The following is a 57,671-nucleotide window of genomic DNA, read 5'->3' on the forward strand; positions in this document are numbered from 1 at the left end:
AATTGAAGGCGGTTGAAACCGCTACCGAGTTCCTCCTCATGTCTAAAGCCAGGGGCTTCCCTCTCGTTTTTTGGTGAGGAAAAGACGCCTGGCCGGAGTTGCCCACCATGCCCAAAACTGTGCCTTTTTGTACCTGCATTCCCGGCTTGACAACAATGCTGTTTTGGCGGAGGTGGCAATATTGGGCTTCCCAACCGCCACCGTGATCGATTACCATGCCGTTGCCACATTCTGTACCTGCGACGTTGGCTTTGTCTGTCTGGTTTTGCAAACGTCGATCGACTACACCATCTCGCACTCGCAAAACTTTGCCCGCTGCGGATGCGATAACTGGAACGCCTTTTGCCATTGCTTTGGCGTCGGGAATGGCGAAATCTATGCCGTCGTGCCCGTCGTAGGTTTGCCGCCCGCAGCCGAAATCGACGGCGGCTGGGCTTGGATCGCGATCGAAATAGTGCATGATAAAACAGTCTTTGCCTAGGGTACAGGCGATCGGCTTACCGAATTGCCCGCTGGGTTTTTGGGCTACTGCGGTTGAAACGAGGCGCTGGGCGATCGTGTTGGCTTGGGCGATCGGCGCATTGACTGAGCTGTTGGTAGCACAGGCAGCCGTACTTGTCAACCCCACGGTTAACAAAATTGCAGAAAAGTGTTTTTTTGATATGATAGTCATTCGTCGGTGGGAGATAAAATTTGAGGAATGAAGTCAGTTAACAGTTGACAGTTGACAGTTGACAGTTGACAGTTGACAGTTGACAGTTAACAGTTAACTGTTGACAGCTTGCCTAGATATGGAAGTCCGAGGATTGAAGCAATGAATAGTCTTCTTTTAATTTCTCCTTCAAAGGGTTCCGGCTTTAAACCAATTCCTTCAGGTCAAAAATCAATCAATCATTCAAAATATAGTTGGCTCAATCATCTAGACGATCGATAAGGCGTTTTAGTTTCCCATATTTATTGTAAACTGTCGCGTCTTTTATTTATAATAAACTGTTTATTGAGACTTTTGTAGAGCGGAATTTCTGCCCGCTAGAGAGGTTAAATTGCAAAAGCAAAACAGCTTGATCTTCTCAGTTTTTACTGCTTAATTGGTTAAAAAATGCTCTCTAAAATTCGATCGCTCATTTCGATAATTCGGCTTGGCGGCCTTGCGGTTGCTGCTTTGGCGATGTGGGCATTTGCCACCATTGCCGAAGAGGTTTTGGAAAAGGAAACCTACGCTTTCGATAAATCTATCTTACTATATCTGAGGAGCCTGCACACTCCGGTGCGCGATCGCCTCATGCTCGGCTTGACATTTTTGGGAGAACCCAATCTGCTGCTAATGCTGAGCGTGAGTTTGGGTATTATATTGTGGGTACGCAAACATCGCTCCGAAGCCACAACTATTGCAGTTACAGGCGTGGGAGGCCTGGGTTTAAATTTACTATTGAAACAACTGTTTGCGCGCGATCGACCTCAACTTTGGGAGCGCACGGTTGACGTAAAATTTTACAGTTTTCCTAGCGGACACGCGATGATTTCAATGATTATTTACGGTTTGCTAGGATATTTATTGGGTTCGCGCTTTCCCAAGCAGCGCTGGTTGATTTACAGCTTGACTGTGGTATTAATTGCTGCTATTGGTTTGAGCCGGCTTTATCTCGGAGTTCACTGGCCTACTGATGTGATTGCCGGTTATATTGCTGGTTTTATATGGCTGCTTGCCTGTATTTTTAGTTTACAAGTATGGAAGGAATTTCATGATTCTCGTGCTGTTCCTGAAGAGAACTTTTTGTCGCCCGATCGCTCAAATGACTGTTGAATGATATTATGTCCGCTGGCATCAATATCTAGCCGGGGCGGGTTTATTTATCCCTGAATTTAGTTTCAAATATTTAGAAAAAAATCTTGAAACAAAGTTACCGGATATGACAACTTACAACTGACAACTGACTACTGACTAACAACTGTTTGCTTTTGGGTAAAACACATCGCAATCCCTTTTTCGTAGTAAGCAGCCTCGTTAATAAAAATTGGATAAACAATCGATTTGTCTTCATACAAGACTGACTCACCATCAAAGGTCAAAAACATCGGATCGCCAGGATTTAGGGCTTCATAATCTCTGGATTGTAGCTGAGGATGAATCATTGCCTGAATTTCTCCAGACTTGTTTCTGGGATAGTCGATCGCCCCGATGGTGTGATAAACAGTCAGGGGATTTGTTGCAACTGGCATAGTGCCTTGATTGTAGCTTTCTACGCAGTCTAAAATTGTGCCGACAACTTGCTCGGTTTGCTGAAACAAAGAGGCATCTATTACGCCTTGTGGCACCGCACCAACTTCTAGCGTACCGCCTAACTCGGAGAGCGATCGCAGCAAAGGACTATCTTGATTCTGGGTTGTCGCAGCGAGTAGCTTGATGTGGGGGTATACGGATGTTAAATAAGCTGCTAGTTGCAGGTTAAATGGATGCTGGCTGGCGAGAATAAATGTTATCCCCATGTTGGATGTGGTGCTGTGCAAGTCGATGATTAAGCTTTGTTGCTGGGTGTTTTTTGAGCTAAAAATGTGGTAGATTTCTTTCGCCCGCTGGGCTTCGTAGCTGGAGAGGTGGGGATTTTCTAAATCTTGCTGTCGAAAGCAGCGGTTGAGGTCGATATCGATGTAGCGTCTCCCGATTTCGCAGGCTTGGGGATTGGCTAGCAGGGCGATTGTTTCAAAAGTCGATCGCCCAATTGACTCTGGCGCGCGATCGAACTTCTTCACAAGGTAAATGCCTGTGAGTTCGTTTCCGTGGGTTCCTCCCACTATGGCAACACGTTTAATTGGATTCATAAACAAAAAACTCCCTATGCCAAGGGTAGCATCATTTGTCATGATTTGGTAACAAAGACCTCAGAAACCCGGTTTCTCTTTATATTTTTTGTCACGCAACCAAAGACTCGTAGAAATCCGGTTTCTTGGCCTCGATGCGTAAACCTCAGAAACCGGGTTGATCTTTATATTTATCGTCACCCAACCAAAGACTCGTAGAAACCCGGTTTCTTGGCTTATTTCTAGTTACTTGAGTCAAAAGTTCGATCGCGAATCTCTCCCCAAACTTCATCGGGATTTAAACCCTGTTCATGTACTTGATATTTTTCACGAAATGCACTGAGAGATTCTCCAAAGCTAAGTTCGAGATTCTGTGGCTGTTTGCGGCGTTGAATGTATTCGCGCAAGGCGATTTCTACTAGGGTTTCGATCGCAATTTCTTCCTTAAGTGCGATCGCCTCTTGCAGCAGTGCCGTATCTACATTTAGGCTTGTCACCATTGGCTTTCCTCTTGTAACTGCTGTCTTAATTATATCTGTCTTGCCTTGCGCCATGCGAAAATCTCAGAAACCGGGTTTCTCTCAGTATTTCTCGCCACCCAACCAAAGACTCGTAGAAACCCGGTTTCTTGGCCCCATGCGAAAATCTCAGAAACCGGGTTTCTCTCAGTATTTATCGTTACCCAACCAAAAACTCGTAGAAACCCGGTTTCTTGGCCCCATGCGAAAATCTCAGAAACCGGGTTTCTCTCAGTATTTATCGTTACCCAACCAAAAACTCGTAGAAACCCGGTTTCTTGGCCCCATGCGGTTTCTCGCCTCCACAATCGCGCGTCATCTTTCCCGGAACGCCAAAATCTCTGTCAGAATAGAAACAAGATGGCGGGGAAACACACGGGGAAACAAAGATATGACGCAAGAGGAAGCACTGCGGCGAATTAACCGGGCGGCTGAGGAAAATTTGACGGAATTGGATTTGTCGGGGCTGGAGTTGGAGGATTTGCCGCCGGAGATTGGCAAGTGCACGCAGCTTGAGACGTTGGTGTTGGGGGAGGCAAATCGATGGATCGGTTTTGATGGTAAATGGACTCCGCAGCCGATTACGAATCAATTAAGCGCACTGCCGGAGGAAGTGCGCTCGCTGGGCAATTTGCGATCGATTAACCTCAGCGGCAATCCATTCGGAACGATACCAGAATTGCTGCTGGAAATGAAGCAATTAGAGAGTGTAAATTTAACCAGCATTGGTTTAACAGAAATCCCAGAAGCGATCGGCCAACTGTCCAATCTGACACAGCTTAACCTCAGTCACAATCCGATCGCCCAAATCCCAGAAGCGATCGCCCAACTGTCGAATCTGACAGAGCTGGTTCTCTGGGATAATCAGATAACTCAAATCCCAGATGCGTTAGCAAAGCTTTGTGAAGCACTCGCCCAACAGTCCAATCTGACAAAGCTTGACCTCAGTCGCAATCAGATTACCCAAATCCCAGAGGCGATTAGCCAATTGTCAAATCTGACACAGCTTGACTTCGAGTGGAATCAGATTACCCAAATCCCAGAGGCGATCGGCCAACTGTTAAATTTGACATGGCTTCATCTCAATAACAATCAGATCACCCAAATCCCAGAGGCGATCGGCCAACTGTTAAATTTGACATGGCTTCACCTCAATAACAATCAAATCACCCAAATCCCAGATGCAATCGGTCAACTGTCGAATCTGACAGGGCTTGACCTCAGTGACAATCAGATTACAGTCATCCCAGATGCGATCGGTCAACTATCGAATCTGACACTGCTTGACCTCAGTTACAATCAGATTACCGAAATTCCAGAGGCGATCTGGCAATTGTCGAATCTGACACTGCTTGCCCTCAGTAACAATCAGATTACAGTCATCCCAGAGGCGATCGGGCAACTGTCGAATCTGACACTGCTTGACCTCCGGAACAATCAGATTACAGTCATCCCAGAGGCGATCGGGCAATTGTCGAATCTGACACAGCTTGTCCTCTGGAACAATCAGATTACAGTCATCCCAGAAGCGATCGGGCAACTGTCGAATCTGACACGGCTTGACCTCAGTCACAATCAGATTACAGTCATCCCAGAGGCGCTCGGCAAACTCTCGAATCTCACACAGCTTGACCTCAGTTTCAATCAGATTGAAAAGATACCAGAATGCTTGGAAACACTGCCAAAACTTGAAAAACTCGACCTCCGCCGCAATCCCTTGCCCATTTCTCCAGAAGTCCTAGGGCCAGCCAACTGGAGGGAAGATCCCGGTACTCCCGAAGCCATTTTCAACTATCTCCAAAAACTCCGCAGTGGCGAAGTCCGCCCCCTCAACGAAGCCAAAGTCCTTCTCGTCGGGCAAGGTAGCGTCGGCAAAACCTCCCTGATTAACCGCCTCAGCCACAACAAATACAACCCCAACGAACCTCAAACCGACGGACTCAACATCACAGACTGGCAAATTACAGTCAATACCAAATCCGTCAAACTCAACGTTTGGGACTTCGGCGGACAAGAAATCTACCACGCCACCCACCAATTTTTCCTTACCAAACGCAGCCTCTACGTGCTGGTATGCAACTGCCGCATCAGCGAAGACGAAAACCGCCTCGAATACTGGTTGAAACTGATCGAAAGCTTCGGCGACGCATCCCCCGTGATCATAGTCGGCAACAAGTGCGACGAACAACCCCTGGATCTCAACCGCAAAGCATTGCGCGACAAATATCCCAACATCAAAGCCATTCTGGAAACTTCCTGCCAAAGTGGAAAGGGAATCGACGAACTCCGCAGCGCCATCAACAAGGAAATCTCCGAACTCAAAGAAGTTTACGATCTTTTGCCGCTAAGCTGGTTTCAAGTCAAGCAGAGTCTGGAAACCCTGAACAAAGACTTCATCAATATGAGTGAATACGCCAGTATCTGCTGCAAACAAAACATCTGGGAAGAAACCGACAAAACCCAATTGCTGGAACTGCTGCACAACCTGGGCATTGTCCTCAACTTCCGCGAACACCCCATCCTGCAATCTACCAATATCCTCAACCCTCACTGGGTGACGGAAGGAATCTATGCCCTCCTGTGCGACGAACATCTCAAAGTCGAAACTAAAGGCATTCTCACCTACGACGACCTCAGCCGCATCCTAGACTCACATAAATATCCCCGCCACCGTTACAACTGCCTGACTGAGTTGATGCAGGAATTTCAACTCTGCTTTCCCGTCAGCAATTGCCCCGCGCCGACTTTCCTCATCCCCGGCATCTTGCCGAAAGAACAACCGGAAAACACCAAACTCGAAGGCGAAACTCTGGAATTTCAATACCACTACGACATCCTCCCCGACAGCATTGTTTCGCGCTTCATTGTCCTGATGCACCACAAAATTCACGACAAAATCCACTGGCGGACTGGCGTAATGCTGGCCTACTGCGAAGGCGTTGATGTGTGCAACATCGCCCGGATCAAATCTGACCCGAAAGATCGAAAAATCTTTATAGCTGTTAGCGGGCGGGAATCGACGCGGCGTTCTTTTCTCACCATGATTCGCGATACGTTTAGCAAAATCCACAATTCTTTTGCGAATCTGGAAGTGAGTCAATGGGTTCCTGTTCCCGGACATCCCGATGCCGATCCGCTGGATTACGAGGAATTGCTGGGATTGGAGGATATGGGCGAGAATACTGTGCGCGTCGGTAAACTTAAGCTGAAACTGGATTTGCGGCAGTTGCTGGATGGCTATGATGCGATCGAAGTTCGGCGCAGAAAGCAAATGGGCGGCGAAGAAATGGAAAAATACGGAAGAGAATATAACGATCGTGTAGATGCTTCTAATTCTCAGCAAATTGTGTACAACGTTCACTTAGGTAATAACAAAATGACTCAAGATTCTCCCCAAAACAACAATAATTTTCAAGGCGCACAAATAGCCAACGCCGCTATCGCTAACGAAGTAAAAGATAACGCCCAACAAACACCCTCTGGCGGCATTCAAATCAATAACGCGAATACCGCTGAAATTCTACAACTGATTTCATCGATGCGCGAAACCGCCGCCCAGTTCCCCGAAGACATCCGCGAGGGCGTAATTATCGATATTGAAGATGTCGAAACGGAAGTCAAGAAACCGGAGAACAAATGGAATAAAACCAGGTTAAAAAAAAGCTTAACAGGTATTTTAGCGGCGGGTGCTGCGATCGGTGTTGGTGTCGCTGGCGTGACTGAATTTGCTAATAGTGCGATCGATGTCGCTCAAAAAGTTGGTGTCAAAATCGAGCTACCGTCAGGACGTTAAATTAGATCGATATCCCTGATTTCCTCGGTTTCTTGGCCCGATGCGTAAACCTCAGAAACCGGGTTTCTCTCAGTATTTCTCGTCACCCAACCAAAGACTCGTAGAAACCCGGTTTCTTGGCCCCGATGCGTAAACCTCGGTTTCTTGGCCCGATGCGTAAACCTCAGAAACCGGGTTTCTCTCTATATTTCTCGTCACCCAACCAAAGAATCGTAGAAACCCGGTTTCTGGGCCCCGATGGGTAGTTCTCTCCGGTCAATTACTGCGATCGCACTTATTGCCCGCGTTGTCTTCGGACATGATACGATCTAAAATTAAGGTAGATCGGGCGATCGCCCCCACAGCCAAAATCCCGGTATTGCCATGCGTAAAATTGTACTCTTCATTGCATCTAGTTTAGACGGTTACATCGCGCGATCGAATGGCGAGATTGACTGGCTGTATACAGACCAAAATTACGGTTATACTAAATTCTTAGATAGCATCGATACAGTCCTCATGGGTCGCAAAACCTACGAACAAGTTCTAACTTTTGGCGAGTATCCCTACCAAGAAAAAAAAAGTTATGTTTTTACCAAAAATCTAGATTTCGCAGCAACTTCTGATGTGGAAGTGGTAACACAATTAGAGATTTTTGTCAATGATTTGCGCTTGATTGAGGGCAAAAATATTTGGTTGGTGGGAGGCTCTCTGCTAATTCGCGATTTCCTGAACAACCATCTTGTAAACGAGCTAATTCTCTCGGTGCACCCGCTAATTTTGGGCGAGGGAATTCCTTTATTTACTAATCCCAATACTACAGCTTTGCAGCTAACTGGATGTCAGACTTACAGTTCGGGTATGGTTCAGCTATCCTATGATGTGGCGGCTTGAGGGCGCGCTCTGTTGTTAAGCGGATGATAAAATATTTTTGCTGCTGGTTGTTATTAATATCTGTTTTCTCAGTCGCGCTGCCGGCTGAGGCTTCTGTTTGCCGAAATTATCAAGGGCGCGAGATTTGTATTGTCGATATCAAACGCAGTGCGAAAAATTATTGGGAATACAGGGTGATTCTGAGTGTTGATGGAGTCAAACAGCCTCTGGAAGTTTACAATTGCCGCGATCGCACTACAGTTAAGCAAGATGGCACTGTTTTGGCGTTTGGACAAAACAACCCTGGTGAAATCGTCTGCCATTTTTTTAAGAAATAGCATATTCGGGACGGGCTAGAAGCCCATCCCACAAGAGTTGGAGACGGCGGTTGAAACCGCGTCTACACAAACGAAACCCGAGCTCAGAGGGGTTGAAGACGATGGTTAGAATTTGCCGTCAACTGCTGACACGCAGCGTTCGCAAATTAGCGGATGCTCGATCGACTCTCCGACATGAGTAGAATAGTTCCAGCATCGATCGCACTTATGGCCACCCACCTTAACAACACCAATCGCTAACTCTGGAGATTCGTAACTGTAGGGCAATCCTTCAATCACCACGTTCGATTCAACCAGTTCGACTTCTGATGTGATAAATAAGTACCGCAGTTCGTCTACGGCGTTGCTAGCCTTGGCAGAATCAGGTATCAAAGTGATGTTAGCCAGAATTTCCGACTGTTTATCGATCGCACTTAATGTCGCTTTCGGGATTTCAGGCGCTTTCACAATAGCCATTTCGGCGGTTGCTGTGGCCATAAGTGCGATCGGCTGTAACTCTACAAGCACCTTTTCGGGCACTTCCATCACAATCGGCTGTTTTTCCGGGAACACAATCGCCGCATCATTTCCAGCCACATCTAACCTCAGCAACTCAACTTGTGCTGCAATTTCTTGACGGTTTTCAGCAAACAACAAGTTACGGAAAACAAACCACAATGTGAATAGGAAACCGATCACTTCAAACAGTTCACCCAACATCGGAACCTGATTAATCGTATCCAAAACCGCCATTGTTATTCTACCAGTCAGCAACACAGAACCTAACAGCCCAAGTGTGACGATCGCCTTTTGGTATTCTGTGAAAAAATTGCCCATATACTCAGGCAAATCAGTCAAAAACTGGGCGCTTTCATCTAACAATTGCTGCCATTCCGCAGCCGACGGTTCAGCAACCGCCGTATACTCGACTACCTCAGAAGATTGAGCGCCCTTTTCGACAGTTTCCACAGCATCAATTGTCTTTACTGTCAATACTTTTGCAACACTTGCCGCCTGTGCTTCCTGTTGATCTTGTATTGCTTTTACCTTCTCCTCTGCGGCTAACTGAATTGCTGAATTTTGCGATCGCACATAATCCATCAATCCTTCGCTGCTAGGATTCAAACCTTGCAATTGCGCTCTTTTATCGACATCAGGAACATACAATAAAACCTTAGCTTCCAAAGAAGAACCGATCGCCTTTTCAGTCCTCGCCTGTTCCAAAACCTTATTAACTTCCCCGCGTACTTGTCGCAAATACTGCCAGCGAGTAGCCAATTCAGGATTATGCCATTTCGCATCAAGTTGCACCCAACCAGCCTCAAACACTGACTTGTAAGGAGTTGGATAGGGGAGATACTGCCAAATATCCTCAGCCATGTGACATAACACAGGTGCGATCGCCCGTGCCAAATTCTCAACTGCGATCGCAATTACCGTTTGACAACTGCGACGGCGCAGTGAATCTGTCGAACTGATGTAAAGTCGATCCTTGGCAATATCCAAGTAAAAATTAGATAAATCCACCGTGCAGAAATTCTGGACAGTTTGGAAGAATCGCGAAAATTGGAAGCTTTCAAAAGCATCTTGAACTTCCGCAAAAACTTCGCCCATTCTGTGCAGCATATAGCGATCGAGTTCCGGCAAATCCTCGTAAGCAACAGCATCTTTTGCCGGATCGAAATCGTGCAAATTCCCCAGCAAAAACTTAGCTGTATTGCGAATTTTGCGGTAAAGATCCGATTGCTGTTTGAGAATATTTTTGCCCAAAGGCACGTCGGCGGAATAGTCTACCGAAGATACCCACAGCCGCAAAACATCAGCGCCATATTCCTTAATTACTAAGGCCGGATCGACGACATTACCTTCAGATTTACTCATCTTCCGGCCTTTTTCATCGAGCACAAAACCGTGAGTCAAAACTGTTTTGTAAGGAGCAACGCCGTTAGTTGCTACACTGGTTAGCAAGCTCGATTGAAACCAGCCGCGATGTTGGTCTGAACCTTCCAAATAGATATCAGCAGGATAGTTTAATTCCGATCGCCCTTTTGCAACTGCGGCCCAGGAAGAACCGGAATCAAACCACACATCCATCGTGTCTGTACCCTTACGGTAAGTGCGGCCGTCATTGCGGTAAGATTCCGGCAGCAATTCGGCGATCGACATTTCCCACCAAGCATCCGAACCTTTGTCTGCAAAAATAGCTTGGACGTGGGCGATTGTCTCCGCATTCAACAGCGGTTCGTTCGTTTCTTCGTCGTAAAACACCGGAATCGGCACGCCCCAAGTCCGCTGACGAGAAATACACCAATCCGATCGATCGCTAACCATTGCAGTGATCCGATTTTCCCCTTGCGCGGGAATCCAATTCACACTAGAAATGGCCTTTAACGCTTCATCTCGGAACCCTGCAACCGACGCAAACCACTGTTCCGTCGCCCGAAAAATTGTCGGCTTTTTAGTGCGCCAATCGTAAGGATAGGAGTGAGGATAAGCTTCCTCTTTGATCAAACAATTTGCTTCGGCAAGGGCATCAATGACTGCGCCATTGCCATTTCCGAGGACATTTAGACCTGCGAAGACTCCAGCTTCGGCTGTGAAATTTCCGCTTTCATCAACGGGCGTTAAAACTGGTAAACCGCAGCGTTTCCCAACGATAAAATCTTCTTGTCCGTGGCCCGGCGCGGTGTGCACCAATCCGGTTCCTGAGTCAGCGGTAATGTAGTCGCCGCCGGCAACAATTGGGCTTTCGCGATCGAACAACGGATGTTTGTAGATGGAACCTTCTAAATCTTTACCTTTGAAGGTGGCCAGGATTTTTAATTCCGTGTTCAAAGTTGCCGACAGTCGATCGACCGCATCGACAGCAACTAAGATAAATTGTTGGGCGATGTGGGAATTTGCCGGCGGTTCCACCACCGCATAAGTCAGTTCGGGATTAACTGCGATCGCCAAGTTAGCCGGAATTGTCCAAGGGGTAGTCGTCCAAATCGCCGCCCAGAGGCTCGGCATATAGCGCTTGAGCTTCGTTTGCAAAGCTTTTGACAACTTTCTGACATGAAAGCCGACGTAGATGCTGCGCGAGACGTGGCCTTCGGGATATTCCAATTCAGCTTCGGCGAGGGCTGTTTTCGAGCTCGGACTCCAGTGCACGGGTTTGAAGCCGCGGTAGATGTAGCCTTTGAGCACCATTTCACCGAAAACGCCAATTTGAGCCGCTTCGTATTCGGGTTTCATGGTTAAATACGGGTGTTCCCAGTCGCCCCAAACGCCGTAGCGCTGGAAGGATGTGCGCTGCTGGGCCATTGTTTCCTGGGCGAAGGCGGCGGCTTTGCGGCGGAGATCGATCGGGGTAAGATTTAGCCGATCGTCCGATTTCATGTTCTGCAATACTTTAAGTTCGATCGGCAATCCGTGACAATCCCAACCGGGTACGTAGCGAACTTTTTTGCCGCGCAGCATTTGGTAGCGGTTGATGAAATCTTTGAGGATTTTGTTGAGGGCGTGGCCGATGTGGAGTTGTCCGTTGGCGTAGGGGGGCCCGTCGTGGAGGATGAACAAATCGCCTGGGTTATCGTGGGAAAGGCGATCGTAGATTTCTTGATCTGCCCAAAATTGTTGCAATTCTGGTTCCCGTTTGACGGCGTTGGCGCGCATATCAAACTTGGTTTTGGGCAAATTTACGGTGTCTTTGTAGGATTTTGCTTCCATTTTTGAGTAAACCTTTATGTAGTTAGCTGTTAGTAGAAGGAAGGAAGAAGGAAGAAGGAAGAAGGAAGAAGGAAGAAGGAAGAAAAATGCTTATACAGCAAGTTTTTTAGCCCTCAATATCTTAAGTTTAGTTAAGTGGACTTACTTATCAAGTCGGGTTAAATAATCATAATTAAGTTTGTAGTGAGGAATTTAGTCCTCTCTCGTCCTTGAAGGGCTGACAACCAGATATTCCAGTATAAGCGATCGACTGCACATTATAGCAGTGGACAGTTGACATTGGACAGTTGACAGTTAAGTGTGGGACTCAAACCCTTGATCTGTAACGGGTCTAGTTTTTATTTGTGGGTTATTTACGTCCGTGCCCGATGTGGAGGTTGCTATACATTTTAGTCGATCGGGCGATCGGCTATTCGCTCAACCAACTGAACATTTGACCGACGGTGAGACTGAAGGATTCAGCAAAGGTGGGGACGGGGACGATCGCGCCCGGTTGTTCAAACAGTGTTATGGTGCGATCGGCACGGGTAGCCACAAACCTTGACTACTCGTTACTTTCGCTCTGCGAAAGTAACGCAGATCCGGAGGCGAGGCCTCCATTTTCGCAGGCGAGGCTCTTCAAGAGTGACATGGGTTTCCTTTCGCCAAGAGCCTGGGAACCAGTTATTGAAAATGATTTAGGATTGCTATATTCTGATTTCTATATGGAGCTACGTTAACTAATTTTTGTAAGTCCGATCTAAAAATATAGTGATTAGAATTATTACTGCCACCTCCATCACATTTAATCAAAATCGAATGTGCTTGAGTGTAGAGAGAGATTCCATAATTTTCCCGCCATGATTTAATCGATTAACAAGCATAAATTACGGCGATTGGAAATCGCGTCTACACAGACAAAACCCGGATGGTGCGCGGGTTGAAGAGATAAAACATTTTTAGTCCGCGGAGGCGGACATCGTTTGTATAGCCGCGAATTCTATTCGCCGGGATTCTTGCCAAAAGAGAGATGCTACTCTAAAATAGTTATGATGACAGTTTAAAAAACTTAGAGATTAATATGAAAGATAAATTTAATTTTCACAACTGCGGTAATGATGATGCTTTATCTTTCGGTAACGCAATGCTTAAAGTAGAAAAACTTAAGGAAGCAGTAAATGGAGTTTTGCCTGAATATGGCTTAGGAGAGGCACTAGATAGTTGCTTAAAGCGACAGAAGCTATATATCGATGTAGGTTTAGCTACTGGCCAAGGACATTTTTTATATGAGAACTGGTTTGGTCAAGGTATAGATTGTGAAATTCTCAGAGTGGGTACTCAGGGTTGGAACAAAGGAAAAATTAAGATCAAACTCAATGTCACCATAGAATTTTGTCCCGACGAACCAGAAGTCGAAGAAACACCAGAAAACAACGAGTCAGAAACTAGCCAACCAGAATCTCCCCTCGATGATTTGCGCCGCCAACTTCTCAATCACGAAAATTCACCCAGCTAATCCATCAAACATCCGCGGTTAAAATACATCATGACTAAAACCCCCAGAATTCGCATTCCCCCAGAAGTCCGAAAATACGTATTCGATCGCAATAAATACCAGTGCCAAAGCTGCGGCCAAACCAAACTAGAAGCAGAACTGACGATCGATCATATCATCCCCCTAGGGCGCGGTGGCAGCAACGACATCAGCAACCTGCAAACCCTCTGCCGCACCTGCAACCAAAGGAAAACCGACAAACTAGACCCGCGCTTTAAGCGACACTTTGACCTGTGATATTGAGTATAATAAGTTTGACCGTTTGAGAGAGAAATTGCACTCTGCCATGCGATCGCACTTTTAACTCCTAGCTAGGATAACTGCAATGCTCACAAAAACAGTTGACATACAAGAAGCACAAACAAACTTAAAAGAGTTATTATCTCTAGCACTTAAAGGCATAGAAGTTGTGCTCACAGAAGGCGGCATTCCCCTTGTAGGCTTAGCGCCCATTGCATCCCCAGCTAAGCCGCGCACAGCAGGATTGCACGCTGGAACAATCTGGACAAGTGAGGATTTTGATGAGCCGTTATCTGATGAATTATGGACTGATAATCTATGAAATTACTCCTGGATACTCATACCAAATCCTGTTTAAATACTCCCTCTATTCTTCAGTCCGCGGAGGCGGACATCGTTTGTATAGCCGCGAATTCTATTCGCCGGGGATATTTGCCAAATATCCGGTCAAAATTGACTGGTAAAACTTACCATCGATAATACCGATAAGGATCGTCCCCATTCTCAAAATCCGTCTTGTAATCCGAGTGATAAAACTCCTGACTAGAACCGTTAAACACAGCACCATCAGCCTTAAAACTCGCCCCCAAATTAGCCAAAATCTGAGCATTAGCCCTGGTTTGTCGCCAGCGAGTAAAACGCAAATAAGTCTTAGCATCAGCATTCAAACTATCCGAGTCAATCTGAGAGAAAATCGCCACGCCCTTACCTACAGCAACCCGACTTAACAAACCGTCAGCACCGATTTCTCCCCCAGACTTAATCAACCAAGTATCATAAAAAGAGCGCGATCGCAAATCCGAACCGCTAAGCCCCTTCACCTCATCCCAACCCGGAACCGCCAGCGAACCCCCAAAATCCTTCGCCTGCTGCAAACCCACGCCCAAACCAGCGACAGGCACTTGACGCGGCAAGAAAAACGCCTTCCCGCCAGCATTCAAATAACCGCGTAATTCTGCATCTTTCAGATTCGCTTCTGCACCCACAATCGCCAAACCAACATCCTGAGAAAGCCCATTAGCCCGCTGATACATTACCCCCAAACTGTCCAACTTCTTGGCATCCTTTTCTCCCCCAATTAAAACCACTTTATCCGGCTTTCCAAGTACCGGAGAATTCATCCCGTAACTCACAACTTGTTGCACTAACTGCGCCGCCCCACCATCTACAGAATAATGGTCTTCCACATCCAACTCGTTTAAAATCAGTCGCCCTTTTCCATAATCCAATTCCATCAGTGGCGAATAAGCCAAATCAAACTCAGATTCCAAAATTGGCCGCCAACCGCTACGATGTGGCTTCTCCATTGAAGCGCTGCTGACAGCGCCGCGATTTCCCCAATGCCAGCCGTACCAAGGCATATTTGCCGGACTCAATCTTGACCCAGTTTGAGTTGTATCTGGATAAGCTTCAAGCAGCGTGCTTTCTCCCATCCAATCGCGCAAATCTTCACCGTCTAAACTGCTAATTGCTGCATGGTTATTCTCAACTGGATACGCGCGGCGGCTGACGTGTTCGGCAACCCGCAAACCCATGTTTTTTAGCCATTCCCGGCGCTGAGCAAACACCATTGCTTTGCCACCGTTTCGCACGAAAGTTTCTAAATTTCCTGGCAAATTTTGCCCGCTAGAAAAGGCTTCCCGACCGATAATTAGTAGCGATGAAACTTGCGAACCGTTCCACGGCACAAGCTGATAACCTAACTGCTTTAACATTGCCGATGTTTTGCCCACAGGATCGAAGATTGTCAGCGCATCCTTGACTTTGGTTTGATTGGCAAAAACCCGGAAAGGAAATGTATCAGAATGCGGGCGATCGCCAATTCGTGCAGTCAAGCGAATTTCGCCGTCAGCCTTGCTAGAAATTGTATTTGGTAATTTCACGTCAATTGGCAGAAATAGCGTGCCTGCTGTCTCAATTTTTCCCTTCTTTTCGCCAGTTGCTACCTCTTCTCCCCCGACCATAACTCGCCAATTGAGTGCAAAATCCTGCTGCGCTCTAGTATCGTTAATTAATACTATTTGCTTGGCCAATTTTCCGCCTGCAAAAAAGCTATGATCTTTGGCAGCAAAAGCCTGATTAGCACCAGCAATCCAAGCCAAAGTCGGGCCGTTATTATTCATAATTGCCTCCCCTGCCGGATAAATATTGTAAGCTTCGGGCTGCAAATGATGCATCAGATTATTCGACACTTGCTTCAAATAAACGCCCCGGCGACCCGATTGAAATGCTCCAAGATCCACCTTAGTTCTGCCAGCATCCGAAACCTCCCAACCGTGTCCTTGCTGCCAAGGAATCATCCCCCCAGACATTCCAAAAGTCCGCCAAGTCCGCCAAGTATTTGTACTGAATAACTGCTGCAACTTTTGAAAAGCAGGTGCAAAATCTAAATCCTTGCTGTTATGCCAGCTTTTATACTGCATATCCTTGACAAATTGCTCGCGAATTTTACCTTTATAAGTGGGATTTTCTAACTGATAAGCTTCTTTCCCCAAGTAAATTGCTGCAAATTCAGTCATCAAAGGCTCGCTAACAATCACTTTATCAAAACCTTGGCGGTTTCGCATCATTGTCGCGTGCAGAGGCGTGCCAAATTCTACCACCATGTAGGGCATTTCTCCGGTTTTGCTCCATTCGGAAATCCACTCTTCCCTCTCTTGCAATGGCATCACATTTAAATAAGAATTCAGCGAATAAACATCGCCGAAAGTGCCGCCTTGATGTACCATTACAGGTCTGGTTGGGTCTACCAATTTCATAGCAGCAAAAGCCTCGTTCCCCAAGGGGGTTTTGGCGCGCATCCGCTGGTCTTCTGTGGGGCCGAGAGTTCCTTCTATTTTTTTCTTGCCGATGCGGCGGGGATTTTGATCGTCACCGCTGCCGAAATAATTGGGACTTGTCGCCCACATTAATACTGAGGGATGATTGCGGTAGCGGCGCATTTCTGCTGCCATTCGCCCTTTCCAGCGATCGATTATTTGGCGGTTATTCCACTGTTCGCTCCAAGCTATGGGAGTAATATCTAACGCGGGAGCCATAATTGGAAAACCTTTGAGGTCTGCGCGTTCGGAAAATAGTTCTCGAAAGTGCCATCTACCCCGTTCGTCGTGATTCCAAGGCCAGATTTCTGCTATATTGAAACCGGCTTTTACATAGGCGTCTATTAAACTATCTGAAACTTCTAATGTGCCGCCTTCCCAAGTATCGGAATGTAAGGTGGGACGCAGGCGAAACTCGGTGCCATTTAAGAAAAACTTGCGCCCTTCTACCCAAAATTCGCGGAATCCGAAGGGTTGGTGATATTGCGTTTTGACGCCGCTGCCTGTTACTTCTAATTGCAGGGTGTAGAGGTTGGGTTGGCCGGCATCCCAAAGGCGGGGATTTTGCCAATCCCACTGGACTTGTACGGTTTGAATTGGTTTGGCTTGAACGCTGGCTGTTCCGATAAATTTTTGTTCAACTTTGCCTTTCTCGTCGAACATTTGGGCGATTAGTTGAACTTGACCGTTTTGGGTAATGTCTTTGAGTTCGACATCTAATTTAACTTGTTTCTTTCTGGTGGAAGTTTGGACGAATACGTCGCTAATTAGGGGGCCTTGGGGAACGCTAAAAATCCTGACTTCGCCGATGAGTCCGCGCGATTGCAAATTGGATTTTGTTGTATAAATTTCTGTGGGACTCATGATCACGGCTTTGTCTTTTTCGTCGGAGACTGCCGCGACTAAAATAGATATGGTATTTTGACCTGATTTGGCTACTTTTGTAATTTCAACAGTACCGTAAGGCGATTCGATTTGGCCGCAGTTAATGCCGTTAACAAAGATGATTGCATCGGTGCTGACTCTGGCTAAGTCGATAAAAATTCGGCGGTTTTGACCGTCGCCTGGGAGGTCTATATTTTTCTGATACCAAGCTTTTGATAGTTGTTTGCTGTTGAAATTTTCCCACTCTTTGCCGGTGCCGCGAGTGATGATTCCGGGTATGAATTCGTTTTTTTCTTCTTGCCAGTCTCCGGGTACTTGGATGGAGCCCCAACTTGGGGAGGCGGGGGGACTTTGGGGGTTGCCAATGGCGGGGACAAATTGCCAGGTGCCGTTGAGATAGATTTGGTCGCGCTTGTTGTCGATCGCACTGGCGGTAGCTGGGGTAAGATTGGGAAAGCCGATCGACATTACTGAGTTGTTGACCGAGTTGGGATTTTGCAGCGCGTAACCGATGAATCCGAAGACGATGGCGGCTGCGAAAAATAATCCGATAATTTTTGCCAGCTTGTGATTCACGGTAAGTTCCTCCCAGAAATCAACTTATCCAGTTTGTCGATTCATTTATCATAAGCTGCTGCGCGTATAAATTGTTTGGCTTCGACGAATGGAGAGAGGGGAGAGTGGGAGAGTGGGAGAGTGGGAGAGTGGGAGATGGGGAGAGTGGGAGATGGGGAGAGTGGGAGAGTGGGAGAGGGGGAGATGGGGAGATGGGGAGATGGGGAGATGGGGAGAGTGGGAGATGGGGAGAGTGGGAGCATTTTTCTTATTCCCTCTGACTGACAACTAACAACTGACAACTAACAACTGACAACTATCAACTGTCAACTGTCAACTGACTTCGGCAAATCTGTCTCTGGGAAGATGGCACGACCCCTACAAATGTGGTCATGTATAGGAAAAAGACATAATTAGTTTTAACAATATTGTTTCATCGGTACCAGAACTCGTGCGATCGCGCCATCGCTACAGGTCAACAAAAATGAGTCGGTTTCAGGTCTTGCCCTTACCCATTAAATCTTACAGCATTGCTACATTTAGCGCCGCCACGGCTTTACTGCTGACAAGTCTGTTACTGTTTTCCTTCCAGGCAACTCCTGCAATTTTACTTTTTGCCGCTGCAATGGTTAGCGCTTGGTATTTTAGCTTAAAGTCCGCAGAACAAGAACTAGAAATAGAACGCCAGATTATTTCAAAAGTAATTGACACGACGGCTTGCTTAATTGTAGTTCTCGACAGCCAAGGACGGATTGTCCGCTTTAACCAAGCTTGCGAAAAAACCACAGGCTACTCAGCAGCAGAAGTTGTGGATAAATATGTTTGGGATCTCTTCTTGATTCCCGAAGAAATAGAGCCAGTACAAACAGTTTTTGCTAAACTTAACACCGCAGAATTTTACAGCGAATATCAAAACTATTGGCGTACTAAGAATGGCGGCAAGCGCTTCATTTCTTGGTCGAATACAGTGATGGTCGATGGCGAGGGTGTGGTAGAATATGTGATAACAAGTGGCATTGATATTACCGATCGCAAATCAGCAGAACTAGCCCTAGCTTTAGCTTACTCTGAGCTAGAAAACCGTGTTAAACAGCGCACGGCAGAACTGACAGTCGCTAAAGAAGCGCTGCAAGCTCAAGAAGAACGATTTCGCTGTTTAAGTTCCTGTTCGCCGATGGGGATTTTTATGGCGGATTTCCAGGGGCGCTACACCTATGCAAACCCGCGCTGTCAGGCAATTTTGGGCTTGAGTTTGGCAGAAATTTTAGGAGAAGGTTGGGAGAATTGCATTCACCCGGAAGACCGATCGCGCGTATTGAGCCAATGGCAGGATTATACTCAAGAAGCTGGGGAATATGCGATCGAGTATCGCCTGCAAATATCAGAGGGGATTGTGCGCTGGATTCACGTTGGTTCCGCGCCGATGTTCTCCGACTGTGGCGAACTCATCGGACACGTGGGCACGGTGCGAGATGTCACCGAAAGAAAAAAAACGCAAGCAGCTTTGTCAAGCAGCGAACAGCAACTGAGAACGCTGCTAGAAAATACGCCAGATGCGATTATCCGCATTGACAAAGAACTGCGTTATATTTATGTCAATCAAGCAGTTGCCAGAAGCCAAGGAAAACCAGTTTCATTCTTCCTCGGCAAAACCAATCAAGACCTAGGAATGCTGCCAGAACTCTGCCAAATGTGGGATGAAACCCTGCACCAAGTATTAGGAACAGGTAGAGAAAAAATCATCGAATTTCAGGGGCACTCAACCGACGGTCTCAGAACATATCAATCTCGCGTTGTTCCAGAATTTGACAAAGACGGCGTACCAGAATCGGCGTTAATTGTTGCCCGCGACATCACAGAACTCAAACTTGCCGAAACTCAAAGATTGCAGTTGACAATCGAACAAGCAGCTAGGGAAAAAGCGGAAATTGAACAGCGGCGATCGGGATTTTTAGCAGAAGTTAGCAAAATGCTGGCTGCGGCGTTTGACGGGGAAACAGTGCTGCAAAATGTCGCTGAATTAGCCGTTAATTCGATCGCAGACGGGTGTTGCATTCATTTGACCGAAACTGACTCAAAAGTGCGCCAAGTCGCTGTGGCTCACGTAGAACCCTCTACGGTTGATACTCTGAATAACTTGAGAATCCGCAGCCAGATCGCCTCCGATGCTGTTAACGGCTATCCGCTGGTAATTCGCAGCGGCAAATCCGAGCTAATTGCCGAAGTGGATGCAGAGATTTTAGCAGCAGCAGCCGACAATGCAGCAGAAATGGAAAGATTGCGATCGCTCAATATCGGATCTCACGCTTGCGTACCGCTGAAAGCGCGCGGGCGGGTAATGGGTGCGATTAGTTGCTTTACCTCGAAGTTTGGCCGCCGCTACAGTGCAGCAGACATGGCAATGCTAGAAGATTTAGCATACCGCGTGGCGATCGCCCTAGACAACGCCAGACTTTATACAGAAGCACAACAAGCACTATCTCAAACATCGGAATCCTTCGCCTTAATTGACGCGCTGTTAGAAGCATCTCCCCTAGCGATTTGCTTTCTCGATCGCGAAATGCGCTTCATCCATATCAATCACGTCTTAGCAGAACTCCAGGGTTTGTCCGCCGAAGAGCATCTCGGTCAAGATTTCCGCCAATTGTTGCCAGAATCAGCAGCCAAATTTGCACCGATAATTCAGCAAGTTCTAGAAACCGGTCAACCTATTTTAAATGTAGAAGTTAGCGACGAACTTCCGGGAAAAGCGGGAGATTTTGGCTACTGGCTAGCCAACTATTACCCAGTGAAAAATGAAAGGGGAGAAATCATCGGTGCCGGCATAATTCTCGCAGATATTACCGCCGCCAAACAAACAGAATTAGCTTTGCGGAAAAGCGAAACGCGGTTCCGCAGCGTGGTTGAATCTAATATGATCGGTATCGGTTTCTGGGATGTGGACGGCGAAATTACGGAAGCTAACGACGCGCTGCTGGAAATGATTGGATATACTAGGAAAGACTTAGTTTCTGGACAGATTCGCTGGGTCGATATCACGCCGCCGGAATACGCAGAACTCGATCGCAGCGCCCTCGCCCAAATCGCAGCATCAGGAAGTTGCGCGCCCTATGAAAAAGAATTCATCCGCAAAGACGGCACACGCTTTCCAATTTTAGCCGGCGCCGGAAACTTGCAAGGATTCACAGACAAAGGATCGTTCTTTGTACTCGATATCACCGATCGCAAACAAGCCCAAAACCAACTCCGAGAAAACGAAATTCGCATTCGCAACCAACTAGCAGAACTCGACTTAGTTTACAACACCACACCAGTTGGGCTCTCCTTTGTCGATACCAATTTGCGCTACATCCGCATGAACGAATGCCTCGCTCAGATCAACGGCAGATCGATCGCAGATCACATCGGGCACACCGTCAGAGAAGCGATACCAGAACTTGCCGATATGGTAGAGCCGATTTACCTGCAAGTGCTGGCAACGCAAACCCCCGTGCTCGACTTGGAAATGAAGGCTGCAACCCTTCAACAGCCGGGAGTTGTCCGGGATTGGCAAGTCAGCTTTTACCCCGTGATCGATGAATCGGGAACGCTGTTGGGAGTCAGCACTGTGGTTGCCGAAATTACTGATCGCAATCAAGCAAAACGGTTGGTGCAGCAAAGCGAAGCCATATTCCGGCGACTGTTTGAGTCCAATATTTTCGGAGTCGCGATCGGCGATTTGACCGGCCGCATCGCCTACGCCAACGACTCCCTGCTAAAAATGGTCGGCTACACCCGCTCAGACGTGCTCTCCGGTATCATGCGGTGGGACAGGATGACCCCCCCCGAATACCTGCACCTCGACGCCAGGGCGGCGCAAGAACTCCGGGCTAAGGGAGTTGCAACTCCTTTTAAGAAAGAGTACATCCGCAAAGATGGCAGCCGCGTCCCGATTTTGATGGGCGCGACGACTTTGTGCCCCGACAAGGGCGAACCAGAGACGATCGTCGCCTTCTACATCGACTTGACCGAAATCTCGCGGGTGGAAGCAGAACTCAAAAACAATCAACAACGGCTGCAAATCGCTCAGCAAGCAGGCAAAATCGGAACTTTTGAATGGAACGTCCAAACGGGCGAACTCGCTTGTACGCCGGAGTTAGAGGCATTGTACGGGCTGCCGATCGGCGGTTTCGACAGCAGCTATCAAAATTTGCTGGCAATGGTGCATCCAGACGATCGCACTTTCACCCAACAGCAGGTGCAGGCAACCGCAGCTTCCGGGGAGGAATTAAACATTGAGTTCCGCATCTGCCGGCCCGACAACAGCGTGGGCTGGATTGCTTGCAGGGCTAAGGTGTTTCAGGACGATCGCGGTTTACCTCTGCGGATGATCGGGGTGAACGTCGATATCAGCGATCGCAAACAAGCAGAGGAAGCGCGATCGCAAATCAATCAAACTTTGGAAGCTTTGATTCAGGCTTGTCCCCTAGCAATTAGCGTTTTCAGTGCCGACGACGGGATTGTGAAAATGTGGAACCCAGCCGCCGAGAGGATTTTTGGCTGGTCAGAATCAGAGGTGGTAGGTGAATTTTTGCCCAGCATTCCCCCAGACAAACGGGAGGAATTCACGGCGAAGTTGAAAAGAATTCGCGCCGGACACGGGCTCGCCGGAGTGGAAACCCACCGCCAAAGGAAAGACGGCAGATCGATCGACATCGGTTTGTGGGCAACTCCAGTCCGCGACGGCAAGGGTAACATTAACTGTATGTCGATCGTCGCCGACATCAGCGATCGCAAGCAAGTAGAGGCAGAACTCGCTCAGTTGCTCGATCGCGAACAAGCCGCGCGGGCCGAAGCAGAAGCCATCAACCGCCAGAAAGACGAGTTTCTCGCCACTCTTTCCCACGAACTGCGGACGCCTTTAAATGCGATTCTGGGCTGGGCCCAGATACTTCGCAGAGGCGGGTACACCCCAGCAACTTTAAAGAGCGCCCTCGAAGCGATCGAGCGTCAGTCACGGGTGCAGGCGCAGCTAGTGGAAGATTTGCTCGATGTTTCCCGGATTATTCAAGGCAAGCTGGCTCTGAAACCCGGCTGGTTCATGATCAGAAAGACGATCGAAGTTGCTCTGAATTCAGTCATTTTCACAGCCCAGGCTAAGTCTGTGACTGTTTCCTCGGAATTTGACCCCGCAGTCAGTTTGATGTGGGGCGATGCCCAGAGGTTGCAGCAGGTAGTCTCGAATTTGCTGACTAACGCCGTCAAGTTTACGCCTTCTGGCGGAACTGTAGCAGTGCGCTTGTCTGCGGTAGCTGTGGCTAATTCCTCATCACCTAATTACGTGCAAATTACTGTTAGCGATACCGGCAAGGGCATTTCTGCTGAGTTTCTGCCCTACGTATTCGATCGCTTCCGACAAGCAGATGGCTCGATTACTCGGGCTGACAGCGGTTTGGGGCTGGGATTGGCGATCGTCCGGCACTTGGTGGAACTCCACGGCGGCACTGTACGCGCCGAAAGTCCGGGTAAAGACAAGGGTGCGACATTCACGGTAATGCTGCCCCTGAAACAGCGTCGCAGTAAGCAGCCACAGTTGAGAGAGGACAGCAAAGCCGCTCAAATTCCTCCGGGTATTTTGGCTGGTTTAAAGGTGTTGGTAGTTGATGACGAACCCGACAACCGCGAGTTTTTGGTGGTGGCGCTGCAACAGTTGGGGGCGAGTGCGACTGCTGCTGCTTCGGCTGCTGAGGCGATCAACATTTTACAGCAGTCGCCGCCAGATATTTTAGTCAGCGATATCGGGATGCCGGTTGAGGATGGCTACTCGCTGATCCGCAAAGTGCGATCGTCCGAATCTGACAAAATCAAGCGCTTGCCGGCTGTGGCGCTAACAGCTTATGCTAGCCAACAAGACCGCGATCGAGCGATCGCCGCTGGTTACAACGAACACTTAGCAAAGCCGATCGATCCTGCTCGATTCGCCGCCGTCTTAGCTCAGTTAAATGTGCCAAGGTAGGGGTAAAAAACTCATAACAATCAGCCTCCACTAGGGCAATTCCTTTACCGCTATGCCCATTAATCCCCTCAACCGCCCAGCAGCAAAACTTTTCCGCAAGCTTCCCCTGCGAACAGTTTTGATTGTTCCGTTTGTTTTGCTAACAGTCAGCGCCGTCGGCGTCGTAGGCTTTCTTTCTTTTAAAAGTGGTCAAAAAGCCGTCGAGGAGGTGGCGCAGCAGCTAATGCAGCAAGTAGGAGAGCGAATTGCCGATCGCCTCACCAATGATTCTGGGCCGTCCAAAATTAGCACTTTTCTCGATCGGCTGCACTTCTCTAAATCTGGACAAACTTTCATCATGGATCGATCGGGCAATTTGGTTGCCACATCCACCCTAGAAACGCCTTTTGTCAAGCAAGGAAAACAGCAACCGATGCCATTGCGGCGCATCAACAGCCAGGATGTCCGCACCCGATATATTGCTCAGCAACTCGCCAACAAATTTGGCAATTTGGGCACCCTACAAACAGCCCAGCAATTGACTTTGACGATCGAGGGATCTCCGCAATTTCTCCGCGTCACTCCCTATCGAGATGCCCGTGGCTTGGATTGGTTGATTGTGGTGGTGGTGCCAGAGTCGGATTTCATGGCTCCCATTCAAGCGAATACGCGCAATACATTGTGGTTGTGCGCGGGTACGCTGGCGATCGGGAGTGCGATCGGATTTTTGACTTCCCGTTGGGTAACAAAACCCATTTTGCGCTTGAATACCGCCGCCAAAAATGTAGCAAAAGGCGAATGGGATCAACCTTTAGAAATTAGACGCTGCGATGAAGTCGGAGAACTCACCAATTCCTTCAATCTAATGGCAGCGCAACTGCAAAAGGCTTTTGCAGAACAAAAATCTTTAACTGAAGCTTTAGCGCAGAGTGAGAGCCAACTCAAGCAATTTATCGAAGCCGTACCCGCAGGGATATCTATCCACGATACATCGGGTAAAGTCATCTACTTAAACCAAACTGCCAAGCGTTTGCTCGGCGTAGAAAATATCCCCGAAGCGACTTTACAAGAAATGGTAGAAGTTTATCAAATCTACCGCCAAAATCAGCCGTATCCAACAGAAGAACTGCCCGCCTTCCGAGCGCTGCGGGCCGAAACGGTGCTCGTTGACGATTTAGAACTGCATCGAAATGGGGAAATTATTCCTCTTGAGGTGCGCGCCACACCAATTTTTGACGCAGGCGGAAACATTATTTATGCCGTCAATGCTTTTGCTGACATCTCAGGCCGGAAACAATCAGAAAAAATCTTAACTAACTACAATCGCACTTTAGAAACCGAAGTTGGTACCACCGCCTTAGCTCGTGCTAATGAACTATTACAGGATGAAATTGCCGATCGCCAATTGCTCGAAGAAAAGTTTTACAGTTCTACCGAGCAAATTCTAAAAATATTCGAGTCGATCGCAGATATTATCTTAATTTTAGAGCCCACAGAAAAAACCATCCAAATCATACCCACCAAGGGAATTTTTCAAGACAACTATCACACGAGTCAGATCGACTCCATCATCCAACAATTTTTCCAAGACGAAAGCGAGGAGATTTATTTCGATCGAGTTCGAGAGGCATTAGCAACCCAACAAACTATTAATTTTGATTACAGTCTGCAAATTAATAACCAAGAAGTTTGGTTTGCTGCTAAAATTTCGCCATTGTCCGATCGCTCTGCGGTTTGGGTAGCCCGTGATATTAGCGATCGCCAGTTAGCCGAAGCCCGACTGCTGGAAGCCCAAAAAATTGCCCATATTGGTAGTTGGGAATACGATATAGCCCAAGCCACAAGCACTTGGAGTCAAGAACTCTATCGTATGTTCGAGCTCGATCCGACTCAAAAACCGCTAGCAACCCCAGAATTAGTCGAGCGTTTTCATCCCGAAGATCGATCGCCCTATCTGACAATGCTTGAAGAGCGATCGATCCACAAAAAAAGCTTTGAACTCGATCTGCGGCTGATCCGCAGAGATGGCTCGCTCACTTACATGGAAGTCCGAGGGAAACCAGTTTTTGATCAAACAGGGCAGTTGATCCGTTGGTTCGGCACTGTCTTGGATATTAGCGCTCACAAACAAGCCGAGGCAGCTTTGCGAGAAAGCGCCCAGCGGGAACAAGCGATCGGGCGATCGATCGATCGCATCCGTCAGTCCTTAGATATTGACACAATCTTCCAAACCACAACCTCTGAGCTGCGAGAAACCCTAAAATGCGATCGAGTCGCCATCTATCGTTTTAATCCAGATTGGAGCGGCGAATTTGTTGCCGAGTCAATGGCGGAAGGCTGGACATCTCTGATCCAAAAACAATCGAACGATTCTGATTGGTCAAACAATCTTGTCGAAGACTCTAACTGTACAGTAAAAACGCTCCAAACCTACAGAGAACCAGTGCGAGATACCTATCTACAAAGAAATCAAGGCGGTATGTACAATCGAGGCGTTGCTTACCGCATGATTGAAGACATATACACCGCTGGGTTTACTCCTTGTTACCTGAAACTATTAGAGCAATTTCAAGCTAAATCCTACATTATTTCACCCATATTATGTGGCATTCAACTGTGGGGTTTGCTCGCCAGCTATCAAAATTCTGGGCCCCGTACTTGGCGCGAAGCAGAGATCAATATTGCGCTGCAAATTAGCACTCAACTCGGAGTAGCCTTACAACAAGCTCAATTGCTCGAAGCCACTCAACAGCAAGCAGTACAGCTCCAACAAACCGCCTGGGCAGCAGAATCAGCCAACCTCGCGAAAAGCACTTTTTTGGCCAACATGAGCCACGAATTACGCACCCCTCTCAACTCAATTCTAGGATTCTCCCAATTGATGCAGCGCTCAACAAACCTCAGCCGCGAACAACAGGAAAATCTCCAGATCATCAACCGCAGCGGAGAACACTTGCTAACTCTGATCAATCAAATATTAGATTTAGCCAAAATAGAGGCGGGACGCATTACCCTCAACCCAACAAACTTTAAATTAAGCAGACTACTAAACGAGGTGGAGGAGATGTTCCAACTCCAGGCGCGGGAGCAACAATTGGAGTTAATATTTAGCTACTCTAGCGATACTCCGCAATACGTCAAAACCGATGAAATTAAATTGCGCCAAGTTTTAATTAATCTACTTTCTAACGCCATTAAGTTTACGAAAGAGGGAGGAATTGCGGTAAAAGTAAGTTGGGTTATGGAGCCTGAAAATCAGCAATTACCAATCAATTACAAATTACATTTTGAAATAAAAGACACCGGCTGCGGCATGGCGAGTGATGAGTTAGATCAGCTTTTTCAAGCCTTTGTCCAAACCAAAACAGGGGAAACATCTCAGCAGGGAACCGGCTTGGGGCTAGCCATCAGTCAAGAGTTTGTCAAGCTGATGGGTGGCATGATCACTGTGCGCAGTCAAGTAGGGCGCGGCACTACCTTCGCCTTTGATCTCCCCGTCAGCGCGGTTGAGGCGGCGGACATTCAACTGGTACAGCCGCCGCGTCGGATAATAGCCCTCGAACCTAATCAGCAGCGCTATCGGATCTTGATTGTGGACGATCGCGAGGACAACCGCAAACTGCTGATCAAAATCCTTGCAGCCTTTGACTTTGAACTCAAAGAAGCCAGTAATGGTGTAGAAGCCATTGAAATCTGGTCGAGTTTCGAGCCACACTTAATTTTTATGGATATGTGGATGCCCATGATGGATGGACATGAAGCTACGCAACGTATCAAAGGCACCATTAAAGGTCAAGCTACCGCCATTATTGCCGTCAGTGCCGCTAGCGCCGAGGAAGCGCGAACCGTTACTGCATCAGATGATTGCGATGACTTTATCCACAAACCCTTTCGAGAGGCAGAAATATTTACCACGCTCCACAAACATCTCGGAGTGCGTTACATTTACGATGAACCGGAGAATGTGCCGGAGCCAACTCCAATCGAGGCTCCGACTTCAGAGACTATCGCAGCTTTACCAGCGGGTTGGCTGGCTGATTTAGAGAAAGCTACAATTGAGTGCGATTTAGAATTGATTCTCAATCAAATTGAGCTAATTCGCGATCGAAATCACTCTTTAGCCAGCGCTCTCGCCGCATTAGCTAACGAGTTTCAATTCAATCAAATACTAGCTCTCATCCGTCCCGAAACGAAATAACAATGATATTAAATAATGTTCGTAGTGAGGACTACAGTCCTCATTAAACTTTGAATACTAAAGTCAATACAGTTCATTTAACGCTTTTTTGTCATTGCGCTTCTGGAAAGCAATCGCAGTATATTTTTGTCACATCGTTTTGCCGATCGGATTATCTTAAGTGAATCGTATTGATCCTAAAGTCATCATTACAAACCTACAAAAGTTGTTTTAAAAAATAGCAAGCGCGCCCGAAGCTGAGGAGGTTCATAATTGCTGACATCCTTGCAGAAGATAGCTTCTTCATTCTCTCGCGACGATAACTAAAAGCTTCCTTCTTCCTTCTTCCTTCTTCCTTCTTCCTTCTTCCTTCTTCCTTCTTCCTTCTTCCTTCTTCCTTCTTCCTGATGACTAATGACTACTGACTAATGACTACTGACTAATGACTAATGACTAATGACTACTTATAAAGATATGAATGACCAAACAACTCCCCTGTTAAAAGGGAATATTTTAATTGTTGATGATGTTCCGAATAATTTGCATCTTTTATCTAAAATACTCTCGAAGCACGGCTACAAAACACGCACCGCACCCGACGGTCAACTAGCTTTAAGGTCGATCGAATTAACTCCTCCCGACTTGATATTGCTGGACATCATGATGCCAGATATGGACGGCTACACAGTCTGCAAAGAGTTAAAAGCTTCTGCCAAAACCAAGGACATTCCCGTTATTTTTATCAGTGCTTTGAATGAAGTGTTAGATCAAGTCAAAGCCTTTGAAGTTGGCGGTGTAGACTATATCACAAAACCGTTTCACGACAAAGAAGTTCTGGCCCGCGTCTCAAATCAAATCATGCAGCGCCATTTGTTCCAACAAACACAATCCTACGCCCAACAACTCGAACAAACTGTAACTGAACTTAAGAAGACTCAAGCTCAGTTAATACAGAAGGAAAAAATGGCTTCTTTAGGTCAACTAGCCGCAGGAATTGCTCACGAAATCAACAATCCAGTCAACTTTATCTCCGGCAATATTGGTATGGCTGCTGACTATGCACGAGATTTGGTTCGCCTCATCAAATTATACCGACATTACTACCCGCACCCCGTTGCAGAAATTACCGACGAATTGGACAAAATTCAACCCGACTTCATTGCAGAAGATTATCCAAAACTGCTGAATTCGATGAAAGATGGTGCTTCTCGGATCAGCAAAATTGTGCTATCTTTGCGCAACTTCTCCCGCCTTGGCGAAGAAAAAAATAAGTCAGTGGATATTCATGCAGGCATTGACAATACTTTAGTTATTTTGGAACATCGGCTCAAGGAAGCAAACAAGGCCGGTGAAATTGAGGTGATCAAACACTACAGTCAACTACCAAAAATCACCTGTTACGCCAGTCAATTAAATCAGGTGTTCATGAACCTGCTAAGTAATGCTATTGATGCCCTGGAAACTAAACCATATCCTCGAAAAATTACCATCAGCACTTCAGTAACTTCTGACTCAGAACCTGCGCTGCACAATCCAGATTCAAAATTCGCAATTCAAAACAATCAATCGGTTGTTATTCACATTGCCGATAACGGTTGTGGGATCAGCGAGGCAGTGTACCACCGGATATTTGACCCATTTTTTAGCACGAAGCCTGTCGGCAGCGGTACTGGATTAGGGTTGGCTATCAGTCACGATATTATAGTGGAAAAACATGGAGGTAAAATCAGTTGTATTTCTGCTCTTGGCGGGGGGACAGAGTTCATTTTGCAGATTCCGATATCTGTTATGGCAGTTGACGGTTGACAGTTGACAGTTGACAGTTGCACAGTACGGGAATCAAACTATTTATGCTTGACTGGTATCGGCTCTATTTATAAGGTTATTTATGTCCGCGCCCGATGTGGCTGCTGTTATAAATCTTAAAATGTTATAAGTTCGTAGTCAGGAATAAAGTCCTTAGAGATAGGACTTAATTCCTGACTACAAACAGGGTAGATTGTGTGGAATTATCCTGAGAGCGTAGTTACTTTAAATCCAGCAATCCGCTAGTTTTCAGTTTGGGATTAAACCGAATTTCTTCAGTTACACCGCGAAGTTTGAGCAGCGATAAAATTTCATTTTCCACGCGCCGCGCTACATTTTTTAACAATTTATCTTTGGCAAGTTCATCGGCGACAATACCTTCATAATTTGCGATTTCTTGGGCAGTCATCACGGTTTTGGTGTCGATGGGATCGTTCCACTTGGTGGCATCGGCAGCGTTGCCCTGGGGCTGGGAACCGTTTTCGGAAATCCAACTCGATCGGATGCTTTCTAGTATAGTGCGGCTGGGTCGATCGATAATTTGGACTTTTAGCCAGTAGCAATGTTCGGTTTGGCGCACCAAATGCTGTTTGAGGCTGAGGTAAGTATCGCGGGAATAGCCGACAAATTGCAGGACTTTTTCGTTGTCGAAAATCGCGTACACGCCGATTTTACCCTGGACAAATTCGGGCAATTTCCCTTCTGAGTCAATGTAGGGAATGAATTCTAAGCTGGCGAGAGGGTGAATTTCTTCTGTCATTTTTTGTTTGAATTATCGATGTTAATTTTTCCTGAAATTTTCCTGATTTTTAAGTAAATCTACTTAATTGAAGGTGAAATACGGACGGATGGCTAAAAAGCTTGCTGTGTATGTTTTATTCCTTCTTCCTTCTTCCTTATGTCAACTGTCAACTGTCAACTGTCAACTGCCAACTATCAACTGCCAACTGCCAACTATCAACTGTCAACTGTCAACTGCCAACTATCAACTGCCAACTGCCAACTGCCAACTGTCAACTGTCAACTGTCAACTAATTCTTGAAAACGCGATAAACGGCACAGAGGCGGCTGGGTTTAAATATTTTGGCTTGAAACATGAAATTGGGCGGGACGTTGACGATCGCAAAATCGATCGATTCGTGATACTTTTGAAATTCCGCAGGCATTCCCTTCGGCGTCTCGCTGCTGTAAGGGACTGGCTGAAAAAGTAACTCGGCAAATTCGATCCGCGAGCACTGCAATTGTCCGGCTACTTGTTGGAGAAAGCTGTCACTGGTTAGTGAACCGAACAGTGCAGCTTTAGCCTCCGGTTCGAGGACAAAACTGCTATCGTAGCTTTCAATAATCTTGAGACCCATTTTCTGTATACTCCTGACAGACGATCGGCGCATTCTGAATTTTACCCGACACCGACCGCTTTGAGGGCACTCATTCTCATCTTTTGGCATTCGGCAGAAGTAAGTAAAAATATCACAATCCCGAAATTTTGATAAATGACCCTGATTTATTTGCCGATCGCTATATCATGTCGGTATCGGAATCTATCAGACTACGACTAAAAGGCTATGCAGAAGATCGAAGACGCATCATACCCAGCTTTGAGAATTTCCCCAAACCAGCCGGATTGGCTAGAATTGGCAGAATACGCCTCTATTGCCGGTTCAGCGATTGGCACGATTGCTGCGGGATTGTCGGGCCAAATTCTCTACGCTGCCGCCCCGTTAACCGCAGCACTCTCGCTAAATCTCGCCAATCGCCAGCGTTTCGAGCAAAAAATGCAATACAAGGCAAATTCTGCGATCGCGGAGGTGCAGGCCGCAGTAGAAGGTCGATCGCAGCAAGTTCAGAGACTACCTGGAGAACTTGTCCAACTCGACACCACCGTCTCCGACTTGAAACAAAAACTCGGTATTTTGGAATCGGGCCCCATCGCCGACTTACAAGGTGCGGTAGCATCCCTCGAACGCCAAGCACAGGCACTTCCTGCCGATTCTCAGGAACTCTACACCATGCTGTCGGATTTGCAGCAAAAACTCCGCATTCTGGAAAATAGCGCCCTCAGAGAGCATGATTGGGAAAATGTCAATGTCCGATTTTTATTGCTGGACGAAAAGTTAACTGAGGTTAAAACTATTACAGCAGAGTTGCAGGAGCGATCGACTGAAGTAGACTTGAATGAAATCCAAGGTTCTCTGAAGCAATTGCAGGTTTTGCTCGATCGACCGACAATAGACACAGGGATGTTGCAAACCGAGATTCACCTTTTGCAGAACCAGGTTTCCAAGTTGCAGCGCCAAAATCAAGAAATTGTCAAGCCTTATTTGCAGCGTCTGACTCGCGCCGTCAAGAAACTATCAGAAAATTAGTCTTTCGTAGGGTGCGCACTGCGCACCTTACCAATTACCCATTACTAAATTTTTGCCAAGCTTGCCAGAAAACATAGAGCGATAATACTGCCAAGAGCGATCGAAAAGCTAAACTAATAGTGCGATCGGACAATCTCGGCAAAAACCGCGTGCTAATTTGCGCCCCTAACAAACCGCCCCCCCCCAGAATCAACCCCACAACCCACAAAACATTGCCGCGCGCCGCGTGTCCCGCCGTCGCCGAAATAGCAGTGATGACGATGACACCCAAACTCGTTTGAATTGCGGTTTTAATGCTTTCTCCTAACAGCAAGATTTGCAGAGGAACCATAATCACGCCGCCACCAACGCCGAACAAACCCGCTAATAAACCCGCCGCACTGCCAGTCGCAATTTTAGCAAAAGTTGGATTAAATAAAATATTTGAATTGTTTGGGAATTGGGAATTGGAAATTGAGCCTGATTCTTCCCCTTCCCCTTCCGCTTTCTTAGCTGTCAGGTGCTTGCGAACTTCAATCAAATAAATATTCAGCCACAACAACAACCCAAAAGAAACTAACAGCAAATAAGGCGGAAATATCCCCGCCAAATAAGCACCAATTTGTGCTGTGATGACGGCGGGAAATCCGATGCCTGCGACTTGACTCAAATTGAGGTAGCCCATGCGCCAATTCTGGATGCTGCCAGAAAGAGCCGTAATTACGATCGACAAACCGCTAGTAGCAACCGCTTGCACCGGAGCATAATTGAGAGCCACCAACAAAGGTACAAGCACCGTACCGCCGCCGATACCCAAAAAACCAGCTAGGATACCCGCAAACAGTCCGGCCGCACCCAGAATCAATAATTCGCTAACATTCATTATATCAAGTCCGGTTAATTGCTAATAAAACCTACGGGCATTGGGCAAACAGGTCATGGGGCATGGGGCATTGGGCATTGGCCAAACAGGTCATGGGGCATGGGGCATTGGGCATGGTCGGACAAAAGTATGATAACTATTCAACCGGACATGATATTAGTTAACAGTTAACTATTGAGAGTTAACAGTTAACAGTTAACTATTGAGAGTTAACAGTTAACTATTGAGAGTCATTAGTGGCGCCGTCAGGCATAATTGCCCGCCTCAAATCAGCATCACGGAAGTTAGTTCGATTGAGATTAGCATCAATCAAAACAGCTTCCACCAGAATAGCCCCGCTCAAATTAGACCAGTAAAGCTTAGCCCGGAACAAATTAGCACCGCTCAAGTTAGCTCCGCGCAGCGTTGACCAACTCATATTGGCAACTCTCAAATTAGCATTGCTCAGATTAGCTTCGGTGAGATTAGCTCCAACCATCGTGACTTGGCGCAAGTCTGCACCAGTCAGGTTGGCCCCACTCAGCATCGCCCCGCTGAGAATTGCCTGAGTCAGATTAGCTCTTTCTAAAAGCGACTCGCTGAGGATAGCATTTGTCAGGTTTACGGCTTTGAGAGTTGACCAACTTAAATTGGCCTTCATCAAATTAGTGCGAATCATGCTAGCTTCCGTTAAGTTAGCCGCAAACAAATTCGCTTCGGTAAAGTTGGCTTCTGTCAAATTTGCTTCCGTCAAATTTGCTTTAGTCATGTTGACTTCTCTCGCCATTGAGCCGCGCAGGTTTGCTCCCACCAAGTTAGCCCCGCTGAGATTGGCGCGGCTCAAATCGGTACCGATAAGATTTGCTTCGCTGAGGTTGGCTTCCGTCATGTCCACTCCTGCCAATTTCACCTCGCGCAAGTTCGCTCCCGTCAGGTTAGCGCCTTTGAGGTTGGCGTTTTGGAAATTCGATCGGGTAAAATTAGCCTCGCTGAGGTTGACCCCTTTTAAGTCGGCTCCCGCGAGGTTAATCTCTCGAAAAATTCTTTCTCCGGCCGCATATTGCCTCAGAATTCGATCGGCCTCCATGTCATTAGCCTCGCAATTTTTGTTTCAAACGTTAGAATGACGGGTTATACCACACACATCATCCCAGATAACCACGGTATTCACCCTGCACACTTTAGTATCAGTATAATTTTTGCCCTCTGCTGTCCCCACACTGCTGTGCGAATCTATTCTAGAGGGCCTCACAAATGTCAGCGATTCTGAGAGAATCAAAGATAGCGTAAAGATATCAACAGTCAGCAGTCAACAGCCAGCGACCACAAACAACTGACAACTGACAACTGAACCACAAACAACTGACAACTGACAAAGGAAATTTTAAAATGCCTGAAAATTTGAGAAGCCAAGCTGTGACTGGCGGTGTGCAGCGCGCGCCCAACCGAGCTATGCTGCGGGCCGTGGGTTTTGGCGACGGCGATTTCACTAAGCCCATTGTGGGGATTGCTAACGGGTACAGCACGATTACGCCCTGCAATATGGGATTGAACGAGCTCGCTTTGCGGGCTGTGGCCGGTGCGCGGGAAGCTGGCGCGATGCCGCAGATGTTCGGTACGATTACGATCAGCGACGGGATCTCGATGGGAACTGAAGGGATGAAATATTCTCTGGTGTCGAGAGATGTGATTGCTGATTCCATTGAAACGGTTTGTAACGGCCAAAGTATGGACGGTGTACTGGCTGTGGGCGGCTGCGATAAGAATATGCCGGGGGCGATGATTGCGATCGCCCGCATGAACATTCCTGCTATTTTTGTCTACGGTGGCACGATCAAACCGGGACACCACAACGGACGAGATTTAACCGTTGTCAGCGTTTTTGAAGCAGTCGGTCAATTCAGCGCGGGCAAAATTGACGAAGCAGAACTCACCGCAGTGGAACACAAAGCTTGTCCGGGCGCGGGTTCCTGTGGCGGAATGTACACAGCAAATACGATGTCCAGCGCTTTTGAAGCGATGGGCATGAGTTTGCCCTATTCTTCGACAATGGCTGCTGAGGATGCCGAAAAAGCTGACAGCGCTGAGGAATCTGCCAAAGTTTTGGTGGAAGCGATTCGGAAACAGTTGTTACCGAGCCAAATTTTGACACGAGCGGCCTTTGAAAATGCGATCGCGGTAATTATGGCGATCGGCGGTTCAACCAACGCTGTGCTGCATTTATTGGCGATTTCAAATGCGATCGGCGTTGAGTTGTGCCTCGACGATTTTGAAACAATTCGAGCCAAAGTGCCAGTCTTGTGCGACCTCAAACCAAGCGGCAAATACGTAGCCGTCGATTTGCACAAAGCCGGCGGCATTCCTCTAGTAATGAAAATGCTTTTGGAACGCGGTTTACTGCACGGAGACGCGCTGACAATTAGCGGCCAAACTATTACTGAAGTGTTAGCAGATATTCCAGCCGAACCGCGCGCCGATCAAGATGTCATCCGTCCTTGGAACAACCCGATGTACGCCCAAGGACATTTAGCAATTCTGAGGGGAAATTTGGCAACAGAAGGAGCCGTTGCTAAAATTACAGGTGTTAAAAAACCACAAATTACCGGCCCAGCGCGGGTATTTGAATCGGAAGAAAATTGTTTGGCTGCAATTTTGGCTGGCAAAATCAAAGCCGGAGATGTAATTGTCATCCGCTACGAAGGGCCAAAAGGCGGGCCGGGAATGCGCGAAATGTTAGCACCAACTTCGGCAATTATTGGCGCAGGTTTAGGCGATTCTGTGGCGTTAATTACTGATGGCCGTTTTTCTGGCGGAACCTACGGCATGGTGGTGGGTCACGTGGCACCAGAAGCGCAAGTTGGCGGCATAATTGCTCTCGTAAATGAGGACGATTCAATCACGATTGATGCTCCAAATAGGTTGTTGCAGCTCAATGTTGATGATGCAGAATTGGAGCGGCGACGGGCTCTTTGGCAGGCTCCTCAGCCTCGCTATACTAGGGGAGTTTTGGCTAAATACGCTAAGTTGGTTTCTTCTAGCAGTATTGGTGCTGTGACTGATTTGGGCTTGGGTTAAAGAAGGAAGACTTTTTTTAACCGCAGATAAACGCAGATGAACGCAGATGGTATTTCATCTGCGTACATCTGCGCTCATCCGCTGATATCTGCGGTTAAAAAATCCCAATCGAATTGGGGTATATAGCAATACGGTTTACTTAGTGCGATTCGTTTAGTCGAAATGAGTAGCAATACTCAAGGATGGCTAGTATGGCTCCCAAAGCCATAACAACTAAATACACATCTGGGTGCGGGTCATCCCAAGTCCCAGTCCGCAAGTGCAGCGGTAAAAGCATACCCCCTATGTTGCTGGGTAGCAACCAACAAGATAAAGCGGGGATAAAAGGCAGACTACTGGTAGCCGAAACTGGTAACTGTCGAGCAAGAGTTCATGTGTAGTGAAAACAAAGATGTGTCCGAACCATCGTTACCGTAGATGGTCTAACGGCTCAATCAAGAATAAACCCGTTGTGAAACACGGTAAAGACTGATTAAGACCAACCCAAAAGGGAAGGATAGGGCATAGGCGATTTGAGTATCGACCTATAAGCACCGCCCATAAACCCGGTGGATAGCATCACACTAAAAACTCAATCAATGTGTATTTGGAACGAAGTAACTCCCATATATTTCTGGAAAACAGGTCGATTACCCAGTAAGTAGCTAACGAATAATATATGAGAGAGGGATTGTGTCAGAAGCCAATGTTCTGTTGTAATGACAGAAATATGCAGACAGATACATGGTAACTTCAAGGATAGGAACTTTAGTAGCAATGAATAAGTCTAAAACGCGGGACAACCCGACGGTGGAATGGAATCAAATCAATTGGCGAAAAGCCGAAAGATTGACATTCAAGTTGCAAAAACGTATCTATCTAGCAAGTGAGCGTGATGATGTTAAGTATAAGCACTGTCACGACACAAAAACGGAAAATGACGGTTCTTAATCAAGAATCATTATAACATCCGTTTTGGATTGTATCCTTATCAAAGGATGAAGATATCAAGGAGCGGAATGAAGCGAAAGTTTCACGTTCCGTTCTGAAGGAGAGGTAGGGGTAGAAATGCCCCTATCGACTCTAACAGACAGATCTCCCTGGCACACCCCTTAAAAAGGGGGGGACAAGAATGCCCTCAAAGTCCCCCTTGCTTTCGGGGGATTTAGGGGGATCTCCGGGGCATAAATATGTTAAGTGAACCGTATTGGGGTATATAGCCTTTCTCAGAAAGATCAGGTACGCTTCGGGCATAGGGCATAGGGCATAGGGCATATGGCATACCTCACTTTTTTTGAGAACCGCTATAGGAGAGAGGACTGTAGTCGTGGTTTAAGTTATTAAATTTTCGTTCCTAAGAATGTCTTCAACCCGCTTGGAGTGGGTTTTGTCTGTGTAGCCGCGATTTCCAATCGCCGGATTTTCTAGTATTTGTTGCGAGTAAATACGTATTTTCTGACTTCTGGGAGAATGGGAATTCTGGGGGTTTTAGTCATGATGTATTTTAACCGCAGATGTTTGATGGATTAGCTGGCTGAGTTTTCTTGATTGAGAAGTTTGCGGCGCAAATCATCGAGGGGGGATTCTGGTTGGCTAGTTTGTGACTCGTTGTTTTCTGGTGTTTCTTCGACTTCTGGTTCGTCTGGGCAAAATTCTACAACTATTTGAACTCTAATTTTTCCTTTTTTCCAACCTTGACTACCAAACCTAAGAACTTCACCTTCTATGCCTTCACCAAATAGCACAGATTTTATCTCTTCTTGGATACTGGTCTGGTTTTTGAGATATGTTTGAAATTGGCCAATACTAATAATTGGATGTGCAAAATAAGAGTTAACTCCTAAATCTTTATTAAGACTTTTCCAGTCGTTTACAAGCCACAAAACTTCTTGGTAGTCTAATTTAATAAATTTTTCTTCATCGTCATTATTGCTCATGATTAAATCTCGTTTAACTTAAACGTTGTGTTGGGTTTCATTCTTCAACCTAACCTACTTATAATAATTATAGAGTATTGGCGTATTTTTGGGATAACCAGGCGAATTCTATTCGCCCGGTTTCCAATCGCCGGTTTCCAATCGCCGGATTTCCAATCACCTGGTTTCCAATCGCCGTAATTTCAATCGCCTTAATTTCAATTATTCACCATCCACCGCAACGCTCTTCTTTTCTCCAATTACAGGCAATAAATGCTCGTGTAACTTCATCGCTTGCAAACAACCATTAATCCCAGAAACCGCCCGATCGTACTCTTGGATTTTCTGCTCATTCTCAACTTGCAGCCGCAGATTCTTAGCAATCTTCTCCTCAGCTTCCTGTGCCAAAGTTTGCTCCAAATAATCGCGGGCTTGACTGTATTTCTGCAAAATATCATCAGCTTGCTTCTCCGCCATCGGTAACAAATGCTCTTTCAGAGTTTGATTCACAGTTTGGCGGAAAGTTTGCCGAATAGTTCTAGATACTTTCGGCTCGAAATCTAGCCTCAACAATTGCCGAATTGCCGGTTGCGCGTCTACCATGTTTTCACAGTCAAAACCTTGAGATGTTTGCTGCAATGTTTCCCGGAATTGGTAAATAGAAAACGTGCCTTCATCGTAAAAACGGGGACTTTCTCGCACGTAGCGATCGCACTCCACGCCCGCTGCATTCACCAAAGCACAAGAAACCCGCTGTGACAACTCCTCTAACTGCTGTTCAATTCCCCCATCGTTCCCCAACAACCGATAAAGCAATCGATAGTATTCCGACTTACGAACGCTGTCTTTCAAATACTGGAAATAATTATCAACCAGTGACTTAGTAGCCTCTACTAAAATATCTTCCAACTGATTCGCTAAATAATAAAGCGCTTCCACCAAAACCGCAATTAAAGGCGCTGTAGCATTGCGCGGATGAGTCATCAAAGTGCGTCCGTAAGCCGCCTCAACCGAAAAGCCATCTAACAATTCATCCAAGCGACGAATCATCCGAGATTGCAGTTGGCGAAAATCAATGTCAAAAATATCGCATCTGTTCATAATCATATTATTGACTTCGGCGGCGATATGTTCCCGAAATTCTTGTCCAACTTGCTGCAATTCTTGATTTAGCCGCAAAAGTTCCTGGGCTTTCATTGCTTCAATTTCGCGGGGCTGGCTGTCCAAATTCCGCTGGATTGTTTGGTACTGTTTCCGCAGTTGAATGCACAAATCCTCTAAATCGTCAGCGAGATTTTTGAACAGTTGCGGGCGCTTTTCTTCGGTGAGATAGCGCGTGATGGCTTTGCGAAAATCTTCGATACCGCTATCTTGAATTAATTGCTCGATTAACGGTTGACCTTGTTCCGCAAGAATCCGCACGTAGTTTTCATTTGGGGTTTCGTAGCTGTTAACTGAAATCCGAAATTTGCTGGGAGAAAGTTTGCCGGAATTCGCACAGTAGCGGTTAAATTCGCTGACAAATTGCGGAGTTTCTTCACTATTTTCTCTGTGATTAACCGCCTTCGTGTCTGCATCAACCCGATCGCGATTGGCGACAAATATGCTATCCAAACCAAAGCGATCGCGCCCCGTTGTCCCTTTTTTAATCAAACTCCCGTAAAATCCCAACAATCCGCTGGTTTTGTAGACTCTGGCGGTGTCGCGAAAGTCGGAATTAATCAGATTTTCTAAGCGCTGTCGCAGTTGCGTGTTGTACCAAGTTTCATCAATGCGGTTGAAAATGTAAAACAGCCGATCGCGAATTCCCGGATTTCCCCGTGTCTTTTCCATCAACTCGGTTTCTTCCGTCGTCATTTCCCCAGACGACGCAGCCTTCAAGACGCAGACAACCGCCGAAGTATCCGGGCTTTCAATCCGATCATAGGTCAATTCCGCATCCTGTTTGACCGGTGCATCAATTCCCGGCGTATCGATCATAATATTGCCATCTTGGAGCAGCGGATGATAACAGTAATATTCAACTCGCTTGAGTACAGCACTGTTGCTCCCGCGCCGCGCGTAACTTGCAGCTTCCTTGAGATTAGAAAAATTAAACTGTTCCATCGAATACGTGGCATTTTCGACAGTTTGGATGCGATCGCGATTAGCTTCAAATCCTTCTAAAAGCAGAGTCAAAGCCTTCGCTTGTTTGGCTTGCTCTGATTTATTTTCTCCGCCTTCCTTTTCAATAATTATCTTACATCCCTGAGATAATATTTTTACTACATCTGTTTGATTAATATCGATTTCAGTAGTTAAATTCAACTGTTCGCAAAGAGCATAAGCTTGCTGGCGAATCTCAACTTCACTCAAAAAAGTGAGAACTACGCGCTCTTTTTCAACCGATTCAGCGTAGGCGATATAACACTCAGTACCAGTGGCGTGTCCTTCAGCACTGTAGAGCAATTCACGCTCCAGCAAAGCATTGATCAGCATTGATTTTCCCGCACTGAAAGCACCCGCAAACACAATCTCAAATTGGGGAGAAGTTGCTTTTTTCAGAGAAGATTGTACCGCAGTGATATCTTGTTGTCGCAAAGACGATTCCTGACGCAGCAGTTGCAGTAAAGAGTCAACTTGCTCTTGCAGATTGTTGCATTGAGGCGGCATTTGAGTCATGGCGGCAGACTGCTCCTGATTGTGGGAAAATTAGCTTAGGGTTAATTGTCCGCTAGTTCAGGAATAATTGCAACAGTAATTTTACTTATTTTATCGAGGATTTCTCAACAGAATTAGTAAGCTGTTCTGCTTTTAAATTGCATATTCGGCGCGGGCTAGAAGCCCACCCCACAAAAGTGTGATTGATTTTTGACACACAATTTAAATGCGCAACAGCTTAGAAGGTGCGCAGTGCGCACCCTACAGAATTATACAGACAAATCTTGACGCGGTTTAAAAGTCTCAATCTGCCGCAATTTTTCGTACAATTCCCGTTCCTCTTCACTAATTTCCTTGGGAATTAACACCTGAATTTCTACTAGCTGATCTCCCCGATCGCCATTTCCAGTCGGATAGCCCTTATTCGCCAGCCGCAACCGCTTCCCAGACGTTACTCCCGGCGGTAGTTTCATCTTCACCAACCCGTCTAGAGTTGGCACTTCAATATCTCCCCCCAACACCGCTTCGCAGGGTGTCAGCAGCAATTCACAGCAAATATCTGACATTTCCAAGCTAAAAAATGGATGGGGAGAAACTGTGATTTTTAAGTACAAATCGCCGCCGCCAATACCTTGATTTCGCAGGCGAATTTGCTGGCCCGATACCATCGCCCCAGGCATATTTACCTCGATCCACCGCCCGTCATCCAAACGAATGCGCTCGGTACCGCCGGAATAAGCTCTTTCCAAAGGCAGAGTCAGCCTGGCCTCAATGTCTCTTCTGATTTCGCGATCGTCCATTTCCCGACTTTCTCGCCGCATTTCGCGATCGACTGTTTCTCGTCGCATTTCGCGATCGTCCAAATCCCTTCTATCTTCGCGAGAATTAGCAACATAACTCGTTTTTTTAGAACCGGTACTCCACGGTTCCGAAGTGGACACTCGCGGTGCATCATTTGCTGTCGCCATCCTCACTTCCCTGCGCCTTCCGAGCACTTGGTCGAGAAATTTATTGAAATCTGAGTAATCGCTAAAATCGATATCTTCCGCAGGCTTTTTGCGGCTAACTTTGTTGTTTCCCCAACTTGTAAAATTGGGAAGTTTTACGCCTTGTTTCCCTTGAAATCCCTTTTGTTTCCAGAATTTACTAAACTGGTCGTATTGAGCACGCTTTTCGATGTCTGAAAGAATATCGTAGGCTTCATTAATATCTTTAAACCTATCTTCTGAAGATTTGTCCCCCGGATTTACGTCAGGGTGCAACTGTCTCGCCAGTCGGCGATAGGCTTTTTTTATCTCATCAGCCTTAGCATCTCTGGGTACTCCCAGAATTTGATAGTAATTACGAAAGTTTTGCATAATTGGAGAAGGAAGAGGGAAGAAGGAAGAAGGAAGAAGGAAGAAGGAAGAAGGAAGAGGGAAGAAGGAAGAATTTTGGAGAAGGAAGAGGGAAGAAGGAAGAAGGAAGAGGGAAGAGGGAAGAATTAAAGAGGTTTTATTCGGCTTGAAGTTTATTGATAGTGCTGACAATTAGTCGTGTGACTTCATCCACTTCTTTAACAACAGGTGATATTTGCTCGTGTGTTCCTAACCCCACTTTTTCAGAAATCACTAAATGAGTATCCAGTTCTCGCAGTGAACCAAGAGCTATTTGTAAATATCGACTCTTTCCTGCTAACACGTCCATATCCCTCAGCAATATTAGCTGGTACTGATACAGATGCACGGCGAATTTGACTGGTAAGACCATATAGTTCAGATGGAGGAAAAGATTTGGTTAATTCGTAGCAAAGTTGACAAAGATAAATACCCCGCTGCCAAATGTATTGTTCTCTATGGGCTATAAAACATAATTTTCTCCTTGCTTATTATAGTGATCTCTATCGATTTCAAAGAAGTCTAGTGTAGTAGAGGATAGAGGAGAGAGGAGAGAAAAAAGAGGAGAGAGAAGAGAAAAAAGAAGTGTAGAAGAAGTTAGAAAAAAGCCATCACATATTGTGTGCGGAAAATCTGCTTCTTCCTTCCTTCCTTCTTACTTCTTCCTTCTTCCTTCTTCCCTCTTCCTTCTTCCTTCTTCCTTCTCCAAAAATCTTCCTTCTTCCTTCAATTACAGCCAATCGTCGTCATCATCCCAGTCGTCGCTTTGGTTTTGATAGGGGCGAGTCGGGCGATTAGTGCTGGTTCTACGATCGGGTGTACGATCGTAGGATCGATCGCGATCTGGCATCCGATCGCGATCGTAGGGGCGATCGGGAATTGGATCGACAGTCGATCGCCTGTACGGCTTAGCATTCGTATAATAGCTGCTGTCATCACTGCGTCGCTTCGTACCATCGCCCGTAAAAGTCCGCTTCACAGACTCAAAGAAATCATCATCATCGTCATCCTCAGCAAAAGCTGAAACTTCGCGGTTCAAATCGTAAAGAGCATCTTGCAAATCCGAACCAACTTGGTCAACTCCCCGCTCGTCGTTGCGTTCCAAACTGTCTCGCAATTCCCGAATTAACGTTTCAATGCGCTGGCGGCTTCTTTGAGCAAACTGCATTCCGCGATCGAGTGCAACTTCCCGCAATTGTCGCTCAGCTTGATAGGCCAAAGCCTCAGCACGATTGCGTTTTTCCACCCTTTCCCGCTGCAACTTATCAGCTTGAGCAAACTGTTCCGCATCGCGAATCATTTGATTCACTTCCTGCTGACTCAGCGTCGAAGCACCTTGCACAGTAATGCTTTGTTCCCTGCCGGTAGTTTTGTCTAAAGCAGTCACCAACAGCATCCCGTTAGCATCAATATCAAAAGCAACTTGTACCTGGGGAATCCCTCGCGGTGCCGGCGGAATTCCAGTTAGTTTAAACCTTCCCAAAGACTTATTATCTCTACCTAATTCCCGTTCCCCTTGGATGATGTGAACTTCTACCACAGTTTGGTTGTTTTCAGCAGTCGAAAAAATGTCCGATCGCCTAACGGGAATAGTAGTATTGCGAGGAATCAGTTTTTTCATCACCCCGCCGATAGTTTCCAAGCCCAGGGACAGCGGCGTCACATCCAACAGCAGCACATCGCGGACATCCCCGCCCAAAATTCCCGCCTGAATTGCAGCACCCACGGCCACAACCTCATCGGGATTCACATTTTGATTCGGTTCGCGATCGATCAAACTGCGAACAATTTCCTGCACCAAAGGAATCCGAGTCGAACCGCCAACCAACACAATTTCATCAATCCGAGAAGGACTCAAATTTGCATCAGCCAAAGCTTGTTTCACCGGCCGCCGCAGCCGCTGCACCAAATCGGTGCACAGCCCCTCAAATTGACCGCGAGTTAGTCGCGTTTCCAAATGCAAAGGCCCATCTTCATTAGCATCAATAAACGGCAAATTAATTTCAGTAACACCAACTCCCGAAAGCTCAATTTTAGCTTTCTCAGATGCTTCGATCAAGCGCTGCAAAGCTTGGCGGTTTTTGCGTAAATCCACCCCTTCTTTTTCTAAAAATTGTTCAGCCAACCAATCAACAATTTTCTGGTCAAAATCATTGCCACCCAATTGAGTATCGCCGCTAGTTGCTTTGACTTCAAATACTCCATCTCCAACATCTAAGATAGATACATCAAAAGTACCGCCGCCCAAATCAAAAACTAAAATAGTTTGACTTTCTCGCCTTTCCAAACCGTAAGCCAAAGAAGCCGCAGTCGGTTCATTTAAAATCCGCTTCACATCAAGTCCGGCAATTCTGCCAGCATCCCGCGTCGCCTGTCGCTGCGAGTCGTTGAAATAAGCGGGAACAGTGATTACAGCCCCCGTGACTTCTTGTCCGAGATAGCGGCTAGCTTCATCGGCCAATTTCCGCAACACCATCGCCGAAATTTCCTCTGGGGCGAAATCTTTTTTCAGGCGAGGGCATTTAATTTTGATGTTCCCATTCTCCTCGCGGCGAGTTGTGTAAGGGACGCGCTTTGCTTCTGGAGTCAGTTCGGTATATTTGCGCCCGATGTACCGTTTGACGGCGTAAAAGGTGTTTTGGGGGTTAAGAACATTTTGGCGTCTGGCCATTTGTCCGACAAGGCGTTCTCCTTCCTTGGTGAAAGCAACCACCGAGGGAGTTGTCCGCATCCCTTCTGCGTTGGCAATCACAACCGGTTTGCCGCCTTCCATGACAGCTACTACTGAGTTTGTCGTTCCGAGGTCAATGCCAACTACTTTTCCCATACGTCCGTTGTCTCCTGTGGCGTTGTGTGTAGCTTTTTAAATATAAGCGTTAAGTTCGATCGCATTTATTGTACCTTGTCGAGCCACGGGGCTGCGGGGGGTTCTCTCACTCGTGGCTGAAACGGTTCGTAGTGCGGACTTCAGTCCGCAGGCTGTTACGGACTGAAGTCCGCACTACAAACGATCGCGCGGCGGGTTGCAGGTGGGTGTAGGTTGGGTTTGCCCGAACCTGCAGCTTTGTCGAATCAGTATTATGTGTTGGGCTGGTTTTAAGGGCCCAACCTAAGCTCTTTAAACTAGAATAGAAAGTAAATTTAAGGGGTTAATTATTATGCAAAGTATTAAAGTGCGATCGCGCGTCGGTGCAGACGGAATTACTTCTTGAGAAAGATTGTTTGCAGACTTAGAGGAAAACGATGATCGAACAACTGACCCCGCAACAACAAGCCCTGATTGGAGTTTATCGAGAAAAGTGGCGGAGAATTGCACTCTCCACTGAGCCGATAGATCGCGAAGAAGCAGCAAAATCGGTAATATTTGCCTATGCAGCCATCGGCTATAAAGAGCCGCAGATAATAATCTGTGATAGCCCCCGTGCCGCTGTCGATCGCATCTTTATCCCAATTTTTGAAAGCTGCCAAGAATCTCTATCTTGGAGGAACATCAAACAGGAAATAACCGCAGTTTTAGGCCATAATCTGACCTACAAAATGCTGAGTCAAATGGTGACAAGAAAAGGAGTTTTTTTTTATATGCTGAATACAGAGGTATATATATTTCTAAACGGCCAATTGGTAGACTATTTTAATCTGCTGCTGTGGTCAACATTTGGCAGTTTAGAAAGTTGTATCAATTCTCGCAGACAAATCACCGGAATTTATACATTGCACGAAAGATGGCGTAAATTCGAGAGGTTTGCCAGATACAAACATAATGACATCAATAAATTTTTTTTTGCATCGATATCTCGCGGCGCGTTAAGTGATTTCTATATTTCAGTATTAAACGGCGATCGCGATCCAGTTAAATGGAGAGCATTTCAGTTGCTAGTTGCCAACTGCGGGTGGATTTATCCTTTTGAAAAAGTTTGTATTGTGTGCGATCGCCCCCGCATCCTCTCTTTCGACTCCCAACACCGCCTCCACGCCGAAGGTGCACCCGCCATTCAATTTGCCGATGGATACAGCGTCTACTCCTATCACGGCGTTACCTTGCCCGAAAAATATGGAAAACTGCACCCGAACGAATGGCGCTCGGAATGGCTTTTAGAAGAAAAAAATGCCGAACTGCGGCGAGTGCTAATTCAAGCAATTGGTTACGATCGCATTTGCGAATAATTAGCAGCAGTTGTATTAGATACTTGGCAAGAATACACTTTATTAAAAATTGATACAACCGTTGACGTAGAGCCAATTTATCTGTTAAAAATGACTTGTCCCAGCACGGGATTTATTCACGCTTTACGAGTGCAGCCCGATATTAAATCAGCACGAGAAGGGATTCGCTGGGTAAATTGGGGAGTCGATCCAGAGGATTTTTCAGTACAAAGTTAAGGAAGCAAGAGTTATGCAAATGATTAAAGTGCGATCGCGCGTCGGTGCAGACGGGATGCTGCATTTGCAAATCCCCGGCGGTATCAAAGATACAGATTTGGAAGTTATTGTAATTTTCCAGCCGATTGTACCTGCAACTGAGGCTAAAACAGCGGAAGATTTAGGCTGGTCGCCGGGGTTTTTTGAAAGAACGATCGGGTGCTTTCAGGATGAACCTTTAGTCCTAGGAGAGCAAGGGGAATATGAAATACGGGAAGAATTGCTATGATTTATATTTCGGTAGGGTGCTTGTGGCGTACCTTACAAAAACTATGAAACTCTGAAATAGATCGCCTACAATCAAAATCAAAAGCTCCCTATCAACAATGCCTGCAATCAAAATAACATTATGAAATTCAGCCTAGATGTAGAAAACAACCCCACAGGTTGGCCAGACCACACTCAGCTACCAGAATCCGACGGCACTTTTGTGAAAAACTTTCAAGAACTTCCCCAAAGCATTCTGTTAACCGATTCAATTACTCCTGTCTTCCAAAACATTCATCCAGATGGTAACTATTGTATCGGTCAAGACAGCGGCATTTATTGGCGGTTGACAGAGCCGTTAGAACGGGGTGCAGAAGCGCCGGACTGGTTTTATGTTCCCAACGTTCCGCCCACAATTGACGGTCAATTGCGCCGTTCTTATGTGATGTGGCAAGAATTTGTAGCGCCGTTAATTGTGTTGGAGTTTGTATCGGGGAATGGTGCAGAAGAACGGGACAGAACGCCTTTATTGCGATCGGGTCAACAGGAAACTAAGCCAGGTAAATTCTGGATTTATGAAAATGTCATCCGTCCGGCTTTTTATGGGATTTATGAAGTGACAAAGGCGAGTGTTGAAGTTTACCATTTAGTAGATAATAGCTATCATTTAGTCCCGGTCAACGATCGCCATCATTATCCCATTCAACCGTTAGGAGTGGAATTGGGCATCTGGCAGGGGAGATATCAAAATGCTGAATTACCTTGGCTGCGCTGGTGGGATAGTGCAGGGAATCTGCTGTTAACGGGCTTTGAAAGAGCTGAAGAAGAGCGGCAAAGAGCCGATCGCGCCCAACACCAATTAGAGCAATTGCGCGCTCAATTGCGATCGGCCGGCCTTGAACCCGAATTGTGAGGGAAACCATTGCTGGGAGGGGATTGAGGGAGTCAAGGGGCGATCGCCCTCATTCCCAGCGATCGCGCCTAAAAACTTTACAATGGCGATCGGGAAGAGCGATCGCTCCTATTGAAGTTAAAATTTAACAAAAGCTCAAAATAAAAATATGGGACTCTTTGACAAAATTCGCGGCGAATTTATCGATATCATCGAATGGTTAGACAACACCAACGATACCATTGCCTATCGATTCGAGCGCCACCAAAACGAAATTAAACAAGGTGCTAAACTCACCGTCAGGCCCGGACAAGTAGCAGTCTTTGTCAACGAAGGTAAAGTAGGAGATGTCTTCGAGCCGGGAATGCACGAACTGAACACCCGCAACTTACCCCTTCTGAGCACCTTACAAGGTTGGCCCTACGGTTTCAACTCTCCCTTTAAAGCAGAAGTTTACTTTTTTAACACCAAAATATTTACCAACCTGAAATGGGGAACCGCTAACCCCATTATTATCCGCGATCCAGAACTCGGCCCAGTGCGAATGCGCGCTTTTGGAACCTACAACATTAAAGTTTACAATCCACAACAACTCTTAAACCAATTAATCAGCACAGACGGACTATTTCAAGTCGATGAAATTAGCGAACAGCTACGAAACACAATAGTCACTGCCTTTGCCAATTGGGTTGGCATATCCCGCATTCCCCTGCTAGACTTTGCAGCCAACTACACACAAATGGGCGAACAAATACGCATAGCCCTACAGCCAAATATCCAGCAGTTCGGGTTAGAATTAACTCAGATATTAATTGAAAATATCTCGATGCCGGCTGAAGTGGAAGCAGCACTAGACAAACGAGCCTCGATCGGACTTCTGGGAAATATGCAGCAATATACCCAATATCAAGCTGCTAACGCTATAGAAGCATCAGCCAATAACCCCAGCGGCGGCAATCAAGCATTAGAATTGGGCATGGGAATGGCAATGGGTCAGCAAATGACAAATATGATGCAATCCCCAGCATCGCCAACATCGCCAACACCGCCGCCACATCTCCCAGCAACACAAACTCAGTGGTACATTGCCCCAAACAGTCAACAATTAGGGCCCTTTGAATTGCATCAACTTCTGCAAAATGGTTTGACACATCAGGTAATGGTTTGGCGGGCTGGTTTTGACGGCTGGAAGTTAGCATCGCAAGTGCCGGAATTAGCATCTTTATTGGCTACAGTGCCGCCGCCTCCCCCACCAGCAGCCACCTAAGATTTGGCATATTTAGGTAATCGGTAATTCGTAATCGGTACGCTTTCCCGATTGCCGATTACCTATTGCGTGTAACCTCACAAATAAACTACTATTATGAATAATTCTGAAGCTGCTGTTAAACGTTTTCCCTGTCCTAGCTGCGGCGCTTATTTAGAGTTCAACCCCCAAGCAGGAAAGCTAAAATGTGCTTACTGCGGCTGGGAAGATGCAATTCCTCAAAGTGCCGAAGAAGTACAAGAAAATTCTTACGAACAATATCTAAAACCAGACAAAACGACGCTGACAACTTTATCAACAACAGCCTTAGAAGTAAAATGCAATGATTGCGGAGCAAGTATTACTTTTGAACCGCCGAAAGTTGCGGGGAAATGTCCGTTTTGCGCTTCTCCAATTGTGGCGAAACCCGCAAAGGCCAGCCCTAGCTTACACCCAGAGGGAATTGTCCCCTTTCAAGTTACTGATAAACAGGCCAGAGAAAGCATTCAGAAGTGGCTTAGCAACCGCTGGTTTGCTCCTTCTGCTTTGCAATCCCTAGCGCAACAGGAGAAAATTCAAGGGGTTTATTTGCCGTTTTGGACTTACGACTGTTATACGGTGAGTTATTATAGGGGCGATCGCGGAGAACACTACTACGTGACTGAGAGTTATACAGAAACAAATGCTAACGGTGAAACTGAAACTAAAACCCGCCAAGTGCAGCATACCAGATGGTGGCCTGCTTCTGGCAGAGTCGATCGCACTTTTGACGATATTCTGATTCCGGCTACAACTTCAGTCGATCGCAATCGCCTAGATGAGTTAGAACCTTGGCATCTCAAAGAGTCGCTGCGCGCGTACAATTCATCTTATTTAGCTGGATTTGAAGCACAGCGATCGCAAGTTTCTCTCCCTCAAGGATTTGAATCTGCTAAAAATGTCATGGCGGGTACTATTCACTTCGATATTTGTAGACATATCGGCGGTGACGAGCAGCGGGTTCACAGCATTTCTACAGATTACAATGCTATCACTTTTAAGCACATTTTGCTACCTGTGTGGATGTGTGCCTATCGCTATCAAAACAAGCAATATCAAGTAATAGTTAATGCTCGCACCGCTGAAGTTCAAGGCGATCGTCCCTACAGTGTTTGGAAAATTACTGCTGCTGTTGTTAGCGGTATCGTGTTTGCGGGTGCGATGTACCTATTGTTTAGTGGTAATTGGAGATATATCCCTATTCCCGGCCTACCTGAGCCCGAATCCCAACCAACTTCGTTTGTGGATGAAAGCGCAAGATTGTCGGAAAAACCCGGTTTCTGAGTTGTCGTTGCGTGGCCGAGAAACCGGGTTTTTTGCCAAGTTTTTCGATGAAAGCGCAAGATTGTCGGAAAAACCCGGTTTCTGATTCGTCGTTGCGTGGCGTAGAAACCGGGTTTTTTGCCAAGTTTTTCGATGAAAGCGCAAGATTGTCGGAAAAACCCGGTTTCTGATTCGTCGTTGGTGGGATTGCTTGCTAAACTATATTATCAACATTCAACTCACCGAGACGCTTCAAAATACTCAGCACAGTGTACAAATCATTCCCCGGATTGAACATAGAAAACCAGCGAGAAAAAGCGTACTGCGGTGTTTCCCCCTTAACCAACTTGACAAATAAGAAGTTAGAGCCATTCATTAACAAACCGTAAGTAGGTCGATCGCCCGTCACACTACCTAACATATAAGCTAATAACTGCGGAATCCCTACCTCCAAAGAAAACGCCGCTTTTTTCGACTCGACAACTATTACCCAAAACTCCTGAAACAAAGCCAAAACATCCATTTGTCCCCTGACAATTAGTCCTTCATCTTCGTCAACAATTTCTACAGATTTTTCTGAAGTAACATGAAAAGGAGCCAGATAAAAATCTGCTAAATCTAAAAGCGGAGACAACACGACCATTTTGACTGTATTTTCTAGAAGTGGCGGATGTTTGAGCAAATTCCTATAACTTGCTTTCACTCTGTCTAGTCGCTGCTTTTCAGCATCAGTTATTTCTGGCAAATCATCTTGCCACTCCCGAAAGAATTGGTCATCCTCAACCCACTCAATTTTGAATTGGGCTTCCAAATCATTCAGTGCAATATTTCTAGCTTGAATTGTTTGTACCATGAATTTAACTTTTTTAACCAATTGTTTTGATAATTTATGATAGCAAAACTTAATAAGGCGCGAAGAGAAGAGGAGACGGCCGTGCTCGTCGTTGCGTGGCCGAGAAACCGGGTTTTTTGCCAAGTTTTTCGATGAAAGCGCAAGATTGTCGGAAAAACCCGGTTTCTGATTCGTCGTTGCGTGGCCGAGAAACCGGGTTTTTTGCCGTGTCAAATTAAGGTTAAATCTAGTCAGAGATTGCTGTTTGGCTATTAAGGCCAGATCCCCCCTAACCCCCCTTAAGAAGGGGGGGACAAGAGTGTTTAAAGTCCTCTTCTTAAGAGGAGGACAGGATTCTGATCAAAGTCCCCCTTCTTAAGGGGGATTTAGGGGGATCTGGCCTCGGCTGTGAACGAGAGATACAAAGGTTTTTAAGCGATTTTTCACACGATGAAGGCGATTGCCGTCTCCTCTATACAGATTGCCGAGAAAATGTAACGACTTGTAACGTATAATTAAGGCGAAGCGAACAGAGGGCAGTAGTATTAAATGCGAGTTGCGATCGCCGGAGCCGGCTTAGCAGGACTATCCTGTGCAAAATATCTCACCGATGCGGGTCACACCCCCATCCTCCTAGAAAGTCGGGACGTACTCGGCGGCAAAGTAGCCGCTTGGAAAGATGCAGATGGTGACTGGTACGAAACCGGCCTCCACATATTTTTCGGTGCATACCCAAATATGCTCCAACTATTCAAAGAACTAGACATCGAAGACAGGCTGCAATGGAAAGAGCACTCGATGATTTTCAATCAGCCGGAAACACCCGGAACCTATTCGCGCTTTGACTTTCCGAATATTCCGGCCCCCTTCAACGGCCTTGTGGCTATCCTCAGAAACAACGATATGCTCACCTGGGGCGAAAAAATCAGTTTCGGCCTCGGTTTGGTTCCGGCGATACTTCAGGGCCAGAAATACGTTGAAGAAATGGACAAATACTCCTTTTCCGACTGGCTCAAAAAGCAAAATGTCCCCCCCAGAGTCGAAAAAGAAGTATTCATCGCCATGTCCAAGGCGCTGAATTTTATCGACCCCCACGAAATATCTGCAACCATTCTGCTGACAGCCCTCAACCGCTTCTTGCAAGAGACAAAAGGCTCGCAAATGGCTTTTTTAGACGGTTCCCCTACGGAGAGGTTGTGTCAGCCGATGGTAGACTACATAACTGAACGCGGTGGCGAAGTCCGACTCAACGCACCCATTGGTGAGTTTTTGCTCAATGATGACAATACCGTGCGCGGTTTCCAGATTCGGGGCGTGAAAGGGGCAGAGTCAGAAGTTCTGACGGCTGATATTTACGTTTCGGCGATGCCGGTTGACCCGCTGAAGTTGATGATGCCGAAACCTTGGGCCGAAATGGGTTATTTCAAAAAGCTCGAAGGTTTGGAGGGTGTACCGGTGATTAATGTACACTTGTGGTTCGATCGCAAGTTAACAGATATCGACCACTTGCTGTTCTCGCGATCGCCCTTGCTGAGCGTCTACGCCGACATGAGCAACACCTGCCGCGAATATGCCAATCCAGACAAATCCATGCTGGAACTGGTACTCGCACCGGCCAAAGACTGGATAGGCAAGTCTGACGAAGATATCGTCGCAGCCACAATGGTCGAGTTAGAAAAACTCTTTCCCGACCAAATCCCAGAACCCGCCCAACTGCTCAAATATCACGTAGTCAAAACCCCACGTTCCGTCTACAAAGCCACTCCCGGCCGTCAAGAGTGCCGTCCCACCCAAACAACTCCGATTAGCAATTTCTATCTAACGGGGGATTATACAATGCAGCGTTATCTTGCGAGTATGGAAGGTGCCGTGCTTTCTGGTAAGCTGACAGCGCAGGCTATTTCAACGGCCAATAACAAATGAAAAATTAAGAATTTTTCATAAAACAGTAAAAAAATCTCCCGTTGTCTAAACGGGGGAATGTCAGTTCTAATCTTTAAATTTCTTATTCTCGGATGCTGCAACTGTCAAAACTCCAGTGCATGAGAACTCTGGCCTCTTTGGATGAATCCTACGAACTGTGCCGCCAAGTCACAGCGAGTTATGCCAAAAATTTTTATTTAGGCACTCAACTCATGCCCGAAGCTAAGCGTCGGGCTATCTGGGCGATTTACGTCTGGTGCCGCCGCACCGACGAACTCGTAGACGGGCCAGGTTCTGAGGCTACGACCCCTGAAACCCTAAATTTGTGGGAAAAACGCCTAGAATCGCTGTTTGCGGGGCATCCGCACGACGATTATGATGTCGCTTTGGTGGATACTTTGTCTCGTTTCCCGATCGACATTCAGCCGTTTCGAGAGATGATTGCGGGCCAGCAAATGGACTTGTACCGCAGCCGCTACGAAACTTTTGAAGAGCTCAATCTTTACTGTTATCGAGTAGCGGGTACTGTCGGGCTGATGTCGATGTCTGTGATGGGTGTGGACGAATCGAACCGGGCTGCCAACTGGAATTGGCACTGGGGAAATAAAATCCCCAAAGAAGAAGCAATCGCCCTCGGTATAGCCAAGCAGTTAACTAACATTCTGCGCGATGTCGGAGAAGATGCCAGTCGCGGCCGCATTTACCTGCCCTTAGAAGACTTAGCGCTGTTTAACTACACCGAAGAAGACTTGTTCAACGGTGTGATTGACGAACGCTGGCGGGAATTGATGAAGTTTCAAATTCAGCGAGCTCGCAAATTATACGCCAGCGCCGAACCCGGAATCAAAGTTTTGAGTCCCGATATCCGCTGGACAGTGTGGGCTGCTACGATGTTGTACAGCAGAATCTTAAATGCGATCGAACGGAATCAGTACGATGTTTTCCAGAAGCGGGCTTATGTCAGCAATTCTCAGAAACTGCTGTGTCTCCCCGCCGCTTGGATCAAGTCAAAAGTGCTTTAGCCGCTGGCCATATTGCTTCGATATCAGTCCGCGCCGGCGGACTTTGTTATGGCGCATCGAAATTCTATTCGGAGGGCTGATTTTTGCTTTCCAGCAATTGTTTTTCCTGCTGGAGTTTGGCTTCTAAATTGTGAATTTGTTCGCGGCGGGCTTCAAGTTCGATCGATCTGCGAGACAATTCTTGACCTTGCAAAGTGAGAGATTGGCGACACTCTTCTGCTTTCTGGGCTTCTTGCTGCAAAAAATCGGGAGTAAAGCCTGTGGCTAAATACTTTTTAACTAATTCTAGCACCCAGTTTGTAGCGGTTTGAACCTGCAAAATGTTGCGATTTTCGCCAATATCTGCTAATACTAGCATTCCTTCATTTAACACATTTTGATTAGAATTTGGCGGCACTATCAAGACAGTTTGTTCGGTAAGAATAGCCCAAGCCTCATCAGCATTTTGACAAGCCAGTAATTGCAGACTTATCTCATCTAAAATATCCTTCTTTTGTACTTGGGCTAAATATAGCATCAGGGTAATTGGTAATTGGTAATTGCGATTTTTTAACCAGTCTTAAAAACTACGATACAAATCCTGTAGGGGCGGGTTCACAAACCATTTATGGTAAGAATGAATAATATTATAAACCCGCCCCCACCAACAATAAAAATGTACGATGAATTTATTGGTAAGATGTTGATGTAAATAATGGCGGAGATGGGGCGGGTTTATGAGATTGTTTGTGAATTTCATAGATGGTTTATGAACCCGCCCCTACGGGATTTTGGGAGGTTTTTTATGCAGCGACGCACACCATAAACAAAAATGGCAATAACCTCAGAAACCGGGTTTCTTTCGAGATTTCTCGTAACTAAACAGAAAATTTCGTAGAAACCCGGTTTCTAGCCCCACCCGCGACTAATGACTAATGACTACTGACTAATGACTACTGACTACTGACTAAAACAACTTTAGCCGATCGCGCAAAATCTCAGCTTGTTTTTCGGCTTCAGCCAAAGCATCCCTCGCCCCCTGAACCACATCAGGAGTAGCCTTATCCACAAACTTCTGATTAGTCAAACGCGCCGCAGTATGCTTAATTTCAGCTTCCACCTTGCTTAACTTCTTCTCTAACTTACCGCGCAAAGCCACTAAATCCACCACCCCAGCCAGAGGAATCAATACTTGTACAGTACCGACAACCCCAGCGATTGTCTGTCCCAAATCTGCATCTAAACTAGCTGTCACCGTCAGATTTTCCACCCTTGCCAAATCTTTGATGTAAACGCTTCCATCCGAGAGAATTTGGCGTTCCTTCTCGCTTTCGCTTTGCAAAATCGCCGTCACCTTCAGACTCGGTTTGATATCAGAATCTGCCCGCAAATTGCGAATAGTGCGAATTGTCCCGAACAGCAACTCAAACTGCTGTTCTAATTCTGGATCGATCAGCGATGTATCCGCTTCAGGATAAGCTTGCAAAGCCAAACAATCACCGTCACCTGTTTGAGTCAGAGTGTGCCAAATTTCCTCAGTAATGTGCGGCATAAAAGGATGCAGCAATTTCAGAATTCCTTCCAATACAAAAGCAAAAGTTTGCTGCGCGACTTTCTTAGAATTTGGTTCAGCATCCTGTTGTAAGCGAGACTTGACCAACTCAATATACCAGTCGCAAAAATCACCCCAAATAAACTCGTAAAGATTCTTAGCCGCTTCTCCCAAACCGTAAGTTTCCAAAGAATTGCGGCTTTGTTGCACAACTTGATGATAGCGAGAAAGAATCCAGCGATCGCACAATTCCAAACCAACACCTTCTACAGCCGGACTTCCCAACTGCTGCGGAGTCTGTCCCTCCAAATTCATCATCACAAACCGGGCCGCATTCCACAGCTTATTTGTGAAGTTCCGGGACGCCTCGACTGATTTCGATTCATCAGTTTTGCGATCGTACTCCATGCGAATATTCTGCCCGGCCCCAATCACTTCCTTAACCAAAGTGTAGCGCAAAGCATCAGTCCCGTACTTAGCAATCAACAACAGCGGGTCAATACCATTGTTTTTACTCTTAGACATTTTGTGACCGTTTTCATCCAACACCAAACCGTGAATGTAAACAGTCTCAAACGGCATCTTTTCCGTAAAATGTCCTGCCATCATCGTCATTCTAGCAACCCAGAAAAAGATGATATCAAAACCTGTCACCAGAGTAGTTGTCGGATAGTAAAAATCAAAATCCTTAGTTTCCTCCGGCCATCCCAAAGTTGAGAAAGGCCACAAGCCAGACGAGAACCAAGTATCCAATACATCTGGATCTCTTGCTAATTCGACATCTTTGCCAAACTTAGCCTCCGCTTTTTCCCTAGCATCAGCTTCACTTTTAGCCACCACAAACGGCGTTGTATCAGTAATTTCGCCGTGAGTTTCGCTAACAGCATACCAAGCAGGGATTTGGTGTCCCCACCATAATTGGCGCGAGATACACCAATCTTTTAGCTTCACCAACCAATCGCGATAAACCTTTGTCCATCTGTCAGGAACAAAGACTGGTGAGTTACTTTTATCTAATGCTTCTAAAGCGCGTTGAGAAAGCGGATCTATTTTCACAAACCATTGAGTAGATAGCAACGGTTCGACGGGGACTTTGCCACGTTCGCTATACGGTACTGTATGTTTGTAATCTTCGATTTTTACCAGAACCCCGTCAGTTTCTAACCGCTTTACCACATTTTTGCGGGCGACAAATCTGTCTTGTCCCTGGAACTCTCCGGCATTTTCATTTAAAGTGCCATCTTTGTTCATGATGTTAATAAACGGCAAATTGTGACGCTTACCCATCTCGAAGTCATTCGGATCGTGGGCGGGAGTCACTTTGACGCAGCCAGTTCCGAAAGTTGGATCGACAAACTCATCGGCAATGATTGGAATTTCGCGATTGGCGATCGGCAAAGTGATAGTTTTACCGATAAGATGTTTATAGCGATCGTCCTGTGGATTCACCGCCACGCCAGTATCGCCCAGCATCGTTTCCGGCCGAGTAGTCGCCACCTCCAAATAACCGGAACCGTCGGTCAAAGGATAGCGGAAATGCCACAAATGCCCCTCAACTTCCTGCTGGTCAACCTCCAAATCCGACACAGCAGACTGACTCGCCGGACACCAATTCACCAAGTAATTGCCGCGATAAATCAGCCCCTCATCGTAGAGGCGAACAAAGGCTTCTAAAACCGCAGCGGATAGGCCTTCATCCATCGTAAAGCGTTCTCGCGACCAATCGACAGACACGCCCAAACTGCGGAGTTGATTAGTAATAGTATTGCCAGATTCAGCTTTCCATTCCCAAGCGCGTTCTAAGAATTTTTCTCGGCCTAAATCGTGGCGAGTTTTGCCTTCTGCTTTGAGTTGTTTTTCGAGAATTGTTTGAACTGCGATGCTAGCATGATCCGTTCCCGGCAACCACAGGGTATTGCGTCCAGTCATGCGGTGATAGCGGACGAGGACATCAATGAGGGTTTCTTCAAAGGCGTGTCCCATGTGGAGGCTGCCGGTGACGTTGGGGGGCGGGATGACGACGCAGTAGGGTTCGCCGCCTGTTTCTGGGTCTGCTTTGAAGGTTTGGTTGTCTTCCCAGTATTTTTGCCACTTGGTTTCGGTGGCTTTGGGGTCGTATTGGGG

General features: G+C 46.6%; 41 protein-coding genes and 2 pseudogenes (1 of these 43 running past the window's edge). 23 read left to right on the top strand and 20 right to left on the bottom strand.

All coding sequences use genetic code 11. From position 1 onward, the window contains the following. Nucleotides 1–673, bottom strand: a 673-nt coding sequence (locus QUB52_RS13765) for a M23 family metallopeptidase (RefSeq protein ID WP_332973476.1), incomplete at its 3' end; no start/stop codon positions are given. A 426-nt stretch (nucleotides 674–1,099) separates the two neighbouring features. On the opposite strand from QUB52_RS13765, the gene QUB52_RS13770 reads away from it, so the two are divergent. Continuing rightward, the gene (locus QUB52_RS13770) at nucleotides 1,100–1,804 is read left to right on the top strand and encodes a phosphatase PAP2 family protein (protein ID WP_332967542.1); all 705 of its coding nucleotides are present in this window, start codon (nucleotides 1,100–1,102) and stop codon (nucleotides 1,802–1,804) included. 131 nt (nucleotides 1,805–1,935) lie between these two features. On the opposite strand, the gene QUB52_RS13775 is transcribed toward QUB52_RS13770, so the two are convergent. Together QUB52_RS13775 and QUB52_RS13780 are read right to left on the bottom strand one after the other, a co-directional pair. Further along, the gene (locus QUB52_RS13775; protein ID WP_332973477.1) at nucleotides 1,936–2,820 is read right to left on the bottom strand and encodes an aspartoacylase; all 885 of its coding nucleotides are present in this window, start codon (nucleotides 2,818–2,820) and stop codon (nucleotides 1,936–1,938) included. 221 nt (nucleotides 2,821–3,041) lie between these two features. Continuing rightward, on the bottom strand, nucleotides 3,042–3,353 hold the full coding sequence (locus QUB52_RS13780) for a type II toxin-antitoxin system VapB family antitoxin (RefSeq protein WP_332973478.1): 312 nt from the start codon (nucleotides 3,351–3,353) through the stop codon (nucleotides 3,042–3,044). A 355-nt stretch (nucleotides 3,354–3,708) separates the two neighbouring features. Here QUB52_RS13780 and QUB52_RS13785 point away from each other — a divergent pair, with 355 nt between their 5' ends. The 3 genes from QUB52_RS13785 (at nucleotide 3,709) to QUB52_RS13795 (ending at nucleotide 8,300) form a co-directional block, all read left to right on the top strand. Next, the gene (locus QUB52_RS13785; RefSeq protein WP_332973479.1) at nucleotides 3,709–7,110 is read left to right on the top strand and encodes a leucine-rich repeat domain-containing protein; all 3,402 of its coding nucleotides are present in this window, start codon (nucleotides 3,709–3,711) and stop codon (nucleotides 7,108–7,110) included. Between the two features lie 363 nt (nucleotides 7,111–7,473). After that, nucleotides 7,474–7,983 (top strand): dihydrofolate reductase family protein, encoded by a 510-nt coding sequence (locus QUB52_RS13790; RefSeq protein ID WP_332973480.1) that lies wholly within the window; start codon nucleotides 7,474–7,476, stop codon nucleotides 7,981–7,983. Nucleotides 7,984–8,030: 47 nt separating this feature from the next. Beyond that, a complete protein-coding gene (locus QUB52_RS13795) occupies nucleotides 8,031–8,300 on the top strand; it encodes a hypothetical protein (RefSeq protein WP_332973481.1) in 270 nt (89 codons plus the stop codon). Nucleotides 8,301–8,405: 105 nt separating this feature from the next. On the opposite strand, the gene ileS is transcribed toward QUB52_RS13795, so the two are convergent. Further along, complete coding sequence (ileS, locus tag QUB52_RS13800; protein WP_332973483.1) at nucleotides 8,406–11,990, bottom strand: isoleucine--tRNA ligase; 3,585 nt, start codon at nucleotides 11,988–11,990, stop codon at nucleotides 8,406–8,408. Between the two features lie 361 nt (nucleotides 11,991–12,351). Between ileS and QUB52_RS13805 the strand changes: the two genes are divergently transcribed. Then, nucleotides 12,352–12,534 carry a hypothetical protein gene (locus QUB52_RS13805; RefSeq protein ID WP_332973485.1) on the top strand — a complete coding sequence of 61 codons (183 nt, stop codon included), beginning with the start codon at nucleotides 12,352–12,354 and terminating at the stop codon, nucleotides 12,532–12,534. A 119-nt stretch (nucleotides 12,535–12,653) separates the two neighbouring features. On the opposite strand, the gene QUB52_RS13810 is transcribed toward QUB52_RS13805, so the two are convergent. Then, nucleotides 12,654–12,839: an ISAzo13-like element transposase-related protein gene (locus tag QUB52_RS13810; RefSeq protein ID WP_332973533.1), complete on the bottom strand. Its 186-nt coding sequence runs from the start codon at nucleotides 12,837–12,839 to the stop codon at nucleotides 12,654–12,656. Between the two features lie 211 nt (nucleotides 12,840–13,050). Here QUB52_RS13810 and QUB52_RS13815 point away from each other — a divergent pair, with 211 nt between their 5' ends. The 3 genes from QUB52_RS13815 to QUB52_RS13825 all read left to right on the top strand — a co-directional run bounded on the left by QUB52_RS13815 (nucleotide 13,051) and on the right by QUB52_RS13825 (nucleotide 14,086). Beyond that, nucleotides 13,051–13,485, top strand: a complete 435-nt coding sequence (locus tag QUB52_RS13815) for a KGK domain-containing protein (protein ID WP_332973486.1) — start codon at nucleotides 13,051–13,053, stop codon at nucleotides 13,483–13,485. Nucleotides 13,486–13,515: 30 nt separating this feature from the next. Then, a complete protein-coding gene (locus QUB52_RS13820; protein WP_265233552.1) occupies nucleotides 13,516–13,761 on the top strand; it encodes an HNH endonuclease in 246 nt (81 codons plus the stop codon). Nucleotides 13,762–13,849: 88 nt separating this feature from the next. Then, nucleotides 13,850–14,086, top strand: a complete 237-nt coding sequence (locus tag QUB52_RS13825) for a type II toxin-antitoxin system Phd/YefM family antitoxin (protein ID WP_332973488.1) — start codon at nucleotides 13,850–13,852, stop codon at nucleotides 14,084–14,086. A gap of 145 nt (nucleotides 14,087–14,231) precedes the next feature. Here the strand turns inward: QUB52_RS13825 and QUB52_RS13830 are convergent, their stop codons facing one another. Both QUB52_RS13830 and QUB52_RS13835 read right to left on the bottom strand, forming a co-directional pair. After that, nucleotides 14,232–18,044, bottom strand: a complete 3,813-nt coding sequence (locus QUB52_RS13830) for a beta-galactosidase (RefSeq protein WP_332973489.1) — start codon at nucleotides 18,042–18,044, stop codon at nucleotides 14,232–14,234. A gap of 41 nt (nucleotides 18,045–18,085) precedes the next feature. Further along, nucleotides 18,086–18,286 carry a hypothetical protein gene (locus tag QUB52_RS13835; RefSeq protein WP_332976201.1) on the bottom strand — a complete coding sequence of 67 codons (201 nt, stop codon included), beginning with the start codon at nucleotides 18,284–18,286 and terminating at the stop codon, nucleotides 18,086–18,088. 221 nt (nucleotides 18,287–18,507) lie between these two features. Between QUB52_RS13835 and QUB52_RS13840 the strand changes: the two genes are divergently transcribed. From QUB52_RS13840 to QUB52_RS13850, 3 genes are all read left to right on the top strand, one after another. Beyond that, entirely contained in the window at nucleotides 18,508–24,018 is a 5,511-nt protein-coding gene (locus QUB52_RS13840; protein ID WP_332973491.1) for a PAS domain S-box protein, read from the top strand. 52 nt (nucleotides 24,019–24,070) lie between these two features. Further along, nucleotides 24,071–28,195 carry an ATP-binding protein gene (locus QUB52_RS13845; protein WP_332973493.1) on the top strand — a complete coding sequence of 1,375 codons (4,125 nt, stop codon included), beginning with the start codon at nucleotides 24,071–24,073 and terminating at the stop codon, nucleotides 28,193–28,195. Between the two features lie 453 nt (nucleotides 28,196–28,648). Further along, nucleotides 28,649–29,980, top strand: a complete 1,332-nt coding sequence (locus QUB52_RS13850) for a hybrid sensor histidine kinase/response regulator (RefSeq protein WP_332967518.1) — start codon at nucleotides 28,649–28,651, stop codon at nucleotides 29,978–29,980. Between the two features lie 220 nt (nucleotides 29,981–30,200). Here the strand turns inward: QUB52_RS13850 and QUB52_RS13855 are convergent, their stop codons facing one another. Next, nucleotides 30,201–30,740 (bottom strand): GIY-YIG nuclease family protein, encoded by a 540-nt coding sequence (locus QUB52_RS13855; RefSeq protein WP_265233546.1) that lies wholly within the window; start codon nucleotides 30,738–30,740, stop codon nucleotides 30,201–30,203. Between the two features lie 271 nt (nucleotides 30,741–31,011). Continuing rightward, on the bottom strand, nucleotides 31,012–31,338 hold the full coding sequence (locus tag QUB52_RS13860; RefSeq protein WP_265233545.1) for a hypothetical protein: 327 nt from the start codon (nucleotides 31,336–31,338) through the stop codon (nucleotides 31,012–31,014). A 207-nt stretch (nucleotides 31,339–31,545) separates the two neighbouring features. Here QUB52_RS13860 and QUB52_RS13865 point away from each other — a divergent pair, with 207 nt between their 5' ends. Beyond that, nucleotides 31,546–32,346, top strand: a complete 801-nt coding sequence (locus tag QUB52_RS13865; protein WP_332973496.1) for a hypothetical protein — start codon at nucleotides 31,546–31,548, stop codon at nucleotides 32,344–32,346. A 34-nt stretch (nucleotides 32,347–32,380) separates the two neighbouring features. Here the strand turns inward: QUB52_RS13865 and QUB52_RS13870 are convergent, their stop codons facing one another. Both QUB52_RS13870 and QUB52_RS13875 read right to left on the bottom strand, forming a co-directional pair. After that, nucleotides 32,381–33,208: a sulfite exporter TauE/SafE family protein gene (locus tag QUB52_RS13870; protein WP_265233543.1), complete on the bottom strand. Its 828-nt coding sequence runs from the start codon at nucleotides 33,206–33,208 to the stop codon at nucleotides 32,381–32,383. A 220-nt stretch (nucleotides 33,209–33,428) separates the two neighbouring features. Beyond that, the gene (locus tag QUB52_RS13875; protein ID WP_265233542.1) at nucleotides 33,429–34,274 is read right to left on the bottom strand and encodes a pentapeptide repeat-containing protein; all 846 of its coding nucleotides are present in this window, start codon (nucleotides 34,272–34,274) and stop codon (nucleotides 33,429–33,431) included. A gap of 302 nt (nucleotides 34,275–34,576) precedes the next feature. Here QUB52_RS13875 and ilvD point away from each other — a divergent pair, with 302 nt between their 5' ends. Together ilvD and QUB52_RS13885 are read left to right on the top strand one after the other, a co-directional pair. Beyond that, the gene (gene ilvD, locus QUB52_RS13880; protein WP_332973497.1) at nucleotides 34,577–36,262 is read left to right on the top strand and encodes a dihydroxy-acid dehydratase; all 1,686 of its coding nucleotides are present in this window, start codon (nucleotides 34,577–34,579) and stop codon (nucleotides 36,260–36,262) included. A gap of 756 nt (nucleotides 36,263–37,018) precedes the next feature. Next, on the top strand, nucleotides 37,019–37,192 hold the full coding sequence (locus QUB52_RS13885) for a reverse transcriptase N-terminal domain-containing protein (RefSeq protein WP_332973498.1): 174 nt from the start codon (nucleotides 37,019–37,021) through the stop codon (nucleotides 37,190–37,192). Nucleotides 37,193–37,767: 575 nt separating this feature from the next. Here the strand turns inward: QUB52_RS13885 and QUB52_RS13890 are convergent. From QUB52_RS13890 to QUB52_RS13900, 3 genes are all read right to left on the bottom strand, one after another. Continuing rightward, on the bottom strand, nucleotides 37,768–38,178 hold the full coding sequence (locus QUB52_RS13890) for a KGK domain-containing protein (RefSeq protein WP_332973500.1): 411 nt from the start codon (nucleotides 38,176–38,178) through the stop codon (nucleotides 37,768–37,770). Nucleotides 38,179–38,379: 201 nt separating this feature from the next. Next, nucleotides 38,380–40,818, bottom strand: a complete 2,439-nt coding sequence (locus tag QUB52_RS13895) for a dynamin family protein (RefSeq protein ID WP_332973502.1) — start codon at nucleotides 40,816–40,818, stop codon at nucleotides 38,380–38,382. Nucleotides 40,819–41,066: 248 nt separating this feature from the next. Beyond that, entirely contained in the window at nucleotides 41,067–42,155 is a 1,089-nt protein-coding gene (locus QUB52_RS13900) for a J domain-containing protein (RefSeq protein WP_332973503.1), read from the bottom strand. Nucleotides 42,156–42,157: 2 nt separating this feature from the next. On the opposite strand from QUB52_RS13900, the gene QUB52_RS13905 reads away from it, so the two are divergent. Next, nucleotides 42,158–42,304, top strand: coding sequence for a hypothetical protein (locus QUB52_RS13905; RefSeq protein WP_442923371.1), 147 nt, complete (start codon nucleotides 42,158–42,160; stop codon nucleotides 42,302–42,304). On the opposite strand, the pseudogene QUB52_RS13915 reads toward QUB52_RS13905, so the two are convergent. The 3 genes and pseudogenes from QUB52_RS13915 to dnaK form a co-directional block, all read right to left on the bottom strand. After that, nucleotides 42,292–42,640, bottom strand: a pseudogene (locus QUB52_RS13915) (four helix bundle protein). The gene QUB52_RS13905 and the pseudogene QUB52_RS13915 overlap by 13 nt on opposite strands. Before the next feature lie 144 nt (nucleotides 42,641–42,784). Further along, entirely contained in the window at nucleotides 42,785–42,913 is a 129-nt protein-coding gene (locus tag QUB52_RS13920; RefSeq protein WP_265233537.1) for a hypothetical protein, read from the bottom strand. Then, the gene (gene dnaK / locus QUB52_RS13925) at nucleotides 42,904–45,000 is read right to left on the bottom strand and encodes a molecular chaperone DnaK (RefSeq protein WP_265233536.1); all 2,097 of its coding nucleotides are present in this window, start codon (nucleotides 44,998–45,000) and stop codon (nucleotides 42,904–42,906) included. Before dnaK ends, QUB52_RS13920 begins: the two co-directional genes overlap by 10 nt. 416 nt (nucleotides 45,001–45,416) lie before the next feature. Between dnaK and QUB52_RS13930 the strand changes: the two are divergent. From QUB52_RS13930 to QUB52_RS13955, 6 genes and pseudogenes are all read left to right on the top strand, one after another. Next, a pseudogene (locus QUB52_RS13930) lies at nucleotides 45,417–46,553 on the top strand (DUF6745 domain-containing protein). A gap of 13 nt (nucleotides 46,554–46,566) precedes the next feature. Further along, a complete protein-coding gene (locus QUB52_RS13935; protein WP_265233534.1) occupies nucleotides 46,567–46,821 on the top strand; it encodes a hypothetical protein in 255 nt (84 codons plus the stop codon). A 120-nt stretch (nucleotides 46,822–46,941) separates the two neighbouring features. Next, nucleotides 46,942–47,712, top strand: a complete 771-nt coding sequence (locus QUB52_RS13940; protein WP_332973507.1) for a Uma2 family endonuclease — start codon at nucleotides 46,942–46,944, stop codon at nucleotides 47,710–47,712. Further along, nucleotides 47,709–47,840 carry a hypothetical protein gene (locus QUB52_RS13945; RefSeq protein ID WP_265233532.1) on the top strand — a complete coding sequence of 44 codons (132 nt, stop codon included), beginning with the start codon at nucleotides 47,709–47,711 and terminating at the stop codon, nucleotides 47,838–47,840. The genes QUB52_RS13940 and QUB52_RS13945 overlap by 4 nt, the downstream gene beginning before the upstream one ends. A 20-nt stretch (nucleotides 47,841–47,860) precedes the next feature. Further along, complete coding sequence (locus QUB52_RS13950) at nucleotides 47,861–48,958, top strand: SPFH domain-containing protein (RefSeq protein WP_332973508.1); 1,098 nt, start codon at nucleotides 47,861–47,863, stop codon at nucleotides 48,956–48,958. Nucleotides 48,959–49,054: 96 nt separating this feature from the next. Then, a complete protein-coding gene (locus QUB52_RS13955; protein WP_332973509.1) occupies nucleotides 49,055–50,260 on the top strand; it encodes a hypothetical protein in 1,206 nt (401 codons plus the stop codon). Nucleotides 50,261–50,453: 193 nt separating this feature from the next. Here QUB52_RS13955 and QUB52_RS13960 read toward each other — a convergent pair whose 3' ends face one another. After that, complete coding sequence (locus QUB52_RS13960) at nucleotides 50,454–51,092, bottom strand: restriction endonuclease subunit R (protein WP_332973510.1); 639 nt, start codon at nucleotides 51,090–51,092, stop codon at nucleotides 50,454–50,456. A 528-nt stretch (nucleotides 51,093–51,620) separates the two neighbouring features. Here QUB52_RS13960 and pds point away from each other — a divergent pair. Both pds and crtB read left to right on the top strand, forming a co-directional pair. After that, nucleotides 51,621–52,994, top strand: coding sequence for a 15-cis-phytoene desaturase (gene pds, locus QUB52_RS13965; protein ID WP_332973512.1), 1,374 nt, complete (start codon nucleotides 51,621–51,623; stop codon nucleotides 52,992–52,994). A gap of 92 nt (nucleotides 52,995–53,086) precedes the next feature. Continuing rightward, on the top strand, nucleotides 53,087–54,016 hold the full coding sequence (gene crtB, locus QUB52_RS13970; RefSeq protein WP_332973514.1) for a 15-cis-phytoene synthase CrtB: 930 nt from the start codon (nucleotides 53,087–53,089) through the stop codon (nucleotides 54,014–54,016). A 64-nt stretch (nucleotides 54,017–54,080) separates the two neighbouring features. On the opposite strand, the gene QUB52_RS13975 is transcribed toward crtB, so the two are convergent. Next, nucleotides 54,081–54,533, bottom strand: coding sequence for a hypothetical protein (locus QUB52_RS13975; RefSeq protein ID WP_332973515.1), 453 nt, complete (start codon nucleotides 54,531–54,533; stop codon nucleotides 54,081–54,083). Nucleotides 54,534–54,962: 429 nt separating this feature from the next. After that, a protein-coding gene (locus QUB52_RS13980) for a valine--tRNA ligase (RefSeq protein ID WP_332973516.1) crosses the window boundary here: on the bottom strand, nucleotides 54,963–57,671 show its 3' portion. 18 nt of this gene lie beyond the right edge of the window; the window shows 2,709 of its 2,727 coding nt (coding positions 19–2,727); its start codon lies beyond the right edge, outside the window; its stop codon occupies nucleotides 54,963–54,965.

It is taken from the genome of Microcoleus sp. A6-C6 (assembly GCF_036705955.1).
GTDB lineage: Bacteria > Cyanobacteriota > Cyanobacteriia > Cyanobacteriales > Microcoleaceae > Microcoleus.

What these genes read in the sequence shown, in the direction of transcription:
- QUB52_RS13850 (WP_332967518.1), top strand. Translation starts at nt 28,649, where the DNA reads ATGAATGACCAAACAACTCCCCTGTTAAAAGGGAATATTTTAATTGTT.
- QUB52_RS13950 (WP_332973508.1), top strand. Translation starts at nt 47,861, where the DNA reads ATGGGACTCTTTGACAAAATTCGCGGCGAATTTATCGATATCATCGAA.
- QUB52_RS13935 (WP_265233534.1), top strand. Translation starts at nt 46,567, where the DNA reads ATGCAAATGATTAAAGTGCGATCGCGCGTCGGTGCAGACGGGATGCTG.
- QUB52_RS13960 (WP_332973510.1), bottom strand. Translation starts at nt 51,092, where the DNA reads ATGGTACAAACAATTCAAGCTAGAAATATTGCACTGAATGATTTGGAA.
- QUB52_RS13895 (WP_332973502.1), bottom strand. Translation starts at nt 40,818, where the DNA reads ATGACTCAAATGCCGCCTCAATGCAACAATCTGCAAGAGCAAGTTGAC.
- QUB52_RS13820 (WP_265233552.1), top strand. Translation starts at nt 13,516, where the DNA reads ATGACTAAAACCCCCAGAATTCGCATTCCCCCAGAAGTCCGAAAATAC.
- QUB52_RS13865 (WP_332973496.1), top strand. Translation starts at nt 31,546, where the DNA reads ATGCAGAAGATCGAAGACGCATCATACCCAGCTTTGAGAATTTCCCCA.
- QUB52_RS13845 (WP_332973493.1), top strand. Translation starts at nt 24,071, where the DNA reads ATGCCCATTAATCCCCTCAACCGCCCAGCAGCAAAACTTTTCCGCAAG.
- QUB52_RS13835 (WP_332976201.1), bottom strand. Translation starts at nt 18,286, where the DNA reads ATGCTCCCACTCTCCCCATCTCCCACTCTCCCCATCTCCCCATCTCCC.
- QUB52_RS13955 (WP_332973509.1), top strand. Translation starts at nt 49,055, where the DNA reads ATGAATAATTCTGAAGCTGCTGTTAAACGTTTTCCCTGTCCTAGCTGC.
- QUB52_RS13870 (WP_265233543.1), bottom strand. Translation starts at nt 33,208, where the DNA reads ATGAATGTTAGCGAATTATTGATTCTGGGTGCGGCCGGACTGTTTGCG.
- QUB52_RS13940 (WP_332973507.1), top strand. Translation starts at nt 46,942, where the DNA reads ATGAAATTCAGCCTAGATGTAGAAAACAACCCCACAGGTTGGCCAGAC.
- crtB (WP_332973514.1), top strand. Translation starts at nt 53,087, where the DNA reads ATGCTGCAACTGTCAAAACTCCAGTGCATGAGAACTCTGGCCTCTTTG.
- QUB52_RS13885 (WP_332973498.1), top strand. Translation starts at nt 37,019, where the DNA reads ATGAATAAGTCTAAAACGCGGGACAACCCGACGGTGGAATGGAATCAA.
- QUB52_RS13770 (WP_332967542.1), top strand. Translation starts at nt 1,100, where the DNA reads ATGCTCTCTAAAATTCGATCGCTCATTTCGATAATTCGGCTTGGCGGC.
- dnaK (WP_265233536.1), bottom strand. Translation starts at nt 45,000, where the DNA reads ATGGGAAAAGTAGTTGGCATTGACCTCGGAACGACAAACTCAGTAGTA.
- QUB52_RS13775 (WP_332973477.1), bottom strand. Translation starts at nt 2,820, where the DNA reads ATGAATCCAATTAAACGTGTTGCCATAGTGGGAGGAACCCACGGAAAC.
- pds (WP_332973512.1), top strand. Translation starts at nt 51,621, where the DNA reads ATGCGAGTTGCGATCGCCGGAGCCGGCTTAGCAGGACTATCCTGTGCA.
- QUB52_RS13900 (WP_332973503.1), bottom strand. Translation starts at nt 42,155, where the DNA reads ATGCAAAACTTTCGTAATTACTATCAAATTCTGGGAGTACCCAGAGAT.
- QUB52_RS13890 (WP_332973500.1), bottom strand. Translation starts at nt 38,178, where the DNA reads ATGAGCAATAATGACGATGAAGAAAAATTTATTAAATTAGACTACCAA.
- QUB52_RS13825 (WP_332973488.1), top strand. Translation starts at nt 13,850, where the DNA reads ATGCTCACAAAAACAGTTGACATACAAGAAGCACAAACAAACTTAAAA.
- QUB52_RS13855 (WP_265233546.1), bottom strand. Translation starts at nt 30,740, where the DNA reads ATGACAGAAGAAATTCACCCTCTCGCCAGCTTAGAATTCATTCCCTAC.
- QUB52_RS13840 (WP_332973491.1), top strand. Translation starts at nt 18,508, where the DNA reads ATGAGTCGGTTTCAGGTCTTGCCCTTACCCATTAAATCTTACAGCATT.
- QUB52_RS13790 (WP_332973480.1), top strand. Translation starts at nt 7,474, where the DNA reads ATGCGTAAAATTGTACTCTTCATTGCATCTAGTTTAGACGGTTACATC.
- QUB52_RS13815 (WP_332973486.1), top strand. Translation starts at nt 13,051, where the DNA reads ATGAAAGATAAATTTAATTTTCACAACTGCGGTAATGATGATGCTTTA.
- QUB52_RS13975 (WP_332973515.1), bottom strand. Translation starts at nt 54,533, where the DNA reads ATGCTATATTTAGCCCAAGTACAAAAGAAGGATATTTTAGATGAGATA.
- QUB52_RS13860 (WP_265233545.1), bottom strand. Translation starts at nt 31,338, where the DNA reads ATGGGTCTCAAGATTATTGAAAGCTACGATAGCAGTTTTGTCCTCGAA.
- QUB52_RS13780 (WP_332973478.1), bottom strand. Translation starts at nt 3,353, where the DNA reads ATGGCGCAAGGCAAGACAGATATAATTAAGACAGCAGTTACAAGAGGA.
- QUB52_RS13875 (WP_265233542.1), bottom strand. Translation starts at nt 34,274, where the DNA reads ATGGAGGCCGATCGAATTCTGAGGCAATATGCGGCCGGAGAAAGAATT.
- ilvD (WP_332973497.1), top strand. Translation starts at nt 34,577, where the DNA reads ATGCCTGAAAATTTGAGAAGCCAAGCTGTGACTGGCGGTGTGCAGCGC.
- QUB52_RS13785 (WP_332973479.1), top strand. Translation starts at nt 3,709, where the DNA reads ATGACGCAAGAGGAAGCACTGCGGCGAATTAACCGGGCGGCTGAGGAA.
- ileS (WP_332973483.1), bottom strand. Translation starts at nt 11,990, where the DNA reads ATGGAAGCAAAATCCTACAAAGACACCGTAAATTTGCCCAAAACCAAG.